Genomic DNA, 57,671 nt, shown 5'->3' on the forward strand with positions numbered 1-57,671 from the left:
AGCGTTTTTACCAGGTTGAACGCTTTTATTATCAAAGCCTCGATTCAATTGTTGAACTGACGGAAAAGCATGCGTTTTTGGCGTCACAGCCAAAGCGCAATGCGAAGCTTGAAGTTTCTTTAAGCGAAACGCGCATGATGATCGATAAGCTAGCCAAGCAATTGGAAGACGACCTTTATGACTTGCTGAAAACAGACATTGACCACTTGGAGTTTGAACTGGACGTCGCGAAGCATTCAATGAAAAAAAGCTGATGGAGGAAAGCTAAAATGAGCGAATATAAACCATCGTTACACAAAACTGGCGCACAGCTTGAAATTGATGATTTGCTTTCCGATCCTTTTGGACAAGGAGAAGCGCCTGTTTCCGGCGTGGCGGAAGAACACCGCGAGCAGCAAGTAAATCTGGTTGATACGTTATCTGAAGAAAAACGCCGGCAGGCATTTCAACTGGCCGAACAGATCGATCCGAAAAACCATAACAGCATTACTCTGTATGGAACGCAAGCTCAATCCAAGCTCTTGAACTTTTCACACGAGATGCTTGAGCACGTCCAAAAAAAAGATATCGGTGAAATTGGTCAGGTTTTAAGCGACCTAATGAAAAAGCTTGAACAGGTCAGCCCTGATGAATTGAAAACTGAAAAAAGGAACTTCTTTTCCCGTTTTTTCGGAAGAGTATCCCATTCTGTTCAAGAAGTATTATCAAGGTATCAAAAAACCGGCGCCCAAATAGACAGAATCAGCGTAAAACTTGAGCATTCCAAGAGCGCGCTGATCAATGATAATAAGATGCTCGAACGGCTTTATGAAAAAAATAAAGAATATTATGAAGCACTGAATGTCTATATTGCAGCCGGGCAACTGAAGCTTGAACAATTAAATCATAAAACCATTCCCGAATTAAAAGAGAAATCGAAAACAGAACATCATCATATGGCCGTTCAGGAAGTAAACGATATGATTCAGTTTGCCGACCGGCTTGAAAAGCGGGTTTATGATTTAACGTTAAGCAGACAAATTACGTTGCAGAGCGCCCCGCAAATCCGTTTGATCCAACACACAAATCAAGTGCTGGCGGAAAAGATCCAATCCTCGATTATGACAGCAATTCCTCTCTGGAAAAATCAGGTTGCTATTGCGCTCACCCTGTTGAGGCAGCGCCGGGCAGTAGAGGCTCAAAAACAGGTCTCAGCCACAACAAACGAACTGCTCTTGAAAAATGCCGAGATGCTGAAGGCCAATACGATCGAAACGGCCAAGGAAAATGAGCGGGGCTTTATCGATATCGAAACATTGAAACAAGTGCAGGACAATCTGATTGGAACACTCGAGGAGACGCTTAAAATTCAAGAGGAAGGCCGTTCAAAGCGCCTGCAGGCAGAAGAAGAAATAAGGGCAATGGAAGACGGTCTCAAGGCTAAGCTGCTGGACATGAAAGAAAACCAAAACCGTTTATCATAAGCAAGATAAACATTTACCAAAACGTCCGCCCTTTATGTAATCCGCCTTGAAGGGTATAATAAATGCAGAATGTCATACCGGCATCCGGCAGCCCCCGGGTGCCGAAGAAAATAGAGAAGATGACTAAAGGATCGGTTTATATGAAGACACCTTTATATACAGCATTGGTGAACCATGCTGAAGGACATCATTATTCTTTTCACGTTCCGGGACATCACAATGGAGATGTCTTTTTTGATGAAGCGAAAACTTTTTTTGAAACGATTCTCAAAGTGGACCTAACTGAACTGACGGGTCTGGATGATTTGCATGAGCCATCAGGCGTCATCAAGGAAGCACAGGATTTAGTTTCGCAGCTTTATGGCGCGGAAGAAAGTTTTTTTCTCGTCAATGGTTCGACCGTCGGGAATCTGGCTATGATCTTGGCTGTTTGTCAGCCGGGTGACACGATACTCGTTCAGCGGAACTGCCATAAGTCTGTATTTCATGCGATTGAACTTTCAGGCGCTCATCCGGTTTTTTTGACACCGGAAATTGATGAGGCGATGGCCGTTCCCACACATATACTGTATGAAACGGTTGAAGATGCAATTTCACAATATCCGTACGCTAAAGGGATTGTGTTGACATATCCCAATTACTACGGACATGCAGTTGATCTGAAGCCGATCATAGAAGAGGCCCATCAACACGGTATTCCCGTTCTAGTCGACGAGGCTCACGGCGCCCATTTTGTGCTGGGCCATCCATTTCCCCAGTCGTCGCTGAAAGCGGGCGCCGATGTCGTCGTCCAGTCCGCGCATAAAACGCTCCCGGCGATGACGATGGGGTCTTATCTGCATCTTAACAGCAGCAGGATCAACAGAGACAGACTGGCATACTATCTGTCCGTGCTTCAAAGCAGCAGTCCTTCTTATCCAATCATGGCATCTTTGGATATAGCCAGGGCATACGCTGAAGATCTCTTGAAAACAAATCGAACAGCCGATATTGAGAAAGAGCTCCTCAACTTGAAAGAAGTCTTTTCTCAAATAAACGGAGCCGAGATCGTCGAGCCGGCTGATGCCCGTATCCAGCAAGATCCGCTTAAGCTGTGTATCAGATCAGCGTACGGCCACTCGGGTTTTGAACTGAAATCCATATTTGAAGCAAACGGCATCCATCCTGAATTGGCGGATGAAAGGCAAGTCCTGTTGATCCTGCCGCTTGAAGGAAAAAATATGCCTGCGCCGGAACTGATCAGCACAATCGGCAAAAGAATAAAAGATACAGCTGTTCAACACGATCATCCTGCCGGAATCGGAATCCCTTCTGAAAAAGTCACGGCTTTGCCTTATCGGAAAAACAAGTTGTCCGCCTTCAAAAAAGAATCGGTGCCTTTTACCGAAGCGGCGGGCAGAATAAGCGCAGAACCGGTCATACCATACCCTCCAGGTATTCCGTTGATCATGGCGGGTGAGAGAATAACAAAAGAGACGATCAGCCGGCTGACGCGGCTCATCGATCTGAATGTACACATTCAGGGCAGCAATCAGCTCAAACAAAAGCAACTAACTGTATATATAGAAGAGGAGAAATCATGAACGGTTTATTTATTACTTTTGAAGGGCCTGAAGGTGCGGGGAAAACGACAATCCTTCAGGCTGCGGCAGACCAATTGAAGAAAAACGGCTATTCTGTTCTTGCGACAAGGGAGCCGGGCGGCATTGAAATATCTGAACGAATTCGCGAGGTTATTTTAAATCCAAGCCATACAGCTATGGATCCAAAAACAGAGGCCTTGTTATATGCGGCCGCAAGAAGGCAGCACCTTGTCGAAAAAGTAAAACCGGCGCTTGAAGAAGGGAAAATCGTCTTATGCGACCGGTTCATCGACAGCTCGCTTGCTTATCAGGGGTATGCCAGGGGACTCGGCATTGATGAAGTATTTTCTGTTAATCAATTTGCGATCGGCAGCATGATGCCGAATGTGACGATTTATTTCGACATCGATCCGGAAGAGGGAATGAAACGGATCAATTTAAATCATGCCCGAGAGAAAAACCGGCTTGATCTGGAAAAAATCCACTTTCATCAGCTTGTTCAAAAAGGCTATGAAGAAGTTATGAACCGGTTTCCCGGACGGTTTCGGATCGTGGATGCCAGTCAGAATGTTGAACATGTGTTAAAAAGGGTAAATAACATCATTGAGGAAGCATTAAAAGAAAATCAGTTGTGACCTGTTTACCATTCATTGTTATAATGGTAACAAGAGTATCCTTAAAGTGTTTCCATCCAAAAGGGGGCTTTTCATATGAAGTTAATTATAGCTGTTGTTCAAGACCAAGACAGCAACCGGCTTTTAAAGGCTTTGACCGATCACAATTTTCGCGTGACCAAACTGGCGTCAACCGGCGGCTTTCTGAAATCGGGAAACACAACCTTTATGTTGGGTGTAGATGATATTCGAGTAGACAAAGCTTTAAGCTTAATAAAAGAAAACGGAAGCAAGCGCGATCAGCTGATTGCCCCTGTTTCTCCAATGGGCGGAAATGCCGATTCATATGTTCCTTATCCCGTTGAGGTTGAAGTGGGCGGAGCAACCGTTTTTGTACTGCCGATCGAGCAATTCCATCAATTTTAAGGGTTGAGGATATGAAAATAAGTCAAGAACTGCGTACAATGATAGAGAAACAGCAGACTCCGCCTGCAAGAGGGGAAAATGTTTCTGCTTCATTTAAAGAGAAGATGAATATACAAAGCGGCAAGCTTCGAGTTGAACAGCTGACAATGCTTTTAACAGATATTGAAGCGTTCGGAAAACGCCTCTCAAAATCGAGAAACTTCAAAGATTTGGCCAGGTTCAAAGGCTTGATCAAACGATTTGTAAAAGAGACCGTTGAAAACGGTCTGACGGTGGAGAATTCAAGAAGCTTCGATCTGTACGGAAACAGCCGGACATTAAGCATTGTAAAAGAACTGGACGAAAAGCTTGTGCAATTAACAGAGGACCTTATGGATCAAGAAAAATCCTCTATCGAACTTTTAGAACGCATTGGCGAAATAAAGGGTTTACTGATAAACCTTTACACATAGAGAGTGATGGTATGGCTACAACCTGGACAGAAATGCAGAAGCTTCAGCCACGGGTCATGAAGCTTTTGCAAAATAGTATAGAAAGAAATCGGCTTGCCCATGCCTATTTATTTGAAGGGCGCAAAGGGACGGGCAAATTAGACGCGGCAACTCTTCTCGCAAAAAGCTTTTTTTGCCTTGAAGACGGAGCAGAGCCATGTGAGTCGTGCAGGAACTGTCAGCGGATTGAATCAGGAAACCACCCGGACGTACACGTCGTGCATCCGGACGGCCTTTCCATTAAAAAGGGACAAATCCAGGCGCTTCAGGAAGAGTTTTCAAAGACCGGTTTGGAATCGCATAAAAAGCTGTACATTATTTCCCATGCGGATCAAATGACGGTCAATGCGGCGAACAGCCTTCTGAAGTTTTTAGAGGAGCCGAGCAGCGATACAATCGCTGTTCTTTTAACGGAACAGCCGCAAAAATTGCTCGATACGATCATATCGAGATGCCAGGTTTTGTCCTTTCAGTCTTTGCAGCCCGAATCAATTGAAAAAGAACTGATCAAACAAGAGGTCTCACCGAATATTGCAGCCCTTTTGTCGAATATGACAAACAATTTATCGGAAGCGCTCGAATTGAGTCGAAATGATCAGTTTGCAGAGTCGCGAGCGAAAGTGATAAAATTGTATGAAGTCTTACACCAGCGAAAAGGACATGCTTTTTTCTATATTCAAGATCAGTGGATGCCCTTTTTCAAGGAGAAAGACCACCAAGAAATGGGTCTTGATATGCTTTTATTTATATATCGCGACGTGTTGTCCATTCAGTTGGGACATGAAGATAAAATACTATTTCAGGACTTATTCCAATCATTAAAACAGCATGCGCTGCAAACAACACAACAAAGAGTGACAAACCAGATACTTGCTGTTTTAGAAGCAAAAAAACGGCTTTATTCCAATGTGAATGCTCAAGGATTAATGGAGCACTTGGTTTTAATGCTGCAGGAGGGATAAGCTTGTACAACGTTATTGGTGTCCGCTTTAAAAAAGCGGGCAAAATATATTATTTCGATCCGAACGGATTTCAGATAGATAAAGACAGCTGTGTGATCGTCGAAACGGTTCGCGGTGTTGAATACGGGCAGGTTGTCATCGCCAACAAGAAAGTAGACGAGAACGATGTCGTGCTGCCTTTAAGAAAAGTGATCAGAGTTGCGGATGAGCGCGACCGCCTGATCGTTGAAGAGAATCAAGAAGCTGCGCTGTCCGCCTTTGATGTTTGCCAGAAAAAGGTTAACGAGCATGGCCTTGAGATGAAGCTGGTCGATGTGGAATTCACTTTTGACCGCAACAAAGTCATTTTTTATTTTACGGCTGATGGAAGAGTCGATTTTAGAGAACTTGTCAAAGATTTGGCATCAATCTTTAAGACGAGAATCGAGCTGAGACAAATCGGCGTCAGGGATGAAGCGAAGATGCTCGGCGGTATCGGACCATGCGGAAGAATGCTTTGCTGTTCCACATTTTTAGGTGATTTTGAGCCCGTTTCTATTAAAATGGCAAAGGATCAAAATCTGTCGCTGAATCCGACGAAGATTTCCGGACTATGCGGACGGCTGATGTGCTGTCTGAAGTATGAAAACGATGAATACGAAACAGCAAAAGAACAGCTTCCGGATATCGGGGAAGTGATCGCCACATCCAACGGCCCGGCAAAAGTCGTCGGGTTGAATATTCTCGAACGCATTCTCCAGGTCGAACTGACAGACTGCGACAAAGTCGTTGAATATACGTGGGATGAGCTGTTGCAAGAAGGTGTCGTATCTGCACAAACCACAGATTAACGAGGTGTGAAACCTTGGATAAAAAAGAATTGTTTGATACAGTGATAAGTTTAGAAGAACAAATCGGGTCCCTTTACCGCCAGCTTGGAGATCTCAAGCAGCATATCGGGGAAATGATTGAAGAAAACAATCATTTACAGCTTGAAAACGAGCATTTGCGCAAGAGGCTGGAAGAGACAGATCAAAGGTTAAATAGCGCAAAATCCGATGAAAAAGAGATAAAAGCAGAAAAGACAGGGCATGCTGATATTGGAGAGGGCCATGATAATTTGGCGCGCCTGTATCAGGAGGGCTTCCATATTTGCAACATTCATTACGGAAGTGTTCGCAAAGAAGGAGACTGTCTGTTCTGTCTCTCGTTTTTAAATAAAAAATAAGAAAGGCTTCCGGCGGAACGGAAGCCTTTTTAACGGTACAATGTGTTTAGGAAAGGGAAAAGACATGATTCAATTAAAAGATGATGAACGACTGGATTATTTACTGGCAGAAGATATGAAAATCGTGCAAAGCCCGACAGTTTTTGCATTTTCCTTAGATGCTGTTCTGCTGTCGAAATTTGCTTACGTTCCGATACAAAAAGGAAATATCATTGATCTGTGCACAGGGAACGGGATTGTTCCGCTGCTTCTCAGCACCCGGACAAAAGCCGCCATCACCGGGGTGGAAATTCAGGAAAGGTTGTATGACATGGCCCTCCGCAGCGTGGAATACAACAACCTGCAAAAACAAATTCATCTCATCAGGGACGACTTGAACAATATGCCACAGGTGCTCGGATACAATAAGGCTGATGTCGTCACATGCAACCCTCCTTATTTCAAGACGCCGCAAAAAACAGAGCAAAACTTAAATGAACATCTGGCCATTGCCAGACATGAAATTTACTGCACGCTTGAAGACGTCGTTCGCGTCAGCAGCAAGCTATTAAAGCAGGGCGGCAAACTCGCTCTCGTTCACCGGCCGGGGAGGCTGCTCGAAATTTTTGAATTGATGAAGGCCTTTCAAATCGAGCCGAAGCGGGTCCAATTTGTTTACCCGAAAAAAAGCAAAGAAGCCAACACTATATTAGTGGAAGGAATAAAAGACGGCCGGCCTGACCTGAAAATTCTGCCTCCTTTGTTTGTGTATGATGAACAAGATCAATATACACCTGAAATAAGGAAGATTTTATATGGAGACGAGTAGCCATTACTTTTATGTGCTTGCGTGCCGGGACGGCAGTTTGTACGCCGGCTATACAAACAATATCGAGAAGCGCCTGAAAACCCATAATGACGGGAAAGGCGCCAAGTATACGAGGGCAAGGCTGCCGGTTAAACTCCATTATGCTGAGTCCTTTTCAACGAAACGAGAAGCGATGCAGGCCGAGTACTATTTCAAAAAATTATCGAGAAAAAACAAAGAACGTTATATAGAAGAAAAAAGACGGGAGGGTGTTGATTATCAACCGGCAAAAGAGCTTTGATCAAAAATCAGACATGGGCATGTTATATCTCGTTCCGACACCCATCGGCAATTTAGAGGATATGACATTTCGAGCGGTTTCCGTGTTAAAAGAGGCGGACATTATCGCTGCGGAGGATACGAGGCAGACGAAGAAATTGTGCCATGTATATGAAATCGAGACACAGCTTGTCAGCTACCATGAACACAATAAAGAAAGCAGCGGACACAAAATTTTGGAATGGCTGAAAGAAGGAAAAAACGTCGCGTTGGTTAGTGACGCCGGAATGCCGACAATATCTGACCCAGGGGCTGAAATCGTCCGCGATTTTATCGAAATGGGCGGCTATGTCGTGCCTTTGCCCGGTGCAAATGCCGCTTTGACCGCACTGATTGCCTCAGGCATTGCACCGCAGCCGTTTTTCTTTTTCGGTTTTTTGGACCGCAACAAACGGGAAAGGAAAAAACAGCTCGAGGCTTTGAAGAACAGACAGGAAACGATCATTTTTTACGAGTCGCCGCATCGGCTGAAAGAAACTTTGTCAGCCATCAAAGAGGTATTCGGCAACCGGCAAATCGCATTGACAAGAGAACTCACGAAAAAATTCGAAGAATTTATCAGAGGTTCGATCGAAGAAGCGCTCACATGGGCTGAACAGGAACAGGTGCGCGGAGAGTTTTGCCTTGTGATCGAGGGAAGCAACCGCGAAGAAACGATTGAAGAGACGGTCTGGTGGGAGCACCTTTCAGAAAAAGAACATGTTGAGCATTATATCAGCGAAGGATATCATTCAAAAGAAGCCATTAAAAAAACCGCGGTTGACCGCGGCGTTCCGAAACGGAAAATTTATGACGCTTATCATATTCAAAACTAAAAAAACCGCCCTTGCTTCGGCAAGAGCGGTTTTTGTATAATCAAAATAATTATTTTTGAGATTGAAGTTGTGCTTGAATTTCGTTAATGATTTGCTCAGCGCCTTCAGGGCTAAGAACCAATTTACCGCCTGCGAGTTTAAGGTTGTCATCAGAAACTTCACCTGTAACTTGGCAAGTCATGTTTGGTTTATATTTTTTCAAGATGATTTTTTCGTCATCTACATAGATTTCAAGAGCGTCTTTTTCTGCGATTCCAAGCGTACGGCGAAGTTCGATCGGAATCACCACGCGTCCTAGCTCATCAACTTTACGTACAATACCTGTAGATTTCATATTCATTCTCCTCCCGAAAGATTGTTATTTTTATAGGTGTTTATTATCTTCGTCATTATTCGACAAAATCCTTACAGTCCTAGCATAACAAGGTTTCCAATAAACGTCAATCATTTTCTTTTCTATTGTTTGTAAAAATTAGATCATATAGTCAAAAGACCTTGGAAGAACTGATGTAACAAGGGAATTGAAGATGATAAAACAGTATGTTCAATCAAAAAAAAGCCCTTAAATCAAGACTTTCGAACTAAGGTTTTTCCTCATATCGATTATATACGACATTATTCGACAATGAAAGCATTTTTTTGTCGAAGTATAATATTTCTTTCTGTTATAAAATTTGTAATCGACCGTATTCATGATGGATCGACAATGTATATTTTCTTGAACTTGAAGGCTAAGATGGTATCATATAAAGAGGGATTATATATTGAGTATATACTGAATGAATACACATGCCGCTCTCGTCCTTTGGGCGGGAGTTTTTTGACATTTTAATTGGGAGGTTCCATCATGCCGCAAGAAAAAAATACGTTTTACATCACTACACCCATTTATTATCCAAGTGGAAAGCTACATATTGGACATGCCTACACAACCGTTGCCGGTGATGCAATGGCTCGGTATAAAAGACTGAGAGGCTTTGATGTCAGATACTTAACAGGTACAGATGAGCACGGACAAAAAATCCAGCAAACGGCGGAGAAGGAAAATATCACTCCGCAGGAATTGGTCGATCGTGCGGCAGAAGACATTCAGCAGCTTTGGAAAAAGCTCGACATATCCAATGACGACTTCATTCGGACGACAGAGGAACGTCATAAAAACGTGATCGAAAAGGTTTTTCAGAAGCTGCTTGACAATGGTGATATATATCTTGACGAATATGAGGGCTGGTATAGCATCCCTGACGAAACGTTTTACACAGAAACCCAGCTCGTTGATGTTGAGCGAAACGAGAAAGGCGAAGTGATCGGAGGAAAAAGTCCTGACAGCGGCCATCCCGTTGAGTTAATCAAAGAGGAATCTTACTTCTTCCGCATGGGAAAATACGCGGACCGGCTGCTCGCTTTCTATGAAGAAAATCCTGAATTCATTCAGCCTGAGTCCCGCAAAAATGAAATGATCAACAACTTTATCAAACCGGGTCTTGAAGATTTGGCTGTTTCCCGGACGACGTTCGACTGGGGGATAAAAGTGCCCGGCAATCCGAAGCATGTCATCTATGTTTGGATAGATGCGCTGTTTAATTACATTACGGCACTTGGCTTTAATACGGCAAACGATGAAAATTATCAAAAATATTGGCCGGCAGACGTACATCTTGTCGGTAAGGAGATCGTCCGCTTCCATACCATCTACTGGCCGATTATGCTGATGGCATTGGACCTTCCGCTGCCGAAAAAGGTTTTTGCCCACGGATGGCTGCTGATGAAAGATGGAAAAATGTCTAAATCAAAAGGCAATGTGGTTGATCCAGTCACATTAATCGACAGATACGGACTTGATGCGTTGCGTTATTATCTTCTCCGCGAAGTGCCGTTCGGTTCTGACGGCGTATTCACACCGGAAGGATTTGTCGAGCGAATTAACTATGATTTAGCGAATGATTTAGGCAACCTGTTGAACAGAACGGTCGCCATGGTCAACAAATACTTTGACGGCCGGATTCAGTCGTATGAAGGCCCGGTTACCGCTTTTGACGAACCGTTGTCATCATTCTCGCAAAAAACAATTGAAGCGTACGAACAAGCGATCGAAAATATGGAGTTTTCTGTTGCGCTTTCATCATTGTGGCAGTTTGTCAGCAGAACGAATAAATACATCGATGAGACAGCCCCTTGGGTACTGGCAAAAGATAAGGACAAAGAAAAAGAGCTTCAATCGGTCATGTACCATTTGGCAGAGTCATTGCGCATCACCGCTGTATTGCTGCAGCCGTTCTTAACGCAGACGCCTGAAAAGATTTTTGCACAGCTCGGCATCACGGATGCGGCATTGAAAACCTGGGACAGCATCAAAAGCTTCGGCCAGCTGACATCTGTAAACGTTCAAAAAGGAGAACCATTGTTCCCGCGTCTTGAGGCGGAAGACGAAGTTGCTTATATCAAATCAAAAATGCAGGGAACGGCTCCAAAAGAAGAACCGAAGCAGGAGAAAAAAGCACCTGAACGGCTTCCGGAAATCACGATAGACGATTTTATGAGCACAGAGCTGAGAGTGGCTGAAGTACTCCGTGCCGAACCCGTCAAAAAAGCTGACCGCCTGCTAAAGCTCCAGCTTGATTTGGGCTTTGAAAAACGCCAAGTCGTTTCAGGAATTGCCAAGCATTACAAACCTGAAGAGCTTGTCGGCCGGAAAGTCATTTGTGTAACAAACTTAAAACCGGTCAAACTAAGAGGAGAACTTTCTCAAGGCATGATATTGGCTGGAGAAGACAATGGTGTTCTGTCGCTTGCAGCGGTAGACAGTTCATTAGCAAACGGAACGCGAATCAAATAAATGTAGGCAAAGGGTGTTCCACGTGTAACATTTCGTCGAACACCTTTTGTTTTTTCGACAATTTTTAAAAAAGGTGGCATTCTGATGTTATTTGATACACATGCACATTTAAATGCCGAGCAATTTAATGAGGATTTGGAAGAAGTCATTGCTCGGGCAAAGGAAGAAAAAGTGGAACACATTGTTGTTGTAGGATTCGATCGTCCGACGATCAAGCGTGCGATGGAATTGATTGAAGAATACGATTTTATCTATGCTGCCATCGGGTGGCATCCGGTTGATGCAATTGATATGACCGATGAAGATTTGGCTTGGATCAAAGGCCTGTCCGCCCATGAGAAAGTTGTGGCGATCGGAGAAATGGGACTTGATTACCATTGGGATAAGTCGCCGAAGGACGTTCAAAAAGAGGTGTTCAGAAAACAGATCGCTTTGGCAAAAGAAGTCGGCTTGCCAATCGTGATTCACAACCGTGATGCAACGGAGGATGTCGTTTCTATTTTGCGGGAAGAAGGGGCCGAGGAAGTCGGCGGGATCATGCACTGTTATACTGGAAGCGCCGAAATTGCACAAGAGTGCATCAATATGAATTTCTACCTATCTTTCGGCGGCCCCGTCACATTTAAAAACGCCAAAAAGCCGAAGGAAGTGGTCAAACAAATACCAAATGACCGACTTTTAATTGAGACGGACTGCCCGTATTTAACGCCTCATCCATACAGAGGGAAGCGGAATGAACCAAGTTATGTCAAGCTTGTCGCCGAACAGATTGCTGAATTAAAAGGGATGACTTATGAAGAAATAGCGGCCATCACGACAGAAAATGCAAAAAAACTTTTCGGCATCAGCTGACACGATTTGATATCGAGCCTTGTTCAAGCTTGTCTCTTCGGGGGACGGTTCTAAAAAGTTCTACATGTCTGTTTACACTCATAGGATATCTTTGTCGACAAGTCTTTCTTTCTTTTATGAGGTGGTTTTCCCATAATAAAAGAGATGGCGGGCTTGCGGAGAAAATAGAGAGGAGGGTTGACAGGCTTGTAGATACTCTATATAATCTCCCCGAGGAGAAGGAGGCGTTTTTCATCATACAAAAAATGAAAAAGCTGTTTTCCGTAAAGCTTAGCAAAAGCAGATGGATACTGATTGCTGCTGGACTGCTTGTCGCAGGAAGCGGAACTGCTTACGGAGCACATGAGCTCGCTAAACAGCAAGTCACCATTTCGATAAACGGCAAAAAGCAGGATGTTCGCACGAATGCTACAACCGTAGGTGGGCTGCTGAAAAGCTTAGACATCGAGACGAGGAAAGAAGATCACATCTCTCCCGCTGAAGATACAAAATTAACGGCAAACATGAATGTTGAGTATATTGCCGCAAAACCTGTTCATTTGACAGTCGACGGACAGGAAAAAGAAATCTGGACAACAGCGGGTACAGTCGGCAAACTTCTGAAAGATTTAAATTTAGAGTTGGCGGAACACGATCAAATTGACCCCTCAGTTGATAAAGAAATAACGAAAGATATGAAGCTGACTTTGCAAAGGGCTTTTAAAGTAACCGTAAAGGATGCCGGTAAAGATAAAGACATATGGACGACTTCGACTACGGTCGCTGACTTTTTAAAACATCATAAGATCAGCATAAAGGGCGATGATGAAGTAAAGCCTGCGCTTGATAAAAAGCTGACAAAAGATCAGGCGATTCACATTACTCGTATCAAAAAAGTCACCGATGTAGTGGAAGAGAACATCCCTTTTGAAGTCCAGAAAAAAGAGGACGATTCACTTGAAAAGGGAAAAGAAAAAGTTGTACGGGACGGTAAACATGGCAAGCTTAAAAAGCACTATGCCGTTGTTATGAAAAACGGTAAGGAAGTTTCCAGAGAACTGATTAAAGAGGAAACAGCAGCCGAAAGCAAAGCCAAAATTATCGCTGTCGGTACAAAGCAAGCCGCAGTGGCTAAAGTCAGCGCGAATGTATCGCGTGGAAATCAATCCTCAGGAAAAGAATTTTATGTATCCTCTACAGCTTATACGGCAAGCTGCAACGGATGCTCAGGCCACACTGCGACCGGCGTTAATTTGAAAAATAATCCGGGTGCTAAAGTGATCGCTGTCGATCCGAGCGTCATTCCGCTGGGTTCCAAAGTACATGTAGAAGGATATGGCTATGCGGTTGCAGCCGACACAGGCTCAGCCATCAAAGGCCGTAAAATCGATGTATTCTTTCCGAATAAGTCTACAGCTTACCGCTGGGGAAACAAAAGAGTTAAAATCAAGGTATTGAACTAAATATCATTTATTATGCTTCTTATATAAGCAGAGGGAGGATTTTGCGCCCTCTGTTTTTTTGGTTATAATAGATCCATCTTGTTTTCTAATAAATTAGACGGTTTTATTACAAAAAGGTTTCAATAATTTTAAAAATGTAATAAAAGGTTTTTTATCATACGGAGGAAGAAATGAAGATTAAAGAAATCATTGTTGTCGAAGGCCGTGATGACACAGCAAAAATCAAATCGGCTGTTGATGCAGATACGATCGAAACGAACGGATCAGCCATAGGGGAAGACGTCATCAAACGGATTCGGCTTGCCCAGGAGACGCGCGGGGTTATTATTTTAACCGATCCCGATTTCCCGGGGGAAAAAATCAGAAAAACGATTGCAGAAAAAGTCCCCGGCTGCAAGCATGCATTTTTGCCCAAGCATTTGGCAAAGCCTAAAAATAAGCGCGGAATCGGTGTCGAACACGCTTCGCTTGAGGCGATCCGCGAATGCTTAAAGACCGTTCAGGAGGAAATGGAAGCGACGGAACCTGAGATTGAGGCCCAGGATTTAATCGAAGCCGGCCTGATCGGAGGCCCTCTGGCAAAACAAAGGAGGGAGCGGCTCGGCGAGATATTGAATATCGGCTATACAAATGGGAAACAGCTTCAAAAGCGGCTGCAAATGTTTCAGATTAAAAAGAGTGATTATTTAAGCGCACTGGATGCTGTGCTGCGGGAGGAAGAACATGAATAAAGATATCGCCACCCCAATTAGGACGAAGGAAATTCTCAATAAATACGGATTTTCATTCAAAAAAAGCCTGGGGCAGAACTTCTTGATTGACACGAACATATTGGACAGAATTATCGACCATGCCGGGGTGACGGAGCGTACAGGCGTGATTGAAATCGGTCCGGGGATCGGGGCACTGACCGAGCAGCTGGCAAAGCGTGCGAAGAAAGTGACGGCTTTCGAAATCGACCAAAGGCTTCTGCCGATTTTAAAAGATACGCTTTCTCCGTATGATAATGTGACTGTCATTCACCAGGATGTCCTGAAAGCCGATGTTCGAGCGGTAATGGACGAACAGTTTCAAGACTGCGATGAGGTGATGGTTGTCGCCAACCTGCCGTATTACGTCACGACTCCCATCATTATGAAGCTTTTAGAAGAAAATCTGCCGCTGAAAGGGATCGTCGTCATGCTTCAAAAAGAGGTGGCGGACCGAATGGCTGCAAAACCTTCTACAAAGGAATACGGGTCCCTTTCCATCGCGGTTCAGTTTTATACGGAAGCCAAAACGGTCATGAATGTGCCAAAGACCGTATTCGTCCCCCAGCCTAACGTGGATTCCGCGGTCATCAGGCTGACCCTGAGGAAAGATCCGGCTGTTGCGGTTCAAGATGATGCCTTTTTCTTTCAGGTCGTAAAAGCAAGCTTCGCACAGCGTCGAAAAACGCTTTTCAACAATCTCGTCAACAACCTGCCGAATGGCAAAGAGAATAAATCAAAAATTGAAAGAGCGCTTCAGGATTCACAAATCGATGGAAAACGACGCGGAGAATCGCTTAGCATTGAAGAGTTCGCCGTCTTATCTGATCGCTTGAGAGAAGTCCTTCTTTAATGGAGGGCTTTTTTTATTATTGAAGGCGGGCTTTAAGCCTGATCAGGCTTGTCATCCGTTCACCACTTGAAGGGCGGGCACATAGGCTAAAGAAGCACCTTTACTTTTCATGGTTTGATGTTCACAGGATGGGGCTTAGTCTATGTGTGGAGTGAAAAGCATGCAATTTAAAATAGGCGATATGGTCGTCAGAAAATCTTATCGAAGAGATATCTTATTTCGAATTATACGAATTGATCAATCGGCAAATGGAGAACCTGTAGCCGTTTTGCACGGAGATGAGGTCAGATTAATCGCTGACGCACATTTGGCGGACCTGGAGATTGTCCGCGAGGCTGAGCGGCAGATGAGAAAGCGGGAAGAAGAAACGAGAATGAAGGAATCCCTCGACCTTCTCCGCCAGGATTACAAACTCCTTCACGATAAACATGAGTACCGCGCCACAAACCAATATAACAATCAGCAGCAGTACTTTCATATGCCCGGAAGAGTCCTTCATTTAGACGGGGATTCGGCTTATTTGAAAAAATGTCTGGCGCTCTATGAAAAGATCGGGGTTCCTGTATACGGTATTCATTGTTATGAAAAGAAAATGTCATCAGTCATCGAGGAACTGATCGATGAGTACCGCCCGGATCTTCTCGTCATCACCGGACACGATGCCTATTCTAAGCAGAAGGGCGATATTAACGATCTGGATGCCTACAGGCATTCAAAAGATTTTATCGAAACCGTTCAAAAAGCGAGGAAAAAAATTCCCCATCTTGATCAGCTCGTCATTTTTGCCGGCGCATGCCAGTCCCATTTTGAATCACTGATCAAAGCCGGTGCAAATTTTGCAAGCTCTCCGTCAAGAGTCAACATCCATGCGCTTGACCCGGTCTATATAGTCGCAAAAATCAGCTTCACTCCGTTTATGGACCGCATTAACGTCTGGGAAGTGCTCAGAAATACCTTGACGAGGGAGAAGGGACTCGGAGGGATTGAGACGCGAGGCGTATTGCGTATCGGAATGCCATATAAAACGAAAGCAAACGATTAAACGAGCCCGCCGGATGGCGGGTTTTTTGCTATACAGCCGAATGTTTTTACCTTTTTTTAAAAAAACATACATAACGAAACGAAAATTGAGGAAAATAAGGGAAAGTCGGCGTATAATTTGTCACAATTATTTTATTGACAGAGGCTCATGAACGTTGATATAATTTAAATTTTATTTGACAAAAATGGGCTTCTGGTGTATACTGAATATAGTGAGGTGGATGCAATGGCGAAAACGTTGTCCGATATTAAAAGATCGCTTGATGGACATTTGGGAAAAAGGCTGACGTTAAAAGCAAACGGTGGCCGCCGAAAAACGATTGAGCGTTCGGGCATTTTAGCTGAGACGTACCCTTCTGTTTTTGTGATACAACTAGACCAAGACGAGAATTCGTTTGAAAGAGTTTCATACAGTTATGCGGATATTCTTACTGAGACGGTTGAATTGAGATTTTCTGATGATAAAACCAGCTCAGTAGCCCTTTAATAAGCAGCGGACTTTATGTTTGCTGCTTTTTGTTTTGCCTTTTTTTATCCAAAATTTTTCGGGGAAGTTCTGCACAAATCGAGCAAAGCTAATACATGTCACTTGTTTTATGATGAGTCAGACGGATGGTATGATACTTGAAAGGGGCTGTTTCGCATGGGCAGACGTCGAAGCATCATGTCAGAGGAATTCAAAAATGAATTGGCTAAAGATCTTGGATTTTACGATACGGTAAAAACCGAGGGCTGGGGCGGAATTCGGGCCAGAGACGCCGGCAACATGGTGAAGAGGGCCATCGAATTAGCCGAACAGCATATGGCTCAAAATCAGCAAAATCATTAAAACAGTGACATACGGAGGGCGCTTCTGTCCTCCGTTTTTTCATTGATCCATTTTCAGCTGCTCAGCGCGCTGCACGCGACCTGAGGTTTCATTGCGAGGGGACGGCATTCGCGATCTGCAGGAATGACCGCATGCTAAGGTCACGGCGTTCTGCGCGGGCGCATGCATTTGTACTTGTAAGGAAAAAGGATCGCATGCTAACGGCGCGGCGTCCTGCCGCAACGCATGCATTTGTACGTCCTGTACTTCAAAATATGTTACAATGTGGATACTTATGTTTAGATGGAGAAGTAGGTGAATGGATTGCGTATTTTAGAGAAGGCGCCGGCTAAAATTAATTTGTCGCTCGACGTTCGCCGCAAACGTCCAGATGGGTATCATGAAGTAGAGATGGTCATGACGACAATTGATTTGGCGGATCGGATTGAATTAACCGAGCTGGCAGAAGATAAAGTAACGGTTTCTTCGCATAACCGCTTTGTTCCCGACGATCAGCGAAACCTTGCTTATCAGGCTGCAATGCTCATGAAAGAACGATACGGCATTAAAAAAGGTGTTTCTATTTTTATTACGAAAGTGATTCCCGTTGCGGCGGGGCTTGCTGGAGGAAGCAGCGATGCCGCTGCGGTCTTCAGAGGGCTGAACCGTCTGTGGGATTTGAAGCTTTCGATGAATGAACTGGCTGAGCTCGGCGCTGAGATCGGATCTGATGTCTCCTTTTGCGTACATGGAGGAACGGCTCTTGCAACGGGAAGGGGAGAGAAAATCCGTCATATCGAGACTCCGCCGCACTGCTGGGTTGTGCTGGCAAAGCCGACGATAGGCGTATCAACTGCAGAAGTGTACAAGCAGCTGAAAGTCGACGAGATTGAACACCCGGATGTTCAAGGTATGATTACTGCGATCGAAGAGAAGAATTTTCAAAAAATGTGTGGCAAGCTCGGCAATGTTCTCGAATCTGTTACATTGAATATGCATCCCGAAGTCGCGATGATCAAAAATCAAATGAAGCGGTTCGGCGCCGATGCTGTGCTGATGAGCGGGAGCGGTCCCACTGTGTTCGGACTGGTTCAATACGAATCAAAAGTGCAAAGAATCTATAACGGATTAAGAGGGTTTTGCGATCAGGTTTATGCGGTGCGGATGATCGGAGAACAAAATGAACTTGATTAAATCCGTATGTTAAGTTATATTGTTTTTAAAAATATTCGGATTTTGGAGGTAAGTGCATGAAGTTTCGTCGAAGCGGCAGATTGGTGGATCTGACAAATTATTTGTTGACCCATCCGCATGTCTTAGTGCCATTAACCTTCTTTTCAGAACGGTATCAATCTGCTAAATCATCCATTAGTGAAGATTTAACCATTATAAAGCAGACCTTTGAGCAGCAGGGAATCGGGACGCTTCAGACCGTGCCGGGAGCAGCCGGCGGCGTCAAATACATTCCAAAGGTAAAACGCGATGAAGCGGAGGAATTTGTAAAGTCGCTCGGTGAGTCATTGGTCGATTCGGAACGGATATTGCCCGGTGGATATTTGTATTTAACCGATATCCTTGGAAAGCCCTCTGTATTAACGAAGGCCGGCAAGATTTTCGCTTCCGCTTTTTCAGACAGGGAGATCGATGTCGTGATGACGGTGGCGACAAAAGGCATTCCTTTGGCATATGCGGTAGCCAGCTACCTTGATGTGCCGACAGTGGTCGTCAGAAAAGACAATAAGGTAACCGAAGGGTCAACAGTCAGTATCAACTATGTGTCCGGATCATCCAACCGCATTCAGACGATGTCTCTTGCAAAACGCAGCTTGCGGACGGGCTCGCACGTTTTGATCATAGACGACTTTATGAAAGCGGGCGGAACGATCAACGGCATGATCAATCTTCTCGATGAATTCAATGCCCATGTAGCGGGCATCGGTGTTCTTGTGGAGGCTCAGGGAGTCAAGGAGCGGCTGGTCGATGAGTATATGTCCCTTTTGACGCTTTCTGAAATCGATATGAAGGAAAAAAAGGTGGAAATACAAAACGGAAACTTTCAGCGTTTTTTTGCAGAAAATGAATAGGAAATGGGGAGTTTGAGATGACAAAGGTTGTTCAGACAAAAGAAGCACCGGCGGCGATCGGACCGTATTCACAAGGAATTGTTGTCAACAATATGTTTTACAGTTCAGGGCAAATTCCGTTGACCCCGTCGGGTGAAATGGTGACTGGAGACATCACAGAACAGACGCATCAGGTTTTCCGCAATTTAAAAGCCGTGCTGAAAGAAGCGGGCGCCTCTCTGGAGACTGTCGTCAAAGCAACCGTGTTTTTGGCGGATATGAATCAATTCACAGAAGTGAATGAAATTTACGGACAGTACTTCGATACCCACAAACCAGCGAGATCATGCGTTGAGGTGGCGAGGCTGCCGAAAGACGCGCTCGTTGAAATAGAAGTCATCGCATTAGTGAAATAGAAAAGACTTTGAAAAGATGGTTTTGGTCTCAAAATCATCTTTTTTGTTTGGAAAATTTGTCAATTCAGTGTTTTTTTATCCCAATATTACAAAAATATTTTTAATTATGCAGGAAAACAAAAAAAACCGTTGAATAGTTACACTAATGTTTTTATATTGGGAAAAGGTGGTGAACTACTGTGGAAGTTACCGACGTAAGATTACGCCGCGTGAATACCGATGGTCGCATGAGAGCGATTGCATCCATCACGCTGGATCACGAATTTGTAGTGCATGACATTCGTGTAATTGATGGAAACAATGGTCTTTTCGTTGCGATGCCAAGTAAGCGTACACCTGATGGAGAATTTCGTGATATCGCTCATCCAATCAACTCAAGCACCCGCGGAAAAATTCAGGACGCGGTGTTAAATGAATATCATCGTTTGGGTGACGTTGAGGAAATAGAATATGAAGAAGCTGGAGCTTCTTAAAAAAGAAGGGCTTATGGATAAGCCCTTTTTGTTTTGAAAAAAAATGATCTTATCATAATAAAATGACAATATATGGTTTTCGATTGCGTATAACAGTAACAGGAAGGTAAAGCAGATGACGGTTTGAGAATCCGGATAAGAGTAAAGCGCATGCTGAAGGAATCAATTTGTCTCCCTGACCAGTAAATCCTAAATATGCTCTGAACATCCAAAATATGCTGTCTTGATTTCCCGATTTCTCATTTTGGCTTGCTTGAAATCAACTCATATTTAGGATATATTTTTCTATGGATAATAGGGATAATGGAGGCCAATACATGGATAAGCGGTTTGCAGTTGTGTTAGCAGCTGGTCAAGGAACAAGAATGAAATCAAAGCTATATAAAGTTCTTCATCCTGTTTGCGGAAAACCTATGGTTGAGCATGTTGTCGATGAAGCTCGCAAGCTATCATTAGAAAAACTTGTCACAATAGTTGGACATGGTGCGGAAGATGTCAAAAAACAGCTCGGGGAAAAAAGCGAATATGCCCTGCAGGCTGAACAGCTTGGCACAGCCCATGCCGTCAAGCAGGCCAAGTCGATTCTTGGAAGCGAAAAAGGAACGACAATCGTCATTTGCGGAGATACCCCGCTATTAACTGCCGAAACGATGGAAGCCATGCTCACGGAGCATCAGAAAAAAGCAGCAAAGGTGACGATTTTAACCGCTGTAGCGGAGGACCCGACAGGCTACGGACGCATTATTCGCAATGAAAACGGCGATGTTGCAAAAATTGTCGAACATAAAGATGCAACAGACGAGGAAAGGCTTGTCAAAGAAATCAATACAGGAACCTACTGTTTTGACAACGAAGCTCTTTTTCAAACGATCGAGCAGGTTTCAAATGACAACGTACAAGGGGAATATTATCTTCCGGATGTCATTGAGATCTTGAAAAATCAAGGTGAAACTGTAGCCGCTTATCAGACTGACAACTTCCAGGAAACGCTCGGAGTCAATGACAGAGTCGCCCTTTCACAAGCGGAAATCTATATGAAGCAGCGGATCAATAAACGCCACATGCAAAACGGCGTCAGTTTAATCGATCCCGACAACACATACATTTCACCGGAAGCCGTGATCGGCAGGGATACCGTGATTTATCCCGGCACCGTCATTAAAGGGCGGGTTGCCATCGGTGAGGACGCGGTCATCGGACAGAACAGCGAACTGGAAAACAGTACGATCGGCAGCAGAACGGTCATTAAGCAGTCCGTTATCGTGGACAGTGAAGTCGGTGACGATGTTACGATCGGACCGTTTGCTCATATCAGACCCGACTCAAAGATCGGCAATGAGGTAAGGATCGGGAATTTCGTCGAAGTGAAAAAATCGGAATTTGGTGATCGCAGCAAAGCATCTCATTTAAGCTACATAGGGGACGCGGAAATCGGAACGGATGTCAATCTTGGCTGCGGGTCGATTACCGTAAATTATGATGGGAAACATAAGTTCAAAACGAAAATTGAAAATGGGGCATTTATCGGCTGCAACTCCAATTTGGTCGCTCCGGTAACAGTCGGCGAAGGTGCATACGTAGCTGCGGGTTCAACGATTACCGACGATGTACCAGGCCGGGCTTTGTCTATTGCCAGAGCAAGACAAGTCAACAAAGAAGACTACGTTGAGAACATACACAAAAAATAATCCTAAATCGGAGGTTTACCATGTCTAAATATGAAGACGACAATTTGAAGATTTTTTCTTTAAACTCGAATCCGGGTCTTGCGAAGGAAATCGCGGATGCCGTCGGAGTTGAGCTGGGAAAGAGTTCTGTTAAACGCTTTAGCGACGGTGAGGTCCAAATTAACATTGAAGAAAGCATCCGCGGCTGCGACTGCTATGTCATCCAATCGACCAGCGCACCGGTGAACGAGCATATTATGGAGCTTTTGATCATGGTGGATGCGCTGAAACGTGCGTCGGCGAAAACGATTAATATCGTGATGCCTTATTACGGCTATGCCCGTCAGGACCGTAAAGCCCGTTCCCGTGAGCCGATCACAGCCAAACTCGTGGCAAATCTGCTGGAAACCGCCGGAGCTACCCGCGTGATTGCGCTTGATCTTCATGCGCCGCAAATCCAAGGTTTCTTTGATATACCGATCGATCATTTGATGGGTGTTCCGATTTTAGGAAATTATTTTGAAGAGAAAAATTTCAAGGATGTCGTGATCGTGTCCCCTGACCACGGCGGTGTGACACGTGCCCGCAAATTGGCGGACCGCTTGAAAGCGCCGATTGCGATTATCGACAAACGCCGACCTAAGCCGAATGTAGCCGAGGTTATGAATATCATCGGACATATTGAAGGAAAAACGGCCATTTTAATTGATGATATTATTGATACTGCAGGAACGATTACGCTTGCGGCCAATGCGCTCGTCGAAAGTGGCGCTGAGGAAGTGTATGCATGCTGTACACATCCGGTTCTTTCCGGTCCGGCGATCGAAAGAATCGACAATTCCAAAATTAAAGAGCTCGTTGTGACCAACAGCATTGAGCTTCCTGAAGAAAAGAAAATTGCGAAGTTCAAGCAGCTTTCTGTCGCACCGCTTCTGGCAGAAGCAATTATTCGTGTGCATGAGAAACAATCTGTCAGCTTCCTGTTCGATTAATTTGCTGATTCTGGTTTAAAGTTTTGTCGTTATGGGTATGGTTTTAGAAAGACCAATCTAACGATAGGATGGTGCTGAATATGGCAATTTTAAAAGCGGAAGAAAGAACGGATTCCAGACGGTCTTCTTTAAGAAAGATCCGGCAATCCGGGTTTGTGCCGGGTGTCATTTACGGAAGAAATCTGGAGAACAAATCCGTTGCGTTAGACAGTATCGAGCTTTTAAAAATCTTGCGCGCTGAGGGCAAAAATACGATTATCAACTTGGATATAAACGGTGATCAGCACTCTGTTATGGTGACTGAGCTGCAGACGGATCCATTAAAAGATTCAATCGTACATGCCGATTTTAAAGTGGTTGATATGGAAGTGGAAATGGAGGCGACGGTCCCTGTAAACCTTACGGGTGAAGCAGAGGGCATCAAACAGGGCGGTGTTCTTCAGCAGCCGCTTTATGAGATGTCTGTCACAGCAAAGCCGAAGAACATTCCGCAAACGATCGAGGTTGATATTTCCAGTCTCGAAGTCAACGATGTTCTAACCGTCGGCGATATTCCGTCTAAAGGCGATTATTCATTCAACCATGAGCCTGATGAAGTTGTTGCATCCATTCTTCCTCCTCAAAAGCAGGAAGAAACGGAAGCCGAATCAGCCGCTCAAGACGTTGAGGAACCAGAAAAAGGCACTGAAGAGGAAAAAGAAGAATAAATACGTAAGACGTAATCCTCCCGCGGTTACGTCTTTTGTGCTAGAATGAGGGGAAATTAGGATGCTCCCCCTCAGTATGCTGAGGCAGGGTTTTGCTTAAGGGAGGACATAGAATAATGCTTGTGTTTGCAGGATTGGGAAATCCGGGTAAAACATATGAAAATACGAGACACAATGTAGGTTTTATGACGATTGACGAGCTCTCAAAAGAGTGGAACATTCCACTTGATAAAACAAAGTTCAACGGTCAATACGGAATCGGATTTGTTTCTGGCAAAAAGGTTCTACTTGTTAAGCCGCTTACATATATGAATTTATCGGGAGAATGTTTGAGGCCGCTTTTGGACTATTACGAGATCCCTGTTGACAATTTGAAAGTGATTTACGATGACTTGGATCTTCCGACCGGAAGAATCCGTCTGAGGACAAAAGGAAGCGCAGGAGGCCATAACGGCATCAAATCGATGATTCAGCATCTGGGAACAACGGAGTTTAACCGGATCCGAATCGGAATCGGCCGTCCGGTCAACGGCATGAAAATCGTCGACTATGTGCTTGGCGCTTTTTCAGATGAAGAAGAGCCGGCGATACAAGAGGCCGTCAGACAATCGGCCAAGGCCTGTGAAGCTTCTTTGGAAAAACCTTTTTTAGAAGTCATGAATGAATTTAATGCAAAGGTATAAGGCAAAAGGGAACGGAACATACTAGTTTTAAAAAGACTCGGTATGGAGGTTCTTTTATGGCTTTACATTATTATTGCCGCCATTGCGGCGTTAAAGTCGGAAGTCTTGATCATTCCTATGTAAACAGTGAACAGTTAGGCTTTAACCACTTAACAAACGATGAAAGAAACGATATGATTTCTTATATGGATAATGGGGATTTACACGTAAAGACGATATGTGAAGATTGTCAAGAAGCGCTTGAGCGAAACCCGGATTATCACCAATATCATTCGTTTATTCAATAAATAGCTTTGGTGTAGAGACTAGACCAAAGCATTTTTCTATTTGAGGAAGAGAGGAGGGGCTCATTTGAACAATATTCAATCCTATATCACACAAAGCGATGATTTTAAATCCATCGTCAACGGCTTAAACGAAGGGCTGAAGGAACAGCTGCTTGCGGGGCTCTCCGGATCTGCCCGGTCATTATTTACAGCCGCTCTTACAAAAGAAACGAGACGGCCGGTATTTTTAATTACGCATAACCTTTATCAGGCTCAAAAAATTACAGATGACTTAACAGGGCTGATAAAAGATCAGCCTGTCCTTTTATATCCTGTCAACGAATTGATTTCTTCTGAAATTGCAGTAGCAAGCCCTGAACTGCGCTCGCAAAGGCTTGATGTCTTAAATAGGCTTGCAAGCGGTGAAGCGCCTATCGTTATTGCTCCGGCAGCAGCCGTCAGAAGAATGCTGCCCCCTGTCGAAGTATGGCAAAACAGTCAGATTCACATTGAGACGGGGCGCGATATCGACCCGGAACAGCTGCTTCAGAAGCTTGTTCAAATGGGGTATGAGCGTACGGATATGGTGGCGGCTCCAGGCGAATTCAGCATTCGCGGGGGTATTATCGATGTCTATTCATTGACTGAAGAAAACCCTGTCCGGATTGAATTGTTTGATACAGAAGTTGATTCGATTCGTATATTCAATACAGATGATCAGCGCTCACTGGATACGCGCGATGAAGTAACGATCGGCCCTGCGAAGGAACTGATCGTGCGGGATGAAGACCGGCAAAGGGCGCTTGAACAAATCGATAAAGGCCTTGCCAACAGTCTTAAAAAGCTGAAGCTCGATAAACAAAAGGAAATTCTCGACCAAAATATCGCGGAAGATAAAGAGCGGCTCAAGGAAGGGCATATCGGCCAGGAAATGGTCAAATACCTTTCTTATTTCTATGAGAAGCCTGCTAGTTTACTAGATTATTTCCCGAAAAATACTTTGCTGATACTAGATGAAATCAGCCGTATTCATGAAATGGAAGACCAGCTGCAAAAGGAAGAGGCAGAGTGGATTACGAGCCTTCTGGAAGAAGGGAAAATCCTTCATGATACATCGATGTCATTTCCTTTTCACAGCCTCATTTCAAAACAGCCCCGCCCGATTTTGTATTACTCGCTGTTTTTAAGGCATGTACAGCACACCAGTCCGCAAAACATCGTCAATGTTTCAAGCAAGCAAATGCAGAACTTTCACGGACAAATGAATGTGCTCAAAAATGAGATCGAACGGTTTAAAAAATCGAAATATACAACGGTTTTCCTCGGGGACAGCAAAGAGCGCGTCGAAAAGCTTGCATCTGTATTGTCCGATTATGACATCGAAGCCGCCCAGGCCGACCAGGATGCAGCGCTTGCCCAAGGCCAGATTTACATTATGGAAGGCGGTCTTCAATCCGGTTTTGAGCTTCCGATGATCAAGCTGGCCGTCATTACCGAGGAAGAGCTGTTTAAAAAGCGTGTCAAAAAGCAGGCGCGCAAACAAAAACTGACCAATGCCGAACGGATCAAAAGCTACTCGGAGCTTCAGATCGGCGATTATGTCGTCCATGTGAACCACGGTATCGGAAAGTATTTAGGGATTGAAACGCTGGAGATCAACGGCATTCATAAGGATTACCTGAATATTCATTACCAAGGAAGCGACAAGCTTTACGTACCGGTTGACCAAATTGATCAGGTGCAAAAGTACGTTGGTTCCGAAGGCAAAGAGCCGAAGCTTTATAAACTTGGAGGAAGCGAATGGAAACGGGTTAAGAAAAAGGTTGAAAGCTCTGTCCAGGATATCGCCGATGACTTGATCAAGCTCTATGCCGAAAGGGAAGCAAGCAAAGGTTACGCGTTTTCACCCGACCATGAAATGCAGCGTGAATTTGAATCCGCATTTCCTTATCAGGAGACAGAGGATCAGCTGAGATCGATCCATGAGATTAAAAGGGACATGGAAAAAGAAAGACCGATGGATCGGCTCCTTTGCGGCGATGTGGGCTACGGCAAAACCGAAGTGGCGATCCGCGCCGCCTTTAAAGCGATTGCAGACGGAAAACAGGTAGCGATCCTTGTGCCGACTACGATCCTCGCACAGCAGCACTATGAAACGATATTGGAACGCTTCCAGGACTACCCGATTAATATCGGTTTGCTCAGCCGGTTCCGGACCAGAAAAGAAGCAAATGAAACGATTAAAGGCTTGAAAAACGGAACGATTGACATCGTGATCGGCACTCACAGGCTGTTGTCCAAGGATGTCGTGTACAAAGATCTTGGACTGCTTATCATTGATGAAGAACAAAGGTTCGGTGTCACACATAAGGAAAAAATTAAACGCATTAAAGCGAATGTCGACGTTTTGACGTTAACGGCAACTCCGATACCTCGGACCCTTCATATGTCCATGCTCGGTGTCAGAGATTTGTCAGTCATTGAAACGCCTCCGGAAAACCGCTTCCCGGTACAGACATACGTTGTCGAATACAACGGGGCCTTGGTCAGAGAAGCGATAGAACGTGAGCTGGCCAGAGGCGGTCAGGTTTACTTCTTGTACAACAGGGTCGAAGATATTGAAAGAAAAGCAGAAGAAATTTCGATGCTTGTGCCTGATGCCAAGGTGACGTATGCCCATGGAAAGATGACAGAAAACGAACTCGAATCGGTCATGCTGAATTTCTTAGAGGGAGAATCGGATGTGCTAGTCAGCACAACGATTATTGAAACGGGCGTTGATATTCCAAACGTCAATACCCTGATCGTATTTGACGCAGATAAGATGGGGCTTTCCCAGCTGTATCAGCTGAGGGGCCGCGTCGGCCGCTCAAACCGTGTAGCTTACGCTTACTTTACGTACAGGAAGGACAAAGTCCTTACGGAAGTGGCCGAAAAAAGGCTTCAGGCGATTAAAGAATTTACAGAACTCGGGTCAGGGTTTAAAATCGCGATGCGCGATTTGACGATCCGCGGCGCCGGAAATCTTTTAGGTGCGCAGCAGCACGGGTTCATCGATTCTGTCGGTTTCGATTTATATTCGCAAATGCTCAAGGAAGCAATAGAAGCGCGCAAGGGAGATGCACCGCAAGCTGAAAAGTTTGAGCCGGAAATCGATTTGGAGCTTGACGCATATATTCCGCAGACTTATGTGACAGACGGCAAGCAAAAAATAGATATGTATAAACGGTTCAGGGCGATTTCAACCATTGAAGAAAAGAGCGAGCTTCAAGATGAGATGATCGACCGCTTCGGCGAATACCCGAAAGAAGTCGAATATTTATTCGCCATCGCAGAGGCGAAGGTATATGCCATCAAGGAACGCGTCGAGCTGATCAAACAGGATAAAGACGCCGTCATACTGACAATTGACGAAAAAGCTAGTGCCGAAATTGACGGTCAAAAACTGTTTGAACTCGGCAGCAAGTACGGCAGACAGATCGGCCTCGGGATGGAAGGGAAGAAATTGAAAATTTCGATTCAAGTGAAAAACCGAAAACCGGAGGAGTGGCTGGAAACGCTTCTCGATATATTGAAAGGCCTTCAAAACGTTAAAAAGCAAACGATCGCTTCATCATAAAAATTTGTTGTTTCTCACGTATATTACATTTGATGTGAAGGATACTAAAACCAATCAAGAGTGGAGAGTGTTACATAAGTACACAGCTCTGTTTATATCCACCAGATATATCATCAAATGAAAGAGAGGCAGCAGAGATGAAAGCAACTGGTATCGTACGTCGAATTGATGATTTAGGCCGGGTCGTGATCCCGAAGGAAATCCGCAGAACTTTGCGCATTCGTGAAGGAGACCCTTTGGAAATATTTGTGGACCGGGATGGGGAGGTTATTTTAAAAAAATATTCTCCGATCAGCGAGCTCGGCGACTTTGCAAAAGAGTATGCAGATGCGCTTTATGACAGCATGGGCCATTCCGTGTTGATTTGCGACCGGGATGTGTATATCGCGGTATCCGGAGGGTCTAAAAAAGACTATTTAAACAAATCGATCAGCGACATGGTCGAAAAGGCGATGGATCAGCGCAATTCGGTTTTGGACGGAGACGCGAAGACAATTCAGCTTATTGATGGTATTGATGAAGAGGTTGCTTCTTATACCGTCGGCCCGATTGTTGCAAACGGCGATCCGATCGGAGCGGTTGTCATTTTTTCAAAAGACCAGTCAATCGGCGAAGTGGAACATAAAGCGGTTGAAACTGCCGCCGGCTTTTTGGCCCGTCAAATGGAACAATAGGTCTCATTCCTTTTATTTTGACATTCCTGCTCGAACGAGCTGGAATGCCGAAAGTGTTTTCTCAGCTTGAATCAGCATCAGCAGTTGGAACAGCACCTTGTGGGCTGTTCTTTTTTAATTCACAGTTGCAGGCGGGGTACGAGTCCTGAATATGGTATAATAAGCACGTTTCATGCGCTTTTTAGAAAGCGGAGAGAAAGCGCATTGGAAGGAGCTTAAAGGAATGGGGTTTTTAAAAGGCCAAAGACAATGGCTTTGGCAAGGCGCCTTTGTCCTGTCATTGGCGGGGATATTATCAAAGATATTAAGCGCTGTATATAGAGTGCCTTTTCAAAATATAGTTGGAGATGTCGGTTTTTATATTTTTCAGCAGGTGTATCCGATGATCGGAATATCTGTGATGCTTGCCACCTCCGGGTTCCCGGTCATCATTTCAAAGTTGTTGAATGATTACGGGTCCGCAAACCGGGCAAAGATTCTCCAGGTGTCTATGCTTTTTTTATCGGCTGTCGGCCTCGGCTTTTTTCTACTCTTGTTTGCCGGAGCTGGAGCCATCGCAAGGTTTATGGGCGATCCCGACCTTGCCGGGGTGATCCGCGCCGTGTCGTTTTCTTATTTGCTGCTTCCGTTCGTGTCTTTGTTGAGAGGCTATTTTCAAGGAAGCGAACGGATGCTGCCGACCGCACTTTCCCAAATTGGAGAACAGACACTCCGGGTCGGGGCGATTCTTGTTTTGACGTGGTGGCTTGTCAAAAGCGGCTTTTCCTTATATGACGCCGGTGCAGGGGCAGCCTTTGGCTCCCTTGTCGGCGGCCTTGCGGCGTTTTTCACTCTCGCCGTGTTTTGGGCCAAGCGTGAAAAGAAAACCACTGCCGCCCGGATAGAGGTCGGTACGGGTGATATTTTGAAACAGCTGTGTCTGTATTCGGTTACGATTTGTACCGCCGGCCTCATGCTGATTCTCATCCAGCTCGTCGACGCATTGAACTTGTATTCATTGCTGGCCGGACAAGGAATGGACGAACTTCAGGCGAAACATACAAAAGGGGTGTATGACAGGGGACAGCCGCTTTTGCAGCTGGGAACCGTTTTTGCTGCGAGCATTGCGACGGCTCTTGTCCCGTCCCTTACGAAAGCGAAGAAAAAGGGAGAAACTGCGGTGCTGGAGGAAAAGATCCGGTATTCGCTAAAAATGAGCTTCGTCATCGGTACGGGGGCAGCCGCCGGTCTGATATGCATTTTGGAGCCGGTCAATGTGATGCTGTTTAAGAACAGCGATGGAACGGTTGCACTTCAAATTTTCAGCGTGTCGATTCTCTTTGCATCGCTGGCGATCACGATGACTGCTGTTTTGCAAGGACTCGGTCATACATGTCTTCCGGCTGTTTCCGTCTGCTGCGGCTTTTTGGTGAAAGCCGCATTGAACGAGCTCTTGATCTCCGGTTTCGGCATTTCCGGCGCCGCTTTTGCGACTATGATGTCATTCGCCACTGTCGCTGGGCTCAATTTTTTTCAGCTGAAAAGGAAAGGCTGGATCAAGCTGTCAGAATACAGGATAGCGGGTGTTTTGCTGTCGGCTGTGATCATGTCGGCCGCTCTGGCGGTGTGGCTTTATGCTTTTGAAGCGGTCATACCTCATAAAAGCAGATGGATCTCGGCGGCGGAAAGTCTTAGCGCCGTTTTCGTCGGCGGCGTTGTCTTTTTGTCCGGTATCTTCACATTACGCGTGTTTTCAGAAAAAGAACTTGAGCTTGTACCTTTTGGCAGCAAGCTCCTGACATTAAAACGAGAAAGGGGCGGCAGGCATGGCCGGTAAAATCACGGTAGTCGGCCTGGGGGCAGGCGATATGAATCAATTAACCCTCGGTGTATATAAACGGCTCACACAAGCGGAGGTTCTTTATGTCAGGACGAAAGACCATCCATTAATAGAAGACCTGAAAAAAGAAATAGCGGAGATTCATTTTTTTGATGAGGTCTATGAAAAGCATGATCAATTCGAAGATGTTTACGAGGAGATCGTAGAGCGGCTTTTTGAAGAGGCGAAGCAGAGGGATGTGCTCTATGCCGTTCCGGGCCATCCGTTCGTCGCTGAAAAAACGGTCCAGCTTTTGCTTGAGAGGCGGGGCGCTCATCAGGCCGACGTCGTTGTCGAGGGAGGCCACAGCTTTATTGATGCGACGTTAAATGCTTTGCAGATCGATCCGATTGACGGGTTTCAGTTTGTCGATGCCGTCCGCTTTTCCGCTGACGAAGTCGAGCTCCGTCATCATTTGATTATTTGCCAGGTATATGATCAAATGACGGCTTCAGAGGTCAAACTGACGTTGATGGAAAAGCTTCCTGACGACTATGAAATCGTCATTGTAACAGCGGCCGGTAGCAGCATGCAAGACATTCGGACAGTGCCTCTTTACGAATTGGACAGAAGCGTGGGCATCAATAATTTAACGAGCGTCTACGTTCCGCCTGTCAAAGAAGAAGAGGTTCTGTACCAGGAATTTTCGATGTTCCGCAGCGTCATCAGGAAGCTGCGCGGACCCGACGGCTGCCCGTGGGATCGGAAACAAACCCATGAATCGCTCAAAAAATACTTAATCGAGGAATGCTATGAGGTCCTCGAGGCGATTGATGAAGAAGATCCCGACCACCTTGTAGAGGAGCTCGGCGATGTGATGCTCCAAGTTCTGCTGCATGCACAGATCGGCGAGGATGACGGCTTTTTTTCAATTGATGATGTGATTCGCGGCATCACTGCAAAAATGATCAGAAGGCATCCGCATGTCTTCGGAGAAGTCTCTGTTCGTGATGAGGCCGACGTCATGGTAAACTGGGAAGAGATCAAGAAGCAGGAGAAACAAGCGGACGATCAATCCCTCCTCGACGACATTCCAAAGCCGCTTCCTGCTTTGTCAAAAGCGAACAAGCTTCAGAAAAAGGCGGCAAAGACCGGATTCGACTGGTCGAATGTCCAGGATATTTGGGATAAAGTCCAGGAGGAAATGAAAGAATTTTCTTCGGAAATTTCCGAAGCCGAACAGAACAGCAAAAAAATGAAAGAAGAGTTCGGCGATCTTTTATTCGCGCTCGTCAATATCGGCCGGTTTTATAAAATCGAACCGGAAGAAGCCCTTGCGATGACAAATGCCAAGTTTTACAGAAGGTTCACGCATATTGAACAATCTGCAAAGCGTATGGGCAAGGATCTGGAAAGTATGACGCTTGAAGAAATGGACGAATTGTGGGATGAAGCGAAAGACATTGAAAGGAGCTGACAAGCGATGAGACTCGACAAATTTCTCAAAGTATCAAGACTGATTAAAAGACGGACGCTTGCAAAAGAAGTGGCTGACCAGGGAAGAATTTCGATCAATGGCCAGCAGGCAAAAGCAAGCTCTGTTGTCAAAGCGGGCGACGAGCTTGCGGTGCGTTTCGGCCAAAAACTTGTTACCGTCAAAGTCAATGAATTGAAGGATACGACAAAAAAAGAAGAAGCCGCTGATATGTATACCGTTCTCAAAGAGGAGAAGCTGGGAGGAGAATAGGCTTGTTCTAAAAAAATCCCCCGTCTCATACAATGCAGTATCGAATCTTTAGTATGAGGATATGGGGGATGAATCGATGAATGTATATTATGATCAGCACAACCCTTCCGGCGGGGCATCTGGTCCTGAACATAATGTGACGATGAAGGGCCGCAAGCTGCTGGATATATCCGGTGTCAAACAGGTCGAGAGCTTTGACAACGAGGAATTTTTACTTGAGACGGTCATGGGCATGCTTGCGGTCAGAGGCGAAAACCTGCAGATGAAGAATCTTGATGTGGAAAAAGGCGTTGTCTCCATCAAGGGAAGAGTGCTTGATCTCGTCTATTTGGATGAGCAGCAGGGGGAGAAAGCTAAAGGATTTTTTAGCAAGTTGTTTAAATGACGCTGACCACACAGTTCTATACGATGCTGGCCATGGCCGGAATGGGGGCATGGCTTGGCGCTTCCCTTGACACCTATACCCGTTTTGTCGTTCGCCCGAAAACAGCAAGGTGGCTGTTGTTTCTCCATGACTTTTTGTTTTGGGTGGTACAAGGTCTCCTTTTTTTCTATGTTTTGCTGAGCGTGAATGAAGGGGAATTCCGAATTTATATCTTTCTAGCGGTCATGCTTGGGTTTGCCGCTTATCAAAGCCTTTTTAAGCAGGTCTATATCAAGCTTTTGGAATGGATGATTTCCTTTTTTATATTCATCTCCAGGCTGGTCTCAAAGATGATGCGGATGATGGTGTTTCGGCCTGTTGTATGGACGTTTCAAGCCATTTTAGCCATCATTCTCTTTACAATGAGAAATATCTATGTTCTTTTTCGTTTTTTTGCGGTATGTTTATATAAGATATTAAAAGTTGCAGGATATCCGATTTATTTTATACTATATCAATGCTGCAGGCTTCTTCCCGCCCCGGTTCGGGGATTGTTGAGACGCTTTTTGCAAAAAGGAGCAGGATTTTTCGAAAAGGGGAAGAAACTATTCATAACCATTAAGGCAAAACTTTTAAAAAAATGAAGGGAGGCCGTCTGGAATGAATGATCCCAGGAGACGCAACATATCGCAAATACAGAACGAATACAAAGAGCAGATGGAGCGAAAACAGCAGCAGCTGAAAAGAAAAAGACGCGGTCTATACAGACGGTTGATGGTTTTCGGCGCCGTTGTGCTGCTGTCGGCGATTGTGATTGTCAGCTCACTCTGGTCGCAGACTTCGGATATCAGTGCGAAGCAAGAGAAGAAAGCAGAGCTTTTGAAACAATTGGAACAGCTGGAAGCAAAAAAATCGGATTTGAAAGATGAGATTGTGAAATTAAAGGACGAGGACTACGTTGCAGAGCTTGCCAGAAAGGATTATTACCTCTCAAAGGATGGCGAAATCATCTTCAAGTTTGAAGATAAGAGCAAGTAGCCTTGTTGACACTTAATTTTTTCTTTATGTATAATTAAACAAATGATCTTTTTTAAGTCTAAGGAGGAGCACTTTTTTTATGTCGATTGAAGTTGGCAGCAAGTTGCAAGGGAAAGTAACAGGTATTACAAATTTCGGAGCGTTTGTTGAACTGCCTGGAGGATCAACAGGTCTTGTTCATATCAGCGAAGTAGCCGATAACTACGTGAAGGACATTAATGATCATCTGAAGGTCGGTGATCAAGTAGAAGTTAAAGTCATCAATGTTGAGAAAGATGGTAAAATCGGCTTGTCGATCAAAAAGGCTGTAGACCGTCCTCAATCATCAAGACCTGCGAGACCTAAAAATGATTTCCGCTCTAAAGAAACGTTTGAACAGAAAATGAATAAGTTTTTAAAAGACAGTGAAGATCGCTTATCGTCTCTAAAACGCAACACGGAATCAAAACGTGGAGGGCGCGGAGCAAGAAGAGGTTAACTTGCTGCTTTCTATATATACGAAAGGCATTCGTCTTATCCCAACGGATGCCTTTTTATTTTCTTATAAAATTTTATTAAAATTTCTATTGACGGATAGGACAATCCTTTGTATTATAGAACTTGTGCGTTAAAAGAAATCAACAACATGGCGGTGTAGCTCAGCTGGCTAGAGCGTACGGTTCATACCCGTGAGGTCGGGGGTTCGATCCCCTCCGCCGCTACTTATATGAAGGCCCGTTGGTCAAGTGGTTAAGACACCGCCCTTTCACGGCGGTAACACGGGTTCGAATCCCGTACGGGTCATTCCGGAAACCGGCTTCTTCTGAAGCCGGTTTTTTGCTGCATAAAAATATGCAAAATAACGGGAATGGACTCGACTTATCAAGAGTGATTGAAGCATGCTACAAAAAGCGTCGAACAGTTCTTTGAATTCGTTACCTTCTTTTGACAAAATCCTATTTCATCTTTCGCTATAATGGCAAGCAACGAATAAACGAGTGGGAGATGAGAGCATGGAAAAAGCGGAAAGAAGAGTGAACAGCCCAATAGCTGGACCTGCTGTTCAAAAATTGTATTCATGGTTTGGCAGCATGACGAAGCTTGTGATGCAGCATTTATATTCCCTCTTTTTTTATAAAGGGCTGATCTATATGGTCATCGGTTTTTTATTGGGACGAGCCTTCATTCTGTCAGAGGTCATTCCCTTTGCTCTTCCATTTTTCGGAGCGATGCTTTTAATCAAAAAAGATAAAGCTTTCCTTGCATGCCTGGCGCTTCTTGCCGGAGCTCTGAGCATATCGCCTCAGCATTCGCTGTTCGTGCTTGCGGCTCTGTTTGCATTTGCGATATGTTCAAAAATGACGTCCCTTATTATAAAAGACCGTGTCAGAACGCTGCCTGTCGTCGTCTTTTTGGCGATGGCTGTGACAAGATGCGGATTCGTATATGCCGAATACGGAACGGTTTCGGGTTATCACTATATTATGGCTTTCGTTGAAGCCGGATTATCGTTTATCCTCACACTGATTTTTTTGCAAAGCCTGCCGATTGTCACATCAAAGCGGGCGAAACAGTCGCTGAAAATTGAAGAGATCATTTGTTTTATGATTTTAATCGCTTCTGTTCTCACGGGCTTGACAGGCGTTTCTTTTCAAGGCATGCAGGCTGAACTGATATTGGCCCGTTATGTCGTGCTCGCTTTCGCGTTCATCGGAGGCGCAAGCATCGGCTGTACAGTCGGGGTTGTGACCGGGCTGATTCTCAGCCTCTCAAATATCGGCAATTTATATCAGATGAGCCTGCTGGCTTTTTCAGGCCTTCTCGGCGGTTTGTTAAAAGAAGGGAAAAAGTTCGGTGCAGCGGTCGGCTTATTGATCGGTTCTCTATTGATTTCTCTGTACGGAGAAGGTTCGGCTGAACTGGTGCCGACGCTTTATGAATCTTTGATTGCAATCGGTCTGTTCCTTTTAACCCCTCAGTCGATTACGAAAAAAGTGGCCAAGTATATACCGGGAACGACTGAGCATGCCCAGGAACAGCAGCAGTATGCAAGAAAAATCCGCGATGTCACCGCCCAAAAGGTCGATCAGTTTTCGAGCGTTTTTCACGCTTTATCCGAAAGCTTCGCTACCTTTTATCATTCGGTTCCAGATGATGAAGGAAAAGAAAAAGAGATCGATCTGTTTTTGAGCACGGTGACAGAACACTCCTGCCAGTCCTGCTATAAGAAAAACAAGTGCTGGGTTCAGAACTTTGATAAAACATATGACTTGATGAAACGAGTTATGCAGGAAACAGAAGAAAAGCAATATTTTAAAAACCGCAAGCTGAAAAAGGAGTTTCATCAGCACTGCTCCAAATCAAAGCAAGTAGAAGCGCTGATGGAAGACGAGCTGACTCATTTTAGAGCGAACCAGACATTAAAACAAAAGGTGCATGACAGCAGGCGTCTCGTCGCAGAGCAGCTTCTCGGAGTTTCTCAGGTTATGGCGGACTTTTCTCGGGAAATAAAAAGGGAGAGAGAGCAGCATTTTATTCAAGAAGAACAAATTCGGGATGCGCTGCAGCACTTCGGCATTGAGATTCAGCAAGTCGAGATTTACAGCCTTGAGCAGGGCAACATCGATATCGAAATGAGTGTCCCGTATTGCAACGGCCATGGGGAGTGTGAAAAAATCATCGCTCCGATGCTGTCCGATATTTTGGAAGAACAAATTATCGTCAAAGCAGAACAGTGCGCAGGCCACCCGAATGGATATTGTCACGTTGCCTTCGGTTCAGCGAAGTCATACAGGGTGGTGACTGGTGCCGCGCATGCAGCAAAAGGCGGAGGGCTTGTCTCCGGCGACAGCTACAATATGATGGAGCTCGGCACCGGCAAATATGCTGCCGCCATCAGCGATGGTATGGGAAATGGCGCAAGGGCCCATTTTGAAAGCAATGAGACGATCAAGCTGCTGGAAAAAATTCTTCAGTCGGGCATCGACGAAAAAGTGGCGATTAAAACGATCAACAGCATTCTTTCATTAAGGACGACAGATGAAATTTATTCAACATTGGATTTATCGGTCATCGATCTTCAGGATGCGAGCTGCAAGTTTTTGAAAATCGGCTCCACCCCGAGCTTTATTAAAAGGGGCGATCAAATTATCAAAGTGCAGGCCAGCAATCTGCCGATCGGCATCATTACAGAATTCGATGTCGATGTTGTCAGCGAGCAATTAAAAGCGGGAGACCTTTTGATCATGATGAGCGACGGAATCTTTGAAGGGCCGAGACATGTTGAAAATCATGATCTGTGGATGAAGCGCAAATTGAAATCGTTGAAAACCGAGGAGCCGCAGGAAATCGCCGACTTGATCATGGAAGAAGTGATCCGGACAAGGTCGGGTCTGATTGAGGACGACATGACGGTGATTGTCATCAAGCTGGACCATAATACACCAAAGTGGGCCTCCATTCCGGCGCCGGCTTTTTTCCAAAAGAATCAAGAGATTTCTTAGCATTCGTATAAATCAAATTTCTTCTGGCGATGATGGAACTAAATCAAGATATCTTTGTCCAGGAGGAATAAAAACGATGAAAAAGGGGCACTTGAATCAAATTCTGCTTTTGACGGACGGCTGTTCAAACCGCGGCGAAGACCCGCAGGCCATGGCTGCCTTTGCTAAGGAGCAGGGAATTACCGTGAATGTGATTGGGATTATGGACGAGCATGAAATGGATCAGGAGGCGATGAAAGAAGTTGAAGGTATCGCTCTCGCAGGCGGGGGAGTTCACCAGGTTGTTTATACGTCGCAGCTGTCGCAGACCGTTCAAATGGTGACAAAAAAGGCGATGACACAAACCCTTCAAGGCGTGGTTAACAGTGAGCTCAAACAAATTCTCGGCAAGCATACCGAAATGGATGAACTGCCTCCTGATAAACGCGGTGAAGTCATGGAAGTCGTAGACGAGCTCGGTGAGACCGTACATCTTCATGTATTGGTTCTTGTCGATACAAGCGCGAGCATGAATCCGAAGCTTCCGACCGTTAAAGAAGCATTGATAGACCTTTCCATCAGTCTCAATTCAAGAATCGGCGAAAACGAATTTGCGATGCTTATATTTCCCGGGAAAAAACAAGAGGTCGAGCTTGTGCTCGATTGGACCCCGAAGTTTGAATCTCTTTCTTCAATATTTTCCAAGCTTTCAGCCGGCGGCATTACGCCGACAGGACCTGCAATACGAGAGGCGATTCAGCATTTTAACAAAATCGGCTCAAGAAGGAGAATGTTAGAAGACGATGAAAAACGCTTCGACGAGTTTGGCGGCTAGTCTAAAGCCGGGTGCAGCCGTTGTTGGAAAGTGGAACAATCATTCCTACAAGATCATCAGACAGCTTGGAAAAGGGGCGAATGGCGTTGTGTATCTGGCCGAATCAAGAAAGGGCCGCGTTGCATTAAAAGTGAGCGATGACAGCCTGTCCATTACCTCGGAAGTGAATGTTCTGAAATCTTTCTCAAAGGCCCAGGCAAAAGCAATGGGGCCTTCTTTTTTTGATGTGGATGACATGGTGGTTGCAGGAGTCGGCAAAAAACTTTCATTTTATGTCATGGAATATATTGAGGGTCCGCTTCTTTTAAGATATGTAAACGAAAAAGGCGAGGAATGGATTCCGGTGCTGATCAGCCAGCTTCTCTCAAGCCTGTCGGCCATTCATCGTGAAGGATGGGTGTTTGGAGATTTAAAGCCCGAGAATTTAATCGTGACGGGTCCTCCGCCGCAAATCCGTTGCATTGATGTGGGCGGGACGACAAAAGAAGGCCGGGCAATTAAGGAATATACAGAGTTTTTTGACAGAGGTTATTGGGAATTTGGCACCCGAAAGGCTGAGCCGTCCTATGATCTGTTTTCCGTCGCCATGATTATGGTGAACTGTGCGGTGAAAAAAGAATTTAAAAAGACAGCAAGACCTCAGGAACAGCTCATGTCAGTCATTGACGGTCATCCGTTTTTAAAGCGGTATAAACCGGTTCTTGCTTCTGCTTTAAAAGGAAGCTATCGAACAGCTGATGAAATGAAGGGAGATCTCCTGGAAATCGGCCGGCCGTCCCGAATGCAAAGCAGCCGCCAGTCGAGAACAGCCCGTTCTTCATCGGCATCCGCCTCGTCTCAAGGCCTGCGGCATAAGCGGGGGACGCCTCAGCAGCAAAGGTTAAGGAGCGGGCGCAGAAAGCAAAGAAACAGTTCTAAATCCGGCGGCGTTTTTGAAACGCTGTTGATCGTCGTTAGCGTTCTTGCCCTTTACTTTGCGTATATCGTTCTCTTTTTTATTTAGCTCTGCTTTCTCGGCGGATAGCTCTTCTTTGCAGGGACCGATTGAAAGTGTTAGGATATTTATATCTTTTGAAATACACCCTGCTCTTAGTGGGAGGACATTGTGAAAAGTATTGAAGATTTCATGAAAAAATACGAACTGTCATTTGATGGAGTGACGCTGATTGCAGGTGTCTCCGGCGGGCCTGATTCGATGGCGCTGCTGCATGCTCTGCACCGTACGGTTCCTGCCTCCGCAACGCTGATTGCCGCACACGTCGATCATATGTTCAGAGGCGAAGAGTCTGAACGTGATATGCGGTTCGTTCAGGACTACTGTGAGGCGGAAGGCATACAATGCGAGGCGGTGCAAATCGATGTCCTGACATTTGCCGCTGAAAACAATCTGAATAAACAGGCTGCTGCGAGAGAATGCCGCTATGCGTTTTTTCAGGAGTTAATGAAAAGGCATCAGGCTGAATACCTGGTTCTGGCTCATCATGGAGATGATCAGGTGGAGACGATGCTGATGAAGATGGCAAAAGGCACAGTCGGGATCGGGCTTGCCGGAATTCAGCCAAAGCGCCGTTTTGACAGCGGCTGGCTGCTCAGGCCGTTTCTAAGGCTGTCAAAGGATGATCTTTTGGCTTATTGCAAAGAGAATCGAATACCGTTTAGAACCGATCCGAGCAACAGTGAGGATGATTACACCAGGAACCGGTTCAGGCACCATGTTCTCCCTTTTCTGAAGAAAGAGTCGGAAGATGTCCATAAAAGGTTTCAATCCGTCAGTGAATTCCTGACAGAAGACGAATTATACTTACAGGCATTAACGAAAGACAAAATGAATACAGTAATCACAAGCAAGTCAAGTTCCGGTGTCGAAATCAGCATCGACCGACTTCTTGCGCTCCCTATGCCTTTACAAAGAAGGGGAGTTCATCTAATATTAAACTATCTTTATGAAAACGTTCCATCAGCGTTTTCAGCCCATCATATTCAAGTGTTTCTGGATTGGATTTCACAAGCTGGACCATCCGGTTCCCTTGATTTTCCGAATGGGTTAAAAGTTGCAAAATCTTATCATACATGTTTGTTTACATTTCAGCGTTTACAATGTGAAAATGTTTCCTATCATTATGAAATAAGCGGGGCAGACGAAGAAGAACTGATGCTTCCCGACGGCTCCTCCCTTCATGTGAGCGGACCCGGTTCAACCCGGAAGCTGCAAGGAAATGATGTTTTTGCAACAAGTCCCAAGCAGGTTCAGTTTCCCCTTTATGTACGGACAAGGCAAAACGGAGACCGAGTCAAACTTAAAGGGATGAACGGCTCAAAAAAGGTTAAAGATATATTTATTGATGAAAAAGTGCCTCTTTCGAAAAGAGACAGCTGGCCCATTGTAACAGACGCGGTTGGAAACATTATCTGGATACCTGGTCTGAAAAAAACCATTTTTGAGGAACTTGATGTTACAAACAATGATCGCATTGTATTACAATATAGACAGCATGAAAAGTGTAGGGGGCTAGCAAAGAATGAAACAGGATATTGAAAATATCTTGATCTCAGAAGAAGAGATCCAAAAGAAAGTCAAGGAGCTGGGCGCGTCTCTGACAGAAGAGTACAGCGGCAAGTTTCCGCTGGCAATCGGTGTGTTAAAGGGAGCCATGCCGTTTATGGCTGATCTTTTGAAGCATATTGATACATATTTGGAAATGGATTTCATGGATGTATCAAGCTATGGCAGTTCCACGGTTTCTTCCGGAGAGGTAAAAATCATAAAGGATTTGGACACATCCGTAGAGGGCCGTGACATCTTAATTATTGAGGATATCATCGACAGTGGGCTAACCTTGAGTTATCTTGTAGAGCTTTTCCGATACCGCAAAGCAAAATCGATTAAGATCGTAACCCTTCTTGATAAACCAAGCGGACGAAAAGCGGATATCAAAGCGGATTACGTCGGCTTTGAAGTTCCCGATGCTTTCGTTGTCGGATATGGTCTCGATTATGCTGAACGCTATCGTAACCTTCCGTACATCGGAGTGCTGAAACCTGCGGTTTATGAGAGCTGATTCGGGCTTGTTAGCGAAAGGGATATCTGTTGTATTGGAACGATTTTCTATGATACTATTGAACATAGTTGTGCTTACTGTGGGAGGAGGTAAGGAATGAATCGGGTCTTCCGTAATACCATTTTTTATTTACTTATTTTATTAGTTGTGATCGGAGTTGTGAGCTACTTCCAAACCGCAAATCCGAAAACAGAGAATATGACGTATAGTGACTTTGTTTCAAACCTAGATAACGGGAAGGTTGAAAATGTCTCGATCCAGCCTGTCAGGGGTGTGTACGAGGTTCGAGGGCAGCTGACGACCTATGAGAAAGATCAGTATTTCCTGACCCATGTTCCTGAAGGAAAAGGGGCAGATCAAATCATTGATCAAGTGAAAAAAACGAAGATACAAATAGAACCTGCACAGGAAGCAAATGGATGGATGACGTTCTTTACCACCATCATCCCTTTTGTTATTATCTTCATTCTTTTCTTCTTCCTGCTTAATCAGGCTCAAGGCGGCGGCAGCCGTGTTATGAACTTTGGAAAAAGCAAGGCGAAGCTCTATACAGAAGAAAAGAAACGCGTCAAATTCAAAGATGTGGCAGGAGCGGATGAAGAAAAGCAAGAGCTTGTGGAAGTCGTTGATTTCCTCAAGGATCCCCGCAAATTCGCCGAACTCGGAGCAAGGATTCCGAAAGGCGTGCTTTTGGTCGGACCTCCGGGTACCGGTAAAACATTGCTGGCGAAAGCTTGTGCCGGTGAAGCAGGGGTGCCTTTCTTCAGCATCAGCGGATCTGACTTCGTTGAAATGTTCGTCGGGGTTGGTGCATCACGTGTTCGCGACTTGTTCGAAAACGCCAAGAAAAATGCGCCGTGTCTGATTTTCATCGATGAGATTGATGCTGTCGGACGCCAGCGGGGAGCAGGACTTGGCGGAGGTCACGATGAACGTGAACAGACGCTCAACCAGCTTCTTGTTGAAATGGACGGATTCAGCGCCAATGAAGGAATCATTATTATCGCTGCGACAAACCGCGCCGATATTTTAGACCCTGCATTGTTGCGCCCGGGACGTTTTGACCGTCAAATTACCGTTGACCGCCCGGATGTCAAAGGCCGTGAAGCTGTACTTCAAGTACACGCAAGAAACAAGCCGCTTGATGAATCCGTAAACTTAAAAGCGATTGCAATGCGGACGCCTGGATTCTCAGGTGCAGACCTTGAAAACCTTCTAAATGAAGCGGCTCTCGTAGCGGCGCGTCAAGATAAGAAAAAGATCGATATGCGAGACATCGATGAAGCGACAGACCGCGTCATCGCCGGACCTGCGAAGAAAAGCAGGGTGATCTCGAAAAAAGAACGCAATATCGTGGCTTATCACGAGGCGGGACACACCGTTATCGGACTTGTCTTGGATGAAGCGGATATGGTGCATAAAGTAACGATCGTACCGCGCGGCCAAGCAGGCGGATATGCCGTCATGCTTCCTAAGGAAGACCGTTATTTCCAAACCAAACCCGAACTTCTCGATAAGATCGTCGGCTTGCTTGGAGGCCGTGTGGCTGAAGAAATCATCTTCGGTGAGGTCAGCACGGGTGCCCATAACGACTTCCAGCGCGCTACAGGCATTGCCAGACGAATGGTAACCGAATTCGGTATGTCTGAAAAGCTCGGTCCTCTTCAATTCGGACAATCGCAAGGCGGGCAAGTGTTCTTGGGACGCGATTTCAACAATGACCAAAACTACAGCGACGCGATTGCGTATGAAATCGATAAAGAAATTCAGCGCTTCATTAAGGAATGTTATGAACGTGCAAAAACAATCCTTACTGAAAATCGCGACAAACTTGAGCTGATTGCTCAAACATTGCTGGAAGTTGAAACGCTCGACGCTGAACAAATCAAACATTTGTCTGAGCACGGAAGACTTCCTGATCGCACATATTCGGATGATCAGGAGAAGACAGATGATGTGAAAGTTAACATCAATAAACGAGATGACGAAGAGAAAAACGAGGATGAAAAAGAGTAGTGACACTTTTTCGCCTCTTTAGAAAAACTGCCAAGCTTGCTTTTGGCAGTTTTTCTTTTTTTATGGCTTAAAAATCTGCTTTGGAAAATCTTTCTTCACGCCGGTTTGATTCGTTTACAAACAGAATCGGCATCGTGTATTGTATGATGGTAGAATGTTTTATGTCCAAGTAAGAGAAACTAGTCAAAAGTGGTGATCAGAATGTTGCTTGTTATAGATGTGGGAAATACAAACACCGTCCTTGGCATCTACCACGAAGGAGAGCTCGAATATCATTGGCGGATTGAGACAAGCCGCCATAAAACGGAAGACGAATTCGGCATGCTTCTTCGTTCTTTGTTTGATTATGTCGGACTGATGTTTGACCAGATCGAAGGGATTATTATTTCATCGGTTGTACCTCCGATCATGTTCTCCCTCGAAAGAATGTGTATCAAATATTTTCAGATCGAGCCTCAGATTGTCGGTCCGGGAATGAAAACAGGATTAAACATAAAATACGATAATCCGAAAGAAGTCGGAGCAGACCGCATTGTAAATGCAGTGGCGGCTATTCATCTCTATGGAAGTCCCCTGATTGTCGTTGATTTTGGAACGGCTACGACGTACTGTTATATTAACGAGCGCAAGGAGTACATGGGCGGTGCGATCGCGCCGGGCATCACGATTTCAACTGAAGCGCTTTATTCAAGAGCTGCCAAGCTTCCCAGAATTGAAATTGCACGGCCTGAACATATTGTCGGCAAAAGTACGGTCAGCGCGATGCAGTCCGGAATCCTTTACGGCTATGTCGGACAGGTTGAAGGCATTGTCAAGCGGATGAAATGGCAGTCCAAGAAAAATCCTAAAGTCATTGCGACGGGCGGTCTTGCTTCTTTGATTGCAGATGAATCGGACTGCATCGATATTGTTGATCCGTTCCTTACGTTGAAGGGACTAGAGCTTATTTATGAACGGAATCGTATTGAAAGTGTATAGGAGGATAAGGTATGGATTATTTAGTGAAAGCCATCGCATATGACGGCAAAGTGAGGGCATATGCAGCGAATACAACAGAAACGATTCATGAAGCCCAAAGAAGGCATAACACATGGCCTACCGCATCCGCCGCTTTAGGAAGAACGATGACGGCGGCTGTCATGCTCGGCGCTATGCTGAAAGGCGAAGACAAGCTTACCGTTAAGATTGAAGGAGGCGGACCGATCGGCGCGATTGTCGCTGACGGGAATGCCAAAGGAGATGTCAGAGGATACGTGTCCAATCCGCACGTTCATTTCGACTTAAATGAACACGGCAAACTTGACGTCAGAAGAGCCGTCGGCACGTCCGGCACGCTAAGTGTAGTAAAAGATCTCGGTCTCCGCGATTTATTTACAGGCCAGGTTGAGATCGTTTCCGGAGAAATCGGCGAGGATTTTACATATTATCTCGTGTCTTCTGAGCAGGTTCCTTCTTCGGTGGGTGTAGGGGTGCTCGTCAACCCCGACAATACGATTTTAGCTGCAGGCGGATTTATCATTCAGCTGCTGCCGGGCACGGACGATGAAACCATCACGAAGCTTGAAACAAACCTTTCTCAAGTGGAGCCCATTTCAAAGCTGATTCAGAAAGGTCTGACACCTGAGGAAGTGCTGGCTGCGGTATTGGGAGAAGAACCGGAAATACTGGAAACCGTTCCTGTTCAGTTTACATGCAATTGTTCAAAAGAACGTTTCGCGAGAGGCATCATCGGTCTTGGCAAAGATGAAATTCAACTGATGATTGATGAAGATGGCCAAGCTGAGGCTCAATGCCATTTTTGCAATGAAACGTATCTGTTTACAAAGGAAGAGCTTGAAGCGCTTCGAGATGAAATATAAGCCCGCTAGCAGTAGCGGGTCTTTTACAATGGGGAAAGGGGAGAAACCATATTGAAATCAAGAACACTTTGGCCGATTATTTTAGGTGCGATCTTCGTCAATTGTATCGTGATCGCGTATGTTCTGACGAAAGCGCAGACAGCTTCTTCATCATCAGCTCAAGAGATCATTGCACATATCGGAAAAAACGGTATCACGCGTGAAGAATGGCTGAGCGAAATGGAAGAGCGCTATGGAAAATCAACGCTTGAAGATATGATCAACGACCGCGTTGTTACCCAAATGGCCGAAAAAAACAAGATCAAAGTGTCTGATGATGACATTGAAAGAGAATTTCTGCTGATTAAAGCTGTATACAATTCCTTCTACGAAGACCAAGACACGACAGAAAAAGAATGGAAAGAACAGATCAGGCATAATATTCTTCTTGAAGAGCTCCTGACAAAAGACATTGTGATTTCTGACAGCGAATTGAAGTCATTCTATAACAAAAATAAGGACTTATATAAATTCGATGATTCTTACCGCCTCAAACATATCGTTGTCAAAGATAAAGACGAAGCAGAACAAGTTCTTAAAGAGCTGAAGGAAGGATCCAGCTTCGAAGCAGCCGCAGCTGAGCACTCGACTGACCGGTATACGGCTCCTTACGGCGGCGACCTCGGATTCGTCAATGATCAGCATGAAAACGTTCCGGCCGAATATTTAGCGAAAGCCGAGCAACTAAAGGAAAATCAATGGGTGGATGAACCGATTAAAACGAGCCAGGGCTATGCGATCATCCAGCTCAAAGAAAAGCTCCCGAGGCAAGCTTTCACTTACAGCGAAGTAAAAAATCAAATCAGAAGGCAGATCGCGATGGATCAATTAGGCGACAAAGCTTCGGTCAAGACACTATGGAAAGATGCGAAAGTATCCTGGTTTTATGACGAAAAAAATAAAGATTGACAAAATATTTTGATATTGATAAATTAGATATAATCCCAATAAAATTACTCGGAAATTGAGGTGTTCAAATGGTTCGCGTTGCAAACTCTGTTTATGACTTAATCGGAAATACACCTGTCGTTAAATTAAATCGACTAGTTGATGAAGACAGTGCTGAAGTATATGTGAAACTGGAGTATATGAACCCTGGAAGCAGCGTAAAAGACCGGATCGCGCTTGCTATGATAGAAGACGCTGAGGAGAAAGGCCTTCTGAAAGAAGGAGATACACTGATTGAGCCGACAAGCGGAAATACGGGAATCGGACTTGCCATGGTCGCTGCAGCGAAAGGCATCAAAGCGATTCTTGTTATGCCTGATACAATGAGTTCTGAGCGCCGCAACCTTCTGCGTGCATATGGAGCTGAGCTTGTACTGACTCCGGGTGCTGAAGGAATGAAAGGCGCGATTAAAAAAGCGGAAGAGCTGGCTGAGGAACACGGCTATTTTATGCCTCAGCAATTTAACAATCCTGCAAACGCAGAAGTTCACCGCCGCACGACGGGGAAAGAAATTGCTGAACAATTCGGAGACGGTTTAGATGCATTCATTGCAGGCATCGGAACCGGCGGAACCATAACGGGTGCCGGGGAAGTCCTGAAAGAAAAAAATCCGTCCATCAAGATTTTTGCGGTGGAACCGACTGATTCTCCTGTTCTTTCCGGAGGAAAACCAGGTCCGCACAAAATTCAGGGAATCGGAGCGGGCTTCGTTCCGGAAATCTTGAATACGGAAATTTACGATGAAATCATTACAGTGAAAAACGAAGAAGCCTTTGAATTTGCCCGTAAAGCGGCGAGAGAAGAAGGAATTCTCGGAGGAATTTCTTCAGGCGCGGCGATCTGTGCTGCTCTTCAAGTCGCTAAAAAGCTTGGAAAAGGCAAAAAAGTTCTCGCTGTGCTGCCTAGTAACGGAGAGAGATACTTAAGCACGCCTCTTTATCAATTTGAATAGGCTCCAGCTGAAACGGGAGGCTGCCGACGATGTCGGCGGCCTTTTGTTTGTCATGAGGCGCATCCCTTTTAAAAACTCGGTGTCCTTGAGTGAACATGCTCAAGGACTTTTTTCTATATTGGAAATGAAATTCTCTTTTCCTAGAAAAAAGATATGCATTACAATAAGGACATTAGACTAACGGCAGAGGAATGATACGATGAGACAACGAAGGCCTGTAGCCAGAGCGTTCCCATTTTCCAATCAACGGTTTTTGCAGCAATATGAAAGCCTTTCGAAAGGAAAAGAACACCACGTTCTGCTGGAAAGCGCGAGAGGCGGAGAATACAGCATAGCCGGGCTCGACCCTGTCGCAATAGCGAAAGGGAAAGACGGCATCACGACGATTCAATATAAAGGAGACATCATATTTAAAGAGGGGGATCCGTTTCAGCAGTTTTCTCAGTGGTTTGAAACGCTGAAAACGGAGACGGTTGCAGATTTTCCCGACTTTCAGGGCGGGGCTGTCGGTTTTCTAAGCTATGACTATGCCCGGTATATTGAGAAATTCAAAATCCTGTCTATCGATGATCTGCAAACGCCGGATTTATTCTTTCTCGTATTTGATGATATAGCCGTCTATGACCATAAGCAGCAGCAGCTTTGGGTGATTACCCACACCGATGAAGAAACGCCGGCCGCTGCGGAAGAGAAATTGGACAGACTTGAGCAAATGTGGAAGACGGAACATCCGAAGACCGCAGGCGGTCATCAACCAAATGATAATAAAAGCCCGTCATTCGCGGCCTCATTTACAGAAGACAGCTTTTCTCAGGCCGTTGAGAAAGTGAAACAATACATCGCAAGCGGTGACGTATTTCAGGTGAACCTTTCCGTTCGCCAATCGGAGCGCCTTTCTGCGCCGCCTTATGAGGTATACAAGATATTAAGAGAAATCAACCCTTCGCCGTACATGGCCTACTTGGAAGCCCCGGATTTTCAAATCATCTGCGGGTCGCCTGAACTGCTCATTAAGAAAAAGGGCAGCAGGCTTGAAACAAGGCCGATTGCCGGGACAAGATCCCGCGGAGCGGATGAAGCGGAGGATGAAGCGCTCGCGAACGAATTGATCATGAATGAAAAAGAGCGCGCCGAACATGTGATGCTCGTTGATTTAGAGCGTAATGACCTCGGCAGGGTCTCCAAGTACGGTTCGGTCCGGGTCGATGAATTCATGGTGATTGAGAAGTATTCCCACGTCATGCATATCGTCTCAAATGTGTGCGGTGAACTAAGGGACGAATGTGGTGCCGTGGATGTCATCCATGCCGTGTTTCCCGGCGGTACGATCACCGGAGCGCCGAAAGTCAGAACGATGGAAATTATTGAGGAGCTTGAGCCGACGAGGCGGGGGCTTTATACTGGTTCTATAGGGTGGTTCGGATATAATCAGGATATGCACTTTAATATCGTCATCCGAACGATTTATGTGAAAGCGGGCCAGGCGTTCATGCAGTCGGGAGCGGGAATCGTCATCGATTCCAACCCTAAGCATGAATATAAAGAGTCAATTAAAAAGGCCCTGGCGATGAAAAAAGCGCTGCAGTTGAGTGAAGAAGAGAAAAAAGAGCAGAGGAGAGCTGAGATATGATTCTAATGATCGACAATTACGATTCGTTTACGTACAACTTGGTTCAGTATTTAGGCGAGCTTGGCGAGGAGTTGGTCGTCAAGCGGAACGATGAGATCACACTTCAGGAAATAGAGGATATGTCGCCTGACTTTTTGATGATTTCTCCTGGACCTTGCAGTCCGGATGAGGCCGGAATCAGCCTTGAAGCAATCCGCCATTTTGCCGGGAAGATACCGATTTTCGGGGTCTGTCTCGGTCACCAGTCGATCGCCCAGGTTTTCGGAGGCGACGTCGTCAGGGCGGAACGGTTAATGCATGGGAAAACTTCCGAGATTTCGCACGACGGGTTGACGGTTTTTAAAGGCTTGGAACATCCGCTCACGGCCACGAGGTACCATTCTTTGATCGTCAAACCGGATACGCTGCCCGATTGTTTTGTGACATCGGCTTGGACGGAAGAAGGGGAGATTATGGCCATCAGGCATAAAGAACTGCCGGTTGAAGGCGTTCAGTTCCATCCGGAGTCAATTATGACCGCCTCCGGAAAGGAGATGCTGAAGAATTTTATTGAGACTTACCGAAAGAAAGTGAACGCATGATCATTTACCTGAACGGTCAATATGTGAAGGAGGAAGAAGCAAGGCTTTCTCCTTTTGACCATGGTTTTTTATACGGAATCGGAGTATTTGAAACGTTCCGCCTTTATGAAGGAAAGCCTTTCCTTTTAGACTGGCATATGGACAGACTGTACAGCGCTTTGGAACAGCTGAAAATTGAACTTGAGCTGACAAAAAGCGAAGTGCTTGCCATTCTTGACAGGCTGCTTCAGTTGAATCAGCCGCCGAGTCTGGATGCCAAGGTCCGGCTAAATATATCTGCCGGCCCCGGCGAATCAGGCCTTTTTCCTGAAGTATACAAAAACCCCGGTGTCATGGTGATGATGAATCCTTTTCAGCCTGCATCCGTTCCGGCTGAAAAGGAGGGCGTCATCTTACAGGTCCGCCGCAATACGCCAGAGGGTCCGTTCCGCTTGAAATCGCATCACTTTTTAAATAATTTGTACGGAAAAAGGGAGCTCGGACACGACGCTGCCAAAGAAGGGATTTTTCTTACCGAAGGCGGAGCTGTAGCCGAAGGAATCGTTTCCAACATTTTTTGGAAAAAAGACGGATGTGTGTATACACCTTCTCTTGATACCGGCATATTAGGCGGCGTCACACGGCGATATGTCATCGAGCGCCTTGGAGATATGGGAATCGAAGTCATACAGGGGGTATACCGTCTGGAGGAGCTTCTCTTTGCGGACGAAGCATGGATGACCAATTCCGTTCAGGAAATCGTTCCATTCCGGAGAATCGGCATGACTGAATTTCCGGGAAAGGATGGAAATTTGTCGAAACGTCTGCAAGAGGCATACACTAACGATAGAAAAGCAGCGAAAGACTATATTTGAATTAAAGGGTGAAGGATATGGCGCTTCAAACAGCGGTGCGTTCAAAGCAGCTGATCGCAAAGCAATACACGTTGTCTTATGAAGATAAAACATTGATCATGGGCATTTTAAATGTGACGCCCGATTCTTTTTCAGACGGCGGAAAATATAACAACATCGACCGCGCCGTCATTCATGCAAAACAAATGATCGAAGACGGCGCCCATATCCTTGATATCGGAGGAGAATCGACGAGGCCGGGGGCGGAAAAGGTTTCTCTCGATGAGGAGCTGTCAAGGGTCATACCTGTAATTGAAAAACTCGTTCAGGAAATCGACGTCCCGATTTCCGTCGACACATATAAAGCAAAAGTGGCGGATGAAGCCCTTAAGGCTGGTGCAGTGATCATTAATGATGTCTGGGGAGCAAAAGCAGACCCTGACATGGCCCGGGTTGCGGCCGCTCATAATGTGCCGATTATCTTGATGCATAACCGCGAGGAACGGAATTATAAGGACTTGATCCCGGACATGCTGTCTGATTTGATGGAATGTGTGAGCATTGCAAAATCAGCAGGCGTTCAAGATCATCACATCGTACTTGATCCCGGTATCGGATTTGCCAAAACGTATCAAGACAATTTGGCGGTCATGAATCAGCTCGAGAAATTCAGTGAACTCGGATACCCGGTTTTATTGGGGACGTCACGCAAAAAATTTATCGGCCGCGTCCTGGATCTGCCGCCTGAGGAGAGGGCGGAAGGTACGGGGGCGACAGTATGCCTCGGTATTCAAAAGGGATGCGATATCGTCAGGGTGCATGACGTCAAGCAAATCTCCAGGATGGCAAAAATGATGGATGCCATGATTGATAAAGGAGGCGTTTATCATCGATAAAGTGCATGTAGAGGGCATGGAGTTTTACGGATATCACGGTGTTTTCAAAGAAGAAAACAAACTTGGCCAAAGATTCCGCGTTGATCTGACAGCCTTTCTAGACTTAAGTGAAGCGGGGAAAACGGATAATATTAATGCCACCATTAATTATGCAGAACTGTATAAGCTGTGCAAAGAGGTTATGGAGGGAGAGCCGGTCAACCTTGTGGAGACCCTCACGGAAACGATTGCCGCAAAAGTGCTGGAGAAGTTTGAAGCGGTTCAGGAATGTACGGTCAAAGTCGTCAAGCCTGATCCTCCTATACCGGGGCACTATAAATCGGTGGCCATCGAGATGACGAGAAAGCGAAAATGAATAACACGGCATATATAGCGCTTGGCTCCAATATCGGCCGGCGGGAAGAATATTTAAAAAAAGCCGTCTCTCTCCTCCATCACCATCCGTCTGTACAGGTGACGGACATCTCGTCGATTTACGAAACTGATCCTGTCGGGTATACAGACCAAGATCTATTTTTAAACATGGCTGCAGCCATTAAAACGTCTCTTTCACCGTTTGAATTGCTTGATTTGACTCAGCGCATTGAAAAAGAACTCGGCCGCAAACGCGACATCAGATGGGGGCCGAGGACTGCAGACCTTGACATTTTGTTGTATAATCGTGAAAATATTGAGACAGAGCAACTTATCGTTCCTCATCCTAGAATGCATGAACGTTTGTTTGTACTCGTCCCGCTGCTGGAAATTTATCCGGATCTTGAGGGAGCTGTCAATCATGCGAAAAATCAAGAAGGTGTAAGAGTATGGAAGCAGAAATCTGGGGTAGACGAATTCGTGCATATCGAAAGCTGAAGGGTTATACTCAAGAAGGGTTTGCCAAAGCATTAGGTATTTCCGTTTCTGTGCTTGGTGAAGTAGAACGCGGGAATCGTATGCCGACGGAAAGCATGCTCAGGGATGTAGCCAATACTTTAAATATAACAGTGGAGGAATTATCTCCATCAGAAGAATAAGAAAGGAGGACTAAAAATGTTTAAAATCGGTGATATAGAATTAAAAAACAGGGTTGTGCTTGCGCCGATGGCCGGTGTCTGCAACTCCGCCTTCCGCTTGACGGTTAAGGAATTCGGAGCGGGTTTGGTCTGCGCAGAAATGGTCAGCGATAAAGCGATCCTTTACAATAATGCGAAAACGATGGGAATGCTTTATATCGATGAACGTGAAAAACCGCTCAGCCTGCAGATCTTCGGCGGCGAAAAAGAAACGCTTGTCGAAGCGGCGAAGTTTGTTGACCAAAACACAACTGCGGATATTATTGATATAAACATGGGATGTCCGGTGCCAAAGATCACAAAATGTGATGCAGGAGCCAAATGGCTGCTTGATCCGAATAAAATTTATGAAATGGTTTCAGCTGTTGTGGAGGCTGTTGACAAGCCGGTGACCGTCAAAATGAGAATGGGCTGGGATGAAGACCATATCTTTGCTGTTGAGAATGCGAGAGCTGTAGAACGCGCCGGCGGAAAAGCGGTCGCACTTCACGGACGGACTCGCGTGCAAATGTACGAAGGAACGGCGAACTGGGATATTATCAAAGAAGTGAAGCAGTCCGTTTCAATACCGGTAATCGGAAACGGTGATGTCAAAACTCCGCAAGATGCAAAACGCATGCTTGATGAAACAGGGGTGGACGGTGTCATGATCGGCCGTGCAGCGCTGGGTAACCCGTGGATGATTTACCGTACGGTTCACTATTTGGAAACAGGCGAATTGAAAGATGAGCCGAAAGTGCGTGAGAAAATGTCTGTCTGCAAACTTCACCTTGACCGATTAATCGGGCTGAAAGGCGAAAATGTTGCGGTCCGCGAAATGAGAAAGCACGCAGCCTGGTATCTAAAAGGCATAAGAGGAAACGCAAAGGTCCGGAATGAAATCAACCATTGCGAAACGAGAGATGAGCTCGTTCAGCTTTTAGACGCGTTTACGATTGAAGCCGAGGCAAAAGAGCTTCAGGATGCAAAAGTAGGATAAATCCGACCTCTGCTCACTGCCAGTTTTAACTGGCAGTTTTTCTGCTTTTTTCCTGAAAGACTAAAAGTAACGGAGTGATATATGATGAGTCATGAAGAGCATAACCATGAAGAATTAAACGACCAGCTGCAAGTTAGACGCGATAAAATGAATCAATTGAGAGAAAGCGGAAAAGATCCTTTTGGACAGCGTTTTGACCGCACCCATCAATCAACTGAACTCATTGAATCGTATAATGAATTCTCAAAAGAAGAATTAGAGGAAAAAGCCATTGAAGTAACGATTGCCGGCCGGATGATGACAAAGCGCGGAAAAGGGAAAGCGGGATTCGCGCATATTCAGGATTTAAAGGGCCAGATTCAGATCTATGTCAGAAAAGACAGTGTCGGTGAAGAACAGTACGAATGGTTTAAAAGCTCTGACCTCGGGGACATCGTCGGCGTTACAGGCGTCATGTTTAAAACGAATGTAGGCGAATTGTCTGTAAAAGCTACATCTTTTGATTTATTAACAAAAGCCCTTCGTCCGCTTCCGGATAAATATCACGGATTAAAAGACATCGAACAGCGCTACCGTCAGCGTTATTTGGATTTGATCGTAAATCCGGAAAGCAAAAATACGTTTATTACGCGAAGCAAAATCATTCAATCGATGAGAAGATACTTAGATGACCACGGATACTTAGAAGTTGAAACGCCTACAATGCACGCGATTCCGGGCGGAGCGTCTGCCCGTCCGTTCATTACACATCATAATGCGCTTGATATGCCGCTTTATATGAGGATCGCTATCGAGCTCCACTTGAAAAGGCTGATTGTCGGCGGGTTGGAAAAAGTCTATGAAATCGGACGTGTATTCCGAAATGAAGGAGTTTCCACACGACACAATCCTGAATTTACGATGATCGAACTTTACGAAGCTTATGCTGACTATAAAGATATTATGAGCTTGACGGAAAACCTCATTGCTCATATTGCACAAGAAGTGCTCGGCACTACGACTGTTCAATACGGAGATTATGAAGTCGACCTCAAGCCTGAATGGAAGAGACTGCATATGGTCGATGCTGTTAAAGAAGCTACCGGTGTAGACTTCTGGAAAGAAGTATCGGTAGAAGAAGCAAGAGCATTTGCCAAAGAACACGGAATTGAAATTTCTGAAAGCATGTCAGTAGGACATATCATTAATGAATTCTTCGAGCAAAAAGTTGAAGAAACGTTGATTCAGCCTACTTTTATATACGGACACCCTGTGGAAATTTCTCCGCTTGCTAAGAAAAATCCTGAAGACCCTCGATTTACGGACCGTTTTGAGCTGTTTATCGTAGGTCGTGAGCACGCGAATGCATTTACTGAATTAAATGATCCTATCGACCAAAAAGAACGCTTTGAAGCGCAATTAAAAGAACGTGAAGAAGGAAACGATGAAGCGCATATGATGGATGAAGACTTTGTCGAAGCGCTGGAGTACGGAATGCCTCCTACCGGCGGTCTTGGAATCGGCATCGACAGACTGATCATGCTTTTGACGAATTCTCCTTCAATCAGGGACGTTTTACTATTCCCGCAAATGAGACATCGTTAAATAACTTTCGGGCAGCAGCCGCTTGTTACGCGGCTGCTGCCCATTTAAAACAAATTAAATTTTTTCTCAAAAAAGTATTGCACAATCATAAATACGGTGGTATATTATTATTCGTTGCCGCAAAACGGCGGCGAAAGAAAAAAAGAACTTCAAAAAAAGTTCTTGACTTTATATCCGAGATTGGATATAATATAAAAGTCGCTTTAATAATGATCTTTGAAAACTAAACAAGACAAACGTACCTGTTAATTCATTAAATAAATCGCACATGCGAATGTGCGTAGTCATTATCAAACTTCATGGAGAGTTTGATCCTGGCTCAGGACGAACGCTGGCGGCGTGCCTAATACATGCAAGTCGAGCGGACCGACGGGAGCTTGCTCCCTTAGGTCAGCGGCGGACGGGTGAGTAACACGTGGGTAACCTGCCTGTAAGACTGGGATAACTCCGGGAAACCGGGGCTAATACCGGATGCTTGATTGAACCGCATGGTTCAATTATAAAAGGTGGCTTTTAGCTACCACTTACAGATGGACCCGCGGCGCATTAGCTAGTTGGTGAGGTAACGGCTCACCAAGGCAACGATGCGTAGCCGACCTGAGAGGGTGATCGGCCACACTGGGACTGAGACACGGCCCAGACTCCTACGGGAGGCAGCAGTAGGGAATCTTCCGCAATGGACGAAAGTCTGACGGAGCAACGCCGCGTGAGTGATGAAGGTTTTCGGATCGTAAAACTCTGTTGTTAGGGAAGAACAAGTACCGTTCGAATAGGGCGGTACCTTGACGGTACCTAACCAGAAAGCCACGGCTAACTACGTGCCAGCAGCCGCGGTAATACGTAGGTGGCAAGCGTTGTCCGGAATTATTGGGCGTAAAGCGCGCGCAGGCGGTTTCTTAAGTCTGATGTGAAAGCCCCCGGCTCAACCGGGGAGGGTCATTGGAAACTGGGGAACTTGAGTGCAGAAGAGGAGAGTGGAATTCCACGTGTAGCGGTGAAATGCGTAGAGATGTGGAGGAACACCAGTGGCGAAGGCGACTCTCTGGTCTGTAACTGACGCTGAGGCGCGAAAGCGTGGGGAGCGAACAGGATTAGATACCCTGGTAGTCCACGCCGTAAACGATGAGTGCTAAGTGTTAGAGGGTTTCCGCCCTTTAGTGCTGCAGCAAACGCATTAAGCACTCCGCCTGGGGAGTACGGTCGCAAGACTGAAACTCAAAGGAATTGACGGGGGCCCGCACAAGCGGTGGAGCATGTGGTTTAATTCGAAGCAACGCGAAGAACCTTACCAGGTCTTGACATCCTCTGACAACCCTAGAGATAGGGCTTCCCCTTCGGGGGCAGAGTGACAGGTGGTGCATGGTTGTCGTCAGCTCGTGTCGTGAGATGTTGGGTTAAGTCCCGCAACGAGCGCAACCCTTGATCTTAGTTGCCAGCATTCAGTTGGGCACTCTAAGGTGACTGCCGGTGACAAACCGGAGGAAGGTGGGGATGACGTCAAATCATCATGCCCCTTATGACCTGGGCTACACACGTGCTACAATGGGCAGAACAAAGGGCAGCGAAGCCGCGAGGCTAAGCCAATCCCACAAATCTGTTCTCAGTTCGGATCGCAGTCTGCAACTCGACTGCGTGAAGCTGGAATCGCTAGTAATCGCGGATCAGCATGCCGCGGTGAATACGTTCCCGGGCCTTGTACACACCGCCCGTCACACCACGAGAGTTTGTAACACCCGAAGTCGGTGAGGTAACCTTTTGGAGCCAGCCGCCGAAGGTGGGACAGATGATTGGGGTGAAGTCGTAACAAGGTAGCCGTATCGGAAGGTGCGGCTGGATCACCTCCTTTCTAAGGATATTATACGGAATATAAGACCTTGCGGTCTTATAGACAGGTGCGTTTAGATCTTGTTTAGTTTTGAAGGATCATTCCTTCAAAGCGTGTTCTTTGAAAACTAGATAACGAAAGTAGACATTCACATTCAATTGTAATGCAAGATATCACGTAGTGATTCTTTTTAACGGTTAAGTTAGAAAGGGCGCACGGTGGATGCCTTGGCACTAGGAGCCGATGAAGGACGGGACGAACACCGATATGCTTCGGGGAGCTGTAAGCAAGCTTTGATCCGGAGATTTCCGAATGGGGAAACCCACTGCTCGTAATGGAGCAGTATCCATATCTGAATTCATAGGATATGAGAAGGCAGACCCGGGGAACTGAAACATCTAAGTACCCGGAGGAAGAGAAAGCAAATGCGATTCCCTGAGTAGCGGCGAGCGAAACGGGATTAGCCCAAACCAAGAGGCTTGCCTCTTGGGGTTGTAGGACACTCTGTACGGAGTTACAAAAGAACGAGGTAGATGAAGAGGTCTGGAAAGGCCCGCCATAGGAGGTAACAGCCCTGTAGTCAAAACTTCGTTCTCTCCTGAGTGGATCCTGAGTACGGCGGAACACGTGAAATTCCGTCGGAATCCGGGAGGACCATCTCCCAAGGCTAAATACTCCCTAGTGACCGATAGTGAACCAGTACCGTGAGGGAAAGGTGAAAAGCACCCCGGAAGGGGAGTGAAAGAGATCCTGAAACCGTGTGCCTACAAGTAGTCAGAGCCCGTTAACGGGTGATGGCGTGCCTTTTGTAGAATGAACCGGCGAGTTACGATCCCGTGCAAGGTTAAGTTTGAAAAGACGGAGCCGCAGCGAAAGCGAGTCTGAATAGGGCGCATGAGTACGTGGTCGTAGACCCGAAACCAGGTGATCTACCCATGTCCAGGGTGAAGTTCAGGTAACACTGAATGGAGGCCCGAACCCACGCACGTTGAAAAGTGCGGGGATGAGGTGTGGGTAGGGGTGAAATGCCAATCGAACCTGGAGATAGCTGGTTCTCTCCGAAATAGCTTTAGGGCTAGCCTCAAGGTAAGAGTCTTGGAGGTAGAGCACTGATTGGACTAGGGGCCCCTACCGGGTTACCGAATTCAGTCAAACTCCGAATGCCAAAGACTTATCCTTGGGAGTCAGACTGCGAGTGATAAGATCCGTAGTCGAAAGGGAAACAGCCCAGACCGCCAGCTAAGGTCCCAAAGTATACGTTAAGTGGAAAAGGATGTGGAGTTGCTTAGACAACCAGGATGTTGGCTTAGAAGCAGCCACCATTTAAAGAGTGCGTAATAGCTCAC

At 45.6% G+C, this 57,671-nt stretch carries 58 protein-coding genes, 2 tRNA genes and 2 rRNA genes (2 of these 62 running past the window's edge); 61 read left to right on the forward strand and 1 reads right to left on the reverse strand.

The annotated features are described in order from the left end of the window. From MKX80_RS00205 to rsmI, 12 genes are all read left to right on the forward strand, one after another. Positions 1-254: the end of a 5-bromo-4-chloroindolyl phosphate hydrolysis family protein gene (locus MKX80_RS00205; RefSeq protein ID WP_268333040.1), read on the forward strand. The gene continues 364 nt to the left of window position 1, outside the view; the window shows 254 of its 618 coding nt (coding positions 365-618); the start codon falls outside the window, past its left edge; it ends in the stop codon at positions 252-254. Between the two features lie 15 nt (positions 255-269). After that, positions 270-1,463, forward strand: coding sequence for a toxic anion resistance protein (locus tag MKX80_RS00210; protein ID WP_154999620.1), 1,194 nt, complete (start codon positions 270-272; stop codon positions 1,461-1,463). 140 nt (positions 1,464-1,603) lie between these two features. Next, positions 1,604-3,046: an aminotransferase class I/II-fold pyridoxal phosphate-dependent enzyme gene (locus MKX80_RS00215; RefSeq protein ID WP_268316273.1), complete on the forward strand. Its 1,443-nt coding sequence runs from the start codon at positions 1,604-1,606 to the stop codon at positions 3,044-3,046. Then, positions 3,043-3,681 (forward strand): dTMP kinase, encoded by a 639-nt coding sequence (tmk, locus tag MKX80_RS00220; RefSeq protein ID WP_154999879.1) that lies wholly within the window; start codon positions 3,043-3,045, stop codon positions 3,679-3,681. The genes MKX80_RS00215 and tmk overlap by 4 nt, the downstream gene beginning before the upstream one ends. A gap of 75 nt (positions 3,682-3,756) precedes the next feature. Continuing rightward, the gene (locus tag MKX80_RS00225; RefSeq protein WP_003178156.1) at positions 3,757-4,086 is read left to right on the forward strand and encodes a cyclic-di-AMP receptor; all 330 of its coding nucleotides are present in this window, start codon (positions 3,757-3,759) and stop codon (positions 4,084-4,086) included. A gap of 11 nt (positions 4,087-4,097) precedes the next feature. Next, the gene (locus MKX80_RS00230; protein WP_003178158.1) at positions 4,098-4,538 is read left to right on the forward strand and encodes a YaaR family protein; all 441 of its coding nucleotides are present in this window, start codon (positions 4,098-4,100) and stop codon (positions 4,536-4,538) included. An 11-nt stretch (positions 4,539-4,549) separates the two neighbouring features. Continuing rightward, the gene (holB, locus tag MKX80_RS00235; protein WP_020449793.1) at positions 4,550-5,539 is read left to right on the forward strand and encodes a DNA polymerase III subunit delta'; all 990 of its coding nucleotides are present in this window, start codon (positions 4,550-4,552) and stop codon (positions 5,537-5,539) included. 2 nt (positions 5,540-5,541) lie between these two features. Then, positions 5,542-6,369, forward strand: a complete 828-nt coding sequence (locus MKX80_RS00240; RefSeq protein WP_020449794.1) for a stage 0 sporulation family protein — start codon at positions 5,542-5,544, stop codon at positions 6,367-6,369. A gap of 14 nt (positions 6,370-6,383) precedes the next feature. Next, the gene (gene yabA, locus MKX80_RS00245; protein ID WP_154999878.1) at positions 6,384-6,746 is read left to right on the forward strand and encodes a DNA replication initiation control protein YabA; all 363 of its coding nucleotides are present in this window, start codon (positions 6,384-6,386) and stop codon (positions 6,744-6,746) included. Positions 6,747-6,810: 64 nt separating this feature from the next. Continuing rightward, positions 6,811-7,554, forward strand: a complete 744-nt coding sequence (locus tag MKX80_RS00250; RefSeq protein WP_020449796.1) for a tRNA1(Val) (adenine(37)-N6)-methyltransferase — start codon at positions 6,811-6,813, stop codon at positions 7,552-7,554. Continuing rightward, positions 7,541-7,834: a GIY-YIG nuclease family protein gene (locus MKX80_RS00255; RefSeq protein ID WP_043928911.1), complete on the forward strand. Its 294-nt coding sequence runs from the start codon at positions 7,541-7,543 to the stop codon at positions 7,832-7,834. Before MKX80_RS00250 ends, MKX80_RS00255 begins: the two co-directional genes overlap by 14 nt. Next, positions 7,809-8,687 (forward strand): 16S rRNA (cytidine(1402)-2'-O)-methyltransferase, encoded by an 879-nt coding sequence (gene rsmI, locus MKX80_RS00260; RefSeq protein ID WP_154999881.1) that lies wholly within the window; start codon positions 7,809-7,811, stop codon positions 8,685-8,687. The genes MKX80_RS00255 and rsmI overlap by 26 nt, the downstream gene beginning before the upstream one ends. Positions 8,688-8,736: 49 nt before the next feature. On the opposite strand, the gene MKX80_RS00265 is transcribed toward rsmI, so the two are convergent. Next, entirely contained in the window at positions 8,737-9,027 is a 291-nt protein-coding gene (locus MKX80_RS00265) for an AbrB/MazE/SpoVT family DNA-binding domain-containing protein (RefSeq protein WP_085959887.1), read from the reverse strand. 507 nt (positions 9,028-9,534) lie between these two features. On the opposite strand from MKX80_RS00265, the gene metG reads away from it, so the two are divergent. From metG to MKX80_RS00510, 49 genes are all read left to right on the forward strand, one after another. Beyond that, on the forward strand, positions 9,535-11,523 hold the full coding sequence (gene metG, locus MKX80_RS00270) for a methionine--tRNA ligase (RefSeq protein WP_268299912.1): 1,989 nt from the start codon (positions 9,535-9,537) through the stop codon (positions 11,521-11,523). An 84-nt stretch (positions 11,524-11,607) separates the two neighbouring features. Continuing rightward, positions 11,608-12,375, forward strand: coding sequence for a TatD family hydrolase (locus tag MKX80_RS00275; protein ID WP_216931318.1), 768 nt, complete (start codon positions 11,608-11,610; stop codon positions 12,373-12,375). Between the two features lie 116 nt (positions 12,376-12,491). Further along, entirely contained in the window at positions 12,492-13,817 is a 1,326-nt protein-coding gene (locus tag MKX80_RS00280) for a G5 and 3D domain-containing protein (RefSeq protein ID WP_154999875.1), read from the forward strand. Between the two features lie 170 nt (positions 13,818-13,987). Beyond that, a complete protein-coding gene (rnmV, locus tag MKX80_RS00285; RefSeq protein ID WP_154999874.1) occupies positions 13,988-14,548 on the forward strand; it encodes a ribonuclease M5 in 561 nt (186 codons plus the stop codon). Continuing rightward, on the forward strand, positions 14,541-15,419 hold the full coding sequence (gene rsmA, locus MKX80_RS00290) for a 16S rRNA (adenine(1518)-N(6)/adenine(1519)-N(6))-dimethyltransferase RsmA (RefSeq protein ID WP_268342962.1): 879 nt from the start codon (positions 14,541-14,543) through the stop codon (positions 15,417-15,419). Before rnmV ends, rsmA begins: the two co-directional genes overlap by 8 nt. Before the next feature lie 160 nt (positions 15,420-15,579). Further along, positions 15,580-16,461 carry a sporulation peptidase YabG gene (gene yabG, locus MKX80_RS00295; protein ID WP_154999872.1) on the forward strand — a complete coding sequence of 294 codons (882 nt, stop codon included), beginning with the start codon at positions 15,580-15,582 and terminating at the stop codon, positions 16,459-16,461. A 225-nt stretch (positions 16,462-16,686) separates the two neighbouring features. Next, on the forward strand, positions 16,687-16,947 hold the full coding sequence (locus MKX80_RS00300) for a Veg family protein (protein ID WP_003178187.1): 261 nt from the start codon (positions 16,687-16,689) through the stop codon (positions 16,945-16,947). Positions 16,948-17,103: 156 nt separating this feature from the next. Then, positions 17,104-17,289 (forward strand): small, acid-soluble spore protein, alpha/beta type, encoded by a 186-nt coding sequence (locus tag MKX80_RS00305; RefSeq protein WP_003178189.1) that lies wholly within the window; start codon positions 17,104-17,106, stop codon positions 17,287-17,289. Positions 17,290-17,592: 303 nt separating this feature from the next. Beyond that, positions 17,593-18,462: a 4-(cytidine 5'-diphospho)-2-C-methyl-D-erythritol kinase gene (gene ispE / locus MKX80_RS00310; protein WP_154999880.1), complete on the forward strand. Its 870-nt coding sequence runs from the start codon at positions 17,593-17,595 to the stop codon at positions 18,460-18,462. Between the two features lie 56 nt (positions 18,463-18,518). After that, entirely contained in the window at positions 18,519-19,352 is an 834-nt protein-coding gene (gene purR, locus MKX80_RS00315; protein WP_154999871.1) for a pur operon repressor, read from the forward strand. A 17-nt stretch (positions 19,353-19,369) separates the two neighbouring features. After that, positions 19,370-19,747, forward strand: coding sequence for a 2-iminobutanoate/2-iminopropanoate deaminase (gene ridA, locus MKX80_RS00320; RefSeq protein ID WP_154999870.1), 378 nt, complete (start codon positions 19,370-19,372; stop codon positions 19,745-19,747). Positions 19,748-19,926: 179 nt separating this feature from the next. Continuing rightward, entirely contained in the window at positions 19,927-20,220 is a 294-nt protein-coding gene (gene spoVG / locus MKX80_RS00325) for a septation regulator SpoVG (RefSeq protein ID WP_003178198.1), read from the forward strand. Between the two features lie 317 nt (positions 20,221-20,537). Further along, the gene (gene glmU / locus MKX80_RS00330) at positions 20,538-21,908 is read left to right on the forward strand and encodes a bifunctional UDP-N-acetylglucosamine diphosphorylase/glucosamine-1-phosphate N-acetyltransferase GlmU (RefSeq protein WP_154999869.1); all 1,371 of its coding nucleotides are present in this window, start codon (positions 20,538-20,540) and stop codon (positions 21,906-21,908) included. Between the two features lie 20 nt (positions 21,909-21,928). After that, positions 21,929-22,879: a ribose-phosphate diphosphokinase gene (locus MKX80_RS00335; protein ID WP_043926224.1), complete on the forward strand. Its 951-nt coding sequence runs from the start codon at positions 21,929-21,931 to the stop codon at positions 22,877-22,879. A gap of 80 nt (positions 22,880-22,959) precedes the next feature. Beyond that, positions 22,960-23,586: a 50S ribosomal protein L25/general stress protein Ctc gene (locus MKX80_RS00340; RefSeq protein WP_154999868.1), complete on the forward strand. Its 627-nt coding sequence runs from the start codon at positions 22,960-22,962 to the stop codon at positions 23,584-23,586. Between the two features lie 116 nt (positions 23,587-23,702). Then, on the forward strand, positions 23,703-24,269 hold the full coding sequence (gene pth / locus MKX80_RS00345; protein WP_154999867.1) for an aminoacyl-tRNA hydrolase: 567 nt from the start codon (positions 23,703-23,705) through the stop codon (positions 24,267-24,269). A gap of 56 nt (positions 24,270-24,325) precedes the next feature. Then, the gene (locus tag MKX80_RS00350; RefSeq protein WP_003178210.1) at positions 24,326-24,556 is read left to right on the forward strand and encodes an anti-sigma-F factor Fin family protein; all 231 of its coding nucleotides are present in this window, start codon (positions 24,326-24,328) and stop codon (positions 24,554-24,556) included. A 64-nt stretch (positions 24,557-24,620) separates the two neighbouring features. Beyond that, positions 24,621-28,154, forward strand: a complete 3,534-nt coding sequence (mfd, locus tag MKX80_RS00355; protein ID WP_268342963.1) for a transcription-repair coupling factor — start codon at positions 24,621-24,623, stop codon at positions 28,152-28,154. Between the two features lie 137 nt (positions 28,155-28,291). Continuing rightward, entirely contained in the window at positions 28,292-28,828 is a 537-nt protein-coding gene (gene spoVT, locus MKX80_RS00360) for a stage V sporulation protein T (RefSeq protein WP_154999865.1), read from the forward strand. 223 nt (positions 28,829-29,051) lie between these two features. Continuing rightward, entirely contained in the window at positions 29,052-30,644 is a 1,593-nt protein-coding gene (locus MKX80_RS00365; RefSeq protein WP_268316265.1) for a polysaccharide biosynthesis protein, read from the forward strand. Beyond that, the gene (gene mazG / locus MKX80_RS00370; protein ID WP_154999863.1) at positions 30,634-32,103 is read left to right on the forward strand and encodes a nucleoside triphosphate pyrophosphohydrolase; all 1,470 of its coding nucleotides are present in this window, start codon (positions 30,634-30,636) and stop codon (positions 32,101-32,103) included. The genes MKX80_RS00365 and mazG overlap by 11 nt, the downstream gene beginning before the upstream one ends. Before the next feature lie 6 nt (positions 32,104-32,109). Beyond that, entirely contained in the window at positions 32,110-32,373 is a 264-nt protein-coding gene (locus MKX80_RS00375; RefSeq protein WP_003178218.1) for an RNA-binding S4 domain-containing protein, read from the forward strand. A gap of 76 nt (positions 32,374-32,449) precedes the next feature. Continuing rightward, a complete protein-coding gene (yabP, locus tag MKX80_RS00380) occupies positions 32,450-32,758 on the forward strand; it encodes a sporulation protein YabP (RefSeq protein ID WP_011197470.1) in 309 nt (102 codons plus the stop codon). Then, positions 32,755-33,381 carry a spore cortex biosynthesis protein YabQ gene (gene yabQ, locus MKX80_RS00385; protein ID WP_043926216.1) on the forward strand — a complete coding sequence of 209 codons (627 nt, stop codon included), beginning with the start codon at positions 32,755-32,757 and terminating at the stop codon, positions 33,379-33,381. The genes yabP and yabQ overlap by 4 nt, the downstream gene beginning before the upstream one ends. Before the next feature lie 16 nt (positions 33,382-33,397). Beyond that, positions 33,398-33,775, forward strand: a complete 378-nt coding sequence (locus MKX80_RS00390) for a septum formation initiator family protein (protein ID WP_154994339.1) — start codon at positions 33,398-33,400, stop codon at positions 33,773-33,775. A gap of 79 nt (positions 33,776-33,854) precedes the next feature. Next, positions 33,855-34,253: a S1 domain-containing RNA-binding protein gene (locus MKX80_RS00395; RefSeq protein WP_003178226.1), complete on the forward strand. Its 399-nt coding sequence runs from the start codon at positions 33,855-33,857 to the stop codon at positions 34,251-34,253. A gap of 149 nt (positions 34,254-34,402) precedes the next feature. Continuing rightward, a tRNA-Met gene (locus MKX80_RS00400) sits at positions 34,403-34,476 on the forward strand. 10 nt (positions 34,477-34,486) lie between these two features. Next, positions 34,487-34,558, forward strand: a tRNA-Glu gene (locus tag MKX80_RS00405). A gap of 209 nt (positions 34,559-34,767) precedes the next feature. After that, positions 34,768-37,257, forward strand: coding sequence for a stage II sporulation protein E (spoIIE, locus tag MKX80_RS00410; protein WP_154994341.1), 2,490 nt, complete (start codon positions 34,768-34,770; stop codon positions 37,255-37,257). 76 nt (positions 37,258-37,333) lie between these two features. Then, positions 37,334-38,071 carry a VWA domain-containing protein gene (locus MKX80_RS00415; protein WP_011197472.1) on the forward strand — a complete coding sequence of 246 codons (738 nt, stop codon included), beginning with the start codon at positions 37,334-37,336 and terminating at the stop codon, positions 38,069-38,071. Beyond that, entirely contained in the window at positions 38,040-39,074 is a 1,035-nt protein-coding gene (locus MKX80_RS00420) for a serine/threonine-protein kinase (protein ID WP_154994345.1), read from the forward strand. The genes MKX80_RS00415 and MKX80_RS00420 overlap by 32 nt, the downstream gene beginning before the upstream one ends. A gap of 102 nt (positions 39,075-39,176) precedes the next feature. Beyond that, positions 39,177-40,607 carry a tRNA lysidine(34) synthetase TilS gene (tilS, locus tag MKX80_RS00425; RefSeq protein ID WP_182069577.1) on the forward strand — a complete coding sequence of 477 codons (1,431 nt, stop codon included), beginning with the start codon at positions 39,177-39,179 and terminating at the stop codon, positions 40,605-40,607. Further along, the gene (gene hpt, locus MKX80_RS00430) at positions 40,591-41,130 is read left to right on the forward strand and encodes a hypoxanthine phosphoribosyltransferase (RefSeq protein ID WP_154994349.1); all 540 of its coding nucleotides are present in this window, start codon (positions 40,591-40,593) and stop codon (positions 41,128-41,130) included. Before tilS ends, hpt begins: the two co-directional genes overlap by 17 nt. 96 nt (positions 41,131-41,226) lie before the next feature. Beyond that, positions 41,227-43,146 (forward strand): ATP-dependent zinc metalloprotease FtsH, encoded by a 1,920-nt coding sequence (ftsH, locus tag MKX80_RS00435; RefSeq protein ID WP_043926211.1) that lies wholly within the window; start codon positions 41,227-41,229, stop codon positions 43,144-43,146. 201 nt (positions 43,147-43,347) lie between these two features. Next, a complete protein-coding gene (locus MKX80_RS00440; RefSeq protein ID WP_182069568.1) occupies positions 43,348-44,124 on the forward strand; it encodes a type III pantothenate kinase in 777 nt (258 codons plus the stop codon). 11 nt (positions 44,125-44,135) lie between these two features. Next, positions 44,136-45,005, forward strand: a complete 870-nt coding sequence (hslO, locus tag MKX80_RS00445) for an Hsp33 family molecular chaperone HslO (protein WP_182069566.1) — start codon at positions 44,136-44,138, stop codon at positions 45,003-45,005. Between the two features lie 51 nt (positions 45,006-45,056). Further along, positions 45,057-45,953 carry a peptidyl-prolyl cis-trans isomerase gene (locus MKX80_RS00450; protein ID WP_154999104.1) on the forward strand — a complete coding sequence of 299 codons (897 nt, stop codon included), beginning with the start codon at positions 45,057-45,059 and terminating at the stop codon, positions 45,951-45,953. A 68-nt stretch (positions 45,954-46,021) separates the two neighbouring features. Then, on the forward strand, positions 46,022-46,945 hold the full coding sequence (gene cysK, locus MKX80_RS00455; RefSeq protein ID WP_154999103.1) for a cysteine synthase A: 924 nt from the start codon (positions 46,022-46,024) through the stop codon (positions 46,943-46,945). A gap of 199 nt (positions 46,946-47,144) precedes the next feature. Further along, complete coding sequence (locus MKX80_RS00460) at positions 47,145-48,575, forward strand: anthranilate synthase component I family protein (RefSeq protein ID WP_268299924.1); 1,431 nt, start codon at positions 47,145-47,147, stop codon at positions 48,573-48,575. Further along, positions 48,572-49,156, forward strand: coding sequence for an aminodeoxychorismate/anthranilate synthase component II (gene pabA, locus MKX80_RS00465; RefSeq protein WP_154994046.1), 585 nt, complete (start codon positions 48,572-48,574; stop codon positions 49,154-49,156). Before MKX80_RS00460 ends, pabA begins: the two co-directional genes overlap by 4 nt. Further along, positions 49,153-50,010: an aminodeoxychorismate lyase gene (pabC, locus tag MKX80_RS00470; RefSeq protein WP_154994045.1), complete on the forward strand. Its 858-nt coding sequence runs from the start codon at positions 49,153-49,155 to the stop codon at positions 50,008-50,010. The genes pabA and pabC overlap by 4 nt, the downstream gene beginning before the upstream one ends. A gap of 17 nt (positions 50,011-50,027) precedes the next feature. After that, entirely contained in the window at positions 50,028-50,885 is an 858-nt protein-coding gene (gene folP / locus MKX80_RS00475) for a dihydropteroate synthase (RefSeq protein WP_268294292.1), read from the forward strand. Then, a complete protein-coding gene (gene folB / locus MKX80_RS00480; RefSeq protein WP_339228520.1) occupies positions 50,878-51,240 on the forward strand; it encodes a dihydroneopterin aldolase in 363 nt (120 codons plus the stop codon). The genes folP and folB overlap by 8 nt, the downstream gene beginning before the upstream one ends. After that, entirely contained in the window at positions 51,237-51,737 is a 501-nt protein-coding gene (folK, locus tag MKX80_RS00485; protein WP_154994041.1) for a 2-amino-4-hydroxy-6-hydroxymethyldihydropteridine diphosphokinase, read from the forward strand. The genes folB and folK overlap by 4 nt, the downstream gene beginning before the upstream one ends. Continuing rightward, the gene (locus MKX80_RS00490) at positions 51,689-51,898 is read left to right on the forward strand and encodes a helix-turn-helix transcriptional regulator (RefSeq protein WP_003178262.1); all 210 of its coding nucleotides are present in this window, start codon (positions 51,689-51,691) and stop codon (positions 51,896-51,898) included. Before folK ends, MKX80_RS00490 begins: the two co-directional genes overlap by 49 nt. Before the next feature lie 16 nt (positions 51,899-51,914). Further along, the gene (gene dusB / locus MKX80_RS00495) at positions 51,915-52,916 is read left to right on the forward strand and encodes a tRNA dihydrouridine synthase DusB (RefSeq protein ID WP_043926201.1); all 1,002 of its coding nucleotides are present in this window, start codon (positions 51,915-51,917) and stop codon (positions 52,914-52,916) included. A gap of 84 nt (positions 52,917-53,000) precedes the next feature. After that, positions 53,001-54,500, forward strand: coding sequence for a lysine--tRNA ligase (gene lysS, locus MKX80_RS00500; protein ID WP_154994048.1), 1,500 nt, complete (start codon positions 53,001-53,003; stop codon positions 54,498-54,500). A gap of 296 nt (positions 54,501-54,796) precedes the next feature. Continuing rightward, positions 54,797-56,346 (forward strand): 16S ribosomal RNA (locus MKX80_RS00505). Positions 56,347-56,520: 174 nt separating this feature from the next. Continuing rightward, a 23S ribosomal RNA gene (locus tag MKX80_RS00510) occupies positions 56,521-57,671 on the forward strand (it continues 1,779 nt past the right edge of the window). Together the 16S and 23S rRNA genes form the textbook arrangement of a ribosomal RNA operon.

It is taken from the genome of Bacillus sp. FSL K6-0972, from assembly GCF_037976035.1.
GTDB lineage: Bacteria > Bacillota > Bacilli > Bacillales > Bacillaceae > Bacillus > Bacillus haynesii.

Coding starts and splice junctions, on each gene's coding strand:
- MKX80_RS00210 (WP_154999620.1), top strand. CDS start 270: ATGAGCGAATATAAACCATCGTTACACAAAACTGGCGCACAGCTTGAA.
- MKX80_RS00215 (WP_268316273.1), top strand. CDS start 1,604: ATGAAGACACCTTTATATACAGCATTGGTGAACCATGCTGAAGGACAT.
- tmk (WP_154999879.1), top strand. CDS start 3,043: ATGAACGGTTTATTTATTACTTTTGAAGGGCCTGAAGGTGCGGGGAAA.
- MKX80_RS00225 (WP_003178156.1), top strand. CDS start 3,757: ATGAAGTTAATTATAGCTGTTGTTCAAGACCAAGACAGCAACCGGCTT.
- MKX80_RS00230 (WP_003178158.1), top strand. CDS start 4,098: ATGAAAATAAGTCAAGAACTGCGTACAATGATAGAGAAACAGCAGACT.
- holB (WP_020449793.1), top strand. CDS start 4,550: ATGGCTACAACCTGGACAGAAATGCAGAAGCTTCAGCCACGGGTCATG.
- MKX80_RS00250 (WP_020449796.1), top strand. CDS start 6,811: ATGATTCAATTAAAAGATGATGAACGACTGGATTATTTACTGGCAGAA.
- MKX80_RS00255 (WP_043928911.1), top strand. CDS start 7,541: ATGGAGACGAGTAGCCATTACTTTTATGTGCTTGCGTGCCGGGACGGC.
- MKX80_RS00265 (WP_085959887.1), bottom strand. CDS start 9,027: ATGAATATGAAATCTACAGGTATTGTACGTAAAGTTGATGAGCTAGGA.
- metG (WP_268299912.1), top strand. CDS start 9,535: ATGCCGCAAGAAAAAAATACGTTTTACATCACTACACCCATTTATTAT.
- MKX80_RS00275 (WP_216931318.1), top strand. CDS start 11,608: ATGTTATTTGATACACATGCACATTTAAATGCCGAGCAATTTAATGAG.
- MKX80_RS00280 (WP_154999875.1), top strand. CDS start 12,492: ATGAGGTGGTTTTCCCATAATAAAAGAGATGGCGGGCTTGCGGAGAAA.
- rnmV (WP_154999874.1), top strand. CDS start 13,988: ATGAAGATTAAAGAAATCATTGTTGTCGAAGGCCGTGATGACACAGCA.
- rsmA (WP_268342962.1), top strand. CDS start 14,541: ATGAATAAAGATATCGCCACCCCAATTAGGACGAAGGAAATTCTCAAT.
- yabG (WP_154999872.1), top strand. CDS start 15,580: ATGCAATTTAAAATAGGCGATATGGTCGTCAGAAAATCTTATCGAAGA.
- MKX80_RS00300 (WP_003178187.1), top strand. CDS start 16,687: ATGGCGAAAACGTTGTCCGATATTAAAAGATCGCTTGATGGACATTTG.
- MKX80_RS00305 (WP_003178189.1), top strand. CDS start 17,104: ATGGGCAGACGTCGAAGCATCATGTCAGAGGAATTCAAAAATGAATTG.
- purR (WP_154999871.1), top strand. CDS start 18,519: ATGAAGTTTCGTCGAAGCGGCAGATTGGTGGATCTGACAAATTATTTG.
- ridA (WP_154999870.1), top strand. CDS start 19,370: ATGACAAAGGTTGTTCAGACAAAAGAAGCACCGGCGGCGATCGGACCG.
- glmU (WP_154999869.1), top strand. CDS start 20,538: ATGGATAAGCGGTTTGCAGTTGTGTTAGCAGCTGGTCAAGGAACAAGA.
- MKX80_RS00335 (WP_043926224.1), top strand. CDS start 21,929: ATGTCTAAATATGAAGACGACAATTTGAAGATTTTTTCTTTAAACTCG.
- MKX80_RS00340 (WP_154999868.1), top strand. CDS start 22,960: ATGGCAATTTTAAAAGCGGAAGAAAGAACGGATTCCAGACGGTCTTCT.
- pth (WP_154999867.1), top strand. CDS start 23,703: ATGCTTGTGTTTGCAGGATTGGGAAATCCGGGTAAAACATATGAAAAT.
- MKX80_RS00350 (WP_003178210.1), top strand. CDS start 24,326: ATGGCTTTACATTATTATTGCCGCCATTGCGGCGTTAAAGTCGGAAGT.
- spoVT (WP_154999865.1), top strand. CDS start 28,292: ATGAAAGCAACTGGTATCGTACGTCGAATTGATGATTTAGGCCGGGTC.
- MKX80_RS00365 (WP_268316265.1), top strand. CDS start 29,052: ATGGGGTTTTTAAAAGGCCAAAGACAATGGCTTTGGCAAGGCGCCTTT.
- mazG (WP_154999863.1), top strand. CDS start 30,634: ATGGCCGGTAAAATCACGGTAGTCGGCCTGGGGGCAGGCGATATGAAT.
- MKX80_RS00375 (WP_003178218.1), top strand. CDS start 32,110: ATGAGACTCGACAAATTTCTCAAAGTATCAAGACTGATTAAAAGACGG.
- yabP (WP_011197470.1), top strand. CDS start 32,450: ATGAATGTATATTATGATCAGCACAACCCTTCCGGCGGGGCATCTGGT.
- yabQ (WP_043926216.1), top strand. CDS start 32,755: ATGACGCTGACCACACAGTTCTATACGATGCTGGCCATGGCCGGAATG.
- MKX80_RS00390 (WP_154994339.1), top strand. CDS start 33,398: ATGAATGATCCCAGGAGACGCAACATATCGCAAATACAGAACGAATAC.
- MKX80_RS00395 (WP_003178226.1), top strand. CDS start 33,855: ATGTCGATTGAAGTTGGCAGCAAGTTGCAAGGGAAAGTAACAGGTATT.
- spoIIE (WP_154994341.1), top strand. CDS start 34,768: ATGGAAAAAGCGGAAAGAAGAGTGAACAGCCCAATAGCTGGACCTGCT.
- MKX80_RS00415 (WP_011197472.1), top strand. CDS start 37,334: ATGAAAAAGGGGCACTTGAATCAAATTCTGCTTTTGACGGACGGCTGT.
- MKX80_RS00420 (WP_154994345.1), top strand. CDS start 38,040: ATGAAAAACGCTTCGACGAGTTTGGCGGCTAGTCTAAAGCCGGGTGCA.
- hpt (WP_154994349.1), top strand. CDS start 40,591: ATGAAACAGGATATTGAAAATATCTTGATCTCAGAAGAAGAGATCCAA.
- ftsH (WP_043926211.1), top strand. CDS start 41,227: ATGAATCGGGTCTTCCGTAATACCATTTTTTATTTACTTATTTTATTA.
- MKX80_RS00440 (WP_182069568.1), top strand. CDS start 43,348: ATGTTGCTTGTTATAGATGTGGGAAATACAAACACCGTCCTTGGCATC.
- hslO (WP_182069566.1), top strand. CDS start 44,136: ATGGATTATTTAGTGAAAGCCATCGCATATGACGGCAAAGTGAGGGCA.
- cysK (WP_154999103.1), top strand. CDS start 46,022: ATGGTTCGCGTTGCAAACTCTGTTTATGACTTAATCGGAAATACACCT.
- MKX80_RS00460 (WP_268299924.1), top strand. CDS start 47,145: ATGAGACAACGAAGGCCTGTAGCCAGAGCGTTCCCATTTTCCAATCAA.
- pabA (WP_154994046.1), top strand. CDS start 48,572: ATGATTCTAATGATCGACAATTACGATTCGTTTACGTACAACTTGGTT.
- pabC (WP_154994045.1), top strand. CDS start 49,153: ATGATCATTTACCTGAACGGTCAATATGTGAAGGAGGAAGAAGCAAGG.
- folP (WP_268294292.1), top strand. CDS start 50,028: ATGGCGCTTCAAACAGCGGTGCGTTCAAAGCAGCTGATCGCAAAGCAA.
- folK (WP_154994041.1), top strand. CDS start 51,237: ATGAATAACACGGCATATATAGCGCTTGGCTCCAATATCGGCCGGCGG.
- MKX80_RS00490 (WP_003178262.1), top strand. CDS start 51,689: ATGGAAGCAGAAATCTGGGGTAGACGAATTCGTGCATATCGAAAGCTG.
- dusB (WP_043926201.1), top strand. CDS start 51,915: ATGTTTAAAATCGGTGATATAGAATTAAAAAACAGGGTTGTGCTTGCG.
- lysS (WP_154994048.1), top strand. CDS start 53,001: ATGAGTCATGAAGAGCATAACCATGAAGAATTAAACGACCAGCTGCAA.